This window comes from Nocardioides albus (assembly GCF_014648255.1).
GTDB lineage: Bacteria > Actinomycetota > Actinomycetes > Propionibacteriales > Nocardioidaceae > Nocardioides > Nocardioides albus.
Genome location: NZ_BMQT01000004.1, coordinates 457,831 through 515,501, shown reverse-complemented (window position 1 = coordinate 515,501; position 57,671 = coordinate 457,831). Strand labels below are relative to the sequence as shown.

Genomic DNA, 57,671 nt, shown 5'->3' with positions numbered 1-57,671 from the left:
ACGGATAGTGGTGGGTGCGCGACCGGATCGTCGGGATGACCTTCTCCGGCTCGGTCGTCGCGAAGATGAACCGCAGATGCTCCGGCGGCTCCTCGACGAGCTTGAGCAGCGCGTTGAATCCCTGCGTCGAGACCATGTGGGCCTCGTCGATGATGTAGACCTTGTAGCGGCTCTTGACCGGCGCGAAGAACGCCTTTTCCCGCAGGTCACGGGCATCATCGACACCACCGTGGGAAGCCGCGTCGATCTCGATCACGTCGATGCTTCCGGGCCCACCGCGCGCCAGGTCCCGGCACGACTCGCACTCCCCGCACGGGTCCGCGATCGGCGCCTTCTCGCAGTTCAGCGCCCGGGCCAGGATCCGCGCCGAGGTCGTCTTGCCGCAACCACGTGGCCCGGAGAAGAGGTACGCATGGTTGACCCGGTTGCCTGCCAACGCATTGCGCAGCGGGCCGGTGACGTGATCTTGGCCGATGACCTCGGCGAACGTCTCCGGCCGGTAGCGGCGATAGAGAGCAAGGGGTGCGTCCACCCGATAGACCCTAGCCGCGACCGCCGACAGTTCGTAACCACCCGGCAGGTGCGTCCAGTAACCTCTCGCGGTCGAGGGACAGCGGGAAAAGAAAAGGCCCCCCACGTACCCGACAGAGCTCGCTTATCCTTGCTGCCTTCCGGCCCTGGGGAGGTTCGACAAGATATCGCCACATGGGGGGTTGCCGAAGAGTCTAGACGAGTCCGCTCGTCGATCCCAAAGCGGTGTACCGAGCTCTCGAGGCGGCGGCATGCGGCCCCTCCGCCGATTTCCCCCTGGCTCCCCCAGCCGCGTAGGATCCCTCACGGATCTGTCGCCTAGTGGCCTATGGCGCACGGCTGGAATCCGTGTTGGGTGCAAGCCCTCGGGGGTTCGAATCCCCCCAGATCCGCCAGCAGGAAACCTAGGTTGACATGCAAGAACGCCGATCCGAAGCGCAAGCTCCGGATCGGCGTTCTGCATTTCGCTGGGCGCCCTCGAGCTACATCGTGCCCTTGCGCCGCGAGAAGAGCGGTCGCAGGACCAGCCCGAGACCGAGCGCGCCCCCACCGACGATGCCCCACCAGATCGCGTTCTCGCGGACGGTGGCGAGCGGGTCGACCTCCTCCCGAGCCATCGGGGCCTGCTCGACCTCCGGCACCGTGGCGGCTTCCTCGACAGGCGGGCGGGTCAGCGCGGCGTAGGCGTTCACCACACCGGCGCCCCAGTAGCGGCCGCCCTGGCCCTCACGGCCCGACGTGGTGCTGTAGAGGCGGTCGACGACCTGGTCCGCGCTCCAACCCGGGTTGGTCGACCAGATCAGTGCGAGCACAGCAGAGACCTCGGCGGCTGCGAAGGACGTCGTGATCGAGTCGACCCAGCACGGATACCCGAAGAGCGTCGTCGACGCGGCACCGTACGTCGGGGCGGTGACATCCGTCTTGGAGTTCGGCAGCACCTTGAAGTCCGGGTCGGACTGCGAGGTGCCGGAGGCGCTCACCGTCACGATGGAGTCGTTGGCGTTGGGGAATGCCTTGGAGGCGACGTCCAGAGGGTCCGAGTCGGTGACGACCTCGGACCAGTCCGCGGCCATCACCACGACGGCCCCCTTCTTGATGAGCGTGTCGACGGCGGCGTCCAGGCCAGGGGCCCGCTCGGTCGCGGGCAGACCGATGTCGACGATCAGCCCTTTCGCGTTGCCCTTGGCCAGCGAGCGGAGCTCGGCCACCATCTGCTTGGCCTCGATGGTCGACTTCTCCTCGCCGACCTTGAGGACCGGGTGGTCGCTGAGCTTCGCCTTGGGCGCGATCTGTGAGATCAGGCCCGCCGCCACGGTGCCGTGGTAGTCCTGCGCCTTGGTGCTGTAGCCGGAGTCGACCACCGCCACGCGGACCCCCTGGCCCAGCTTGCTCACCTGCTGGGCCTCGTCGATCCGCATGATCGCGAACGGGGCGACCTGCTTCGGCACCGGCGCGGTCTGCGTCTCCGGTTTCTGCGGAACGCCGCCACCGGTGTTCTTCTCGTACGCCTTGCAGACGGCTCGTTCCTCCGCTGCGAAGGCAGGTCCAGGGCTACCCAGCATGGTCAGCCCGCCGACGATCGCAGCGAGCGCGATACCGCTACGTACGAGCGTCACTGCTCCACGCACTGGTCCGCCTTGACGTCAGCGCTGTTGGGCGGACACAGCGCCAGCTCGGTCGAGAGCGGAGCACCACTGGGGAGCAGCTGCAGCCATGTCCCCGGGATGATCGGTCCGGAGTCGAGGCTCAGACCAAGTCGCTCAACCGTACGCGGACCGTCCAACGTGTTCACGGTGCCGCGGGCATCGATCAGATACGGCGTGCCGCTCTTCTTGTCGAGCTCCTCACCGTTGGTGGCGTACACGAACGCACCCTTGCCGGGATCGACCCGCACCGAGGTGAGGTCGCCGGCGGCAGGGGGCTCCGAGGTCGACCAGGCGTCCTCGCCCGGTTCGATGCCGAGCCGGACCGTCGTACCGTCCGTGGTGTCCAGCATTGCGCAGGCGCTCGAGACGCCCGGCCGCAGCTTGGTGTCGGGCCAGAAAGTATTCAGACGATCGCCGTCGATGTTCGGCTGCGTGTCAAGCGACTCCAGGGTGCCCTTGCTACCGAAGGCGACGTCATAGACCTCACTGGTGAACTCGTCGATACGGATCCAGCCGGACTCCGTCATCAGGTAGTTCTTGGCCTGGTGGGTGGCCTTTGTGCCGATCGGATAGTCCTCGCCCTCGACCGTGCCACCGGCCTTCGTGAACGCGCCCCCGAATGACTCACCCGACAACGGTGCGCCGGCTGGGAAGAGGTTGACCCATGCCTGGGGCACTGTCGGCGTCGAGACGGGGTCGTCGAACGTGCTGTCCATATAGGTCTCCGCATCACCCTCGACCTTGTAGCTGTACGCCTGGGCGAAGCCTTCAGGCGTCGTGTGCTCGGCGATGAGGTAGGTGCCGTCCTCGGACTGCACCATGAAGCCGGTGTCCGCGGCTGGCGTCACGTCGGGTTTCGCGGAGATGTTCACGTGTGTACCTGCGCCGTTGGCCGTACACGCGGTCCAGCCGGTGTTGATGAAGTCGGACGTCAGCGGCAGCTCCTCGGGGACGTTGGCCCCACCGAGGCCGATCGTCCCCTTGGGGAACTCCTTGTCGATCTCCTCCTGGTCGATGACCTTGGAGCTCTTCTCCAGGTCGAGACCGAGGATGAGCTGCGCGCTCGCCAGGTTGACGACCGGGTGCAGCTCCTTGGCGTTGTCGGGTCCGGTGACGACGTAGCGGGCACCGCCCTTGGTGACGATCAGCCCGTCGGCGTCGGCCCAGCCGGTGGCGGGCCTGGGAGCGAGGAAGTGGGCGACCGCGCCACCGGCGATGAGCAGCACCGCAAGCACGACGCCGCCGAAGACCGATCGGCCCGGGCGAGCGGGCTCCACCTCACGCCCACCGGGGGCGCCGGAGAGGAACGCGGAGACCAGCCGGCGACGGCTGAAGGCATGCGCCTCTACGAGGTCCTTCTTGCTGGCCATCAGAAACCAGCCACCGCGGCACTGAAGAGGCCCGAGGCGAGCACCATCAGCGGGAGCATCGCGAGCAGGCAGGCGGTCTCGGCGACATCAGCCAGCCGGCCACGCCGGATCGAGCCGACGTCAGGGACCAGCGTCAGCACCAGGAGTACGCCACCGGCCGCTGCCAGCACGACAGCCGTCGTCGGCCGCCACGACTCGTGGAAGACCAGCAACGCCGCCCCGATCGCGAGCAGGCCGGCGATCCCCGAGGACAGGCCGACGAGCACCTCCGACCCTGTCCGATACTGGCGAGTTCGCAGCATCAGCACGATGCACGCGGCCAGTGCCACCAGCGTGCCGGCGAGCCCGAGCTGCACCACGAACGGCGTGGTCAGCACGACCAGGACGCCGACGGAGAGGGCGATCGCGACCAAGATCTCGTGGGCGACCTTCGCGTCGACCCGGACCTGATCCTTTCGGATCTCGTCGGGGTCGAGGTTGATGTCCTCGTCGGAGTAGAGCTGAGGGACGTCGGTCTTGGTCGTGCTCAGCGCGAGCCACGGGAAGAAGCTCCCGGCCAGCACCACGACGACGAGCACGATCCCGAGCACCACGCCGGCGCTCCAGCCCGTCGCGCTCAGCACCAGGCCGGCCACCAGGAAGACACCGCCGACGAGCGCACCCGGCATCGCCAGGATCCGAGCATCGCCCAGGCCCAGGAAGCCGATCGCGGAAGCGAGCATCGCGCCCGCACCGGCGATGGCGAGCGGCAGCCCGACGCCGTCGCCCGAGCCGAAGGCGGCCGAGCCGATCAGGAAGCCGGCTACCCCTCCGTAGATCTCGCCGATCCACACCGCGGCGATCGCGGCGTCGTTCTCGGCCTCGAGCCGGGAGAGCACGATCGCGCCGCCGGCGAGGACGATGCCGATGACCGCGGCAGCGACACCGGCGAGCATCGACGGCGCCTGGGTCCACAGCGCACCGGCGCCGAGGAGCAGCAGCAGCGCGGCAGCCAGCAGCGACGTACGCCGCCCGGCTTCCGGCTTCCACGGAGCCATCTCGCTCTCGACGACGTCGGTCATCGCCTCGACCACGTCGTCGTAGACGCGCGGCGGCTTGTCGTCGATCCCGGCGCTCACGGTGAGGACGCCGCCGTCCTCGACACCCTGCGGGATCAGACCGAGGTCGCCGGTGAGCTTGCGGCCGTCGGCCAGCACGACGCGGTAGCCGGCGTACGCCGTCTGCGGGTCGAGCAACCCGACGCTTCGCGCGAGCTCGGGCACCAGTTCTGCCACCGGCACCGAGCCCGGGAGCACCAGATCCATCCGGCGGGTGCCGGAGGCGACCGTGACCCGGACCAACCCCGTGGGCGCCACCTGCGCCTGCGTCATTTCACGAACTCCTCGCGTCGTGCCTGTACCCGAGACGTATCGACCGAATGTCCCGAGAGTTAGCCCTGCTTCGCCCGCTGAGTCAGACAACGAGCATCAAGCGCTGACTTTGCCATAAAACCAGCGACGAGGGGACCGGTGCCGTGCACCGGTCCCCTCGTGTTGCGTCTGTGCTGAAGAACTCAGCCGCCGAGGCCGGCCGCGCCGCGCCTGTCAGCGTCGCCCATCGCGGCATTGGCCTCGTTGACGAACTTGCTGTTCTGGTCGAGCGCCATGCCGAGGTCGCGGATGGCCTGGTTCCACTTCGCCTGGGTGCGGTTGTAGGCGCTTGCCGCCTCACCGGTGAAGTCATCCTGGAGGTTGAGGACGTACTTCTCCAGCTCGTCGAGCGCGCCGTCCATGTCCCTCACACCCTTGAGCAGGATGTCGACGATGTCGGCCATCTTGCCGTGGTTCATACGGATTTCGGTCATGTCAGTCCCTTTCAGTCCGGTGGTTCTCAGAACGAGAAGTTGGTGCCTTCGATGGTGCTCCGGACCGCACTGCTCTGGCCGGCCGTCTCGTCGTCAGCCTCGGTCCCGAGCTTGCGGGCCTTCTCCAGACCCGCGGTGAGCTCGTCGAGGGCGTTGGTGATCGTGGTGGCCTTCTGCTCGAAGGTGTCCATCACGCCACGGAACGCGTTCCCGCCCTGGCCTTCCCACCCACCCTGGCTCTGCGCACGCGCCTCGTGGACGGTGCGCTTGTTGATGCTGTCCAGCTTGCTCTTCGTCTCCTGGATGAAGGCGACTGCGGCGTTGATCGCCTGACCTTGCTTGATCTCACTGCTCATGGTGCTGTCCTTCCACCGGCGGAACCGGCTTTCCTAGGTTTGATACCTGATGGAGCCCGGCTCCCGATGGGCTCCCCCGAGGTCCGGACACTGTGTTCATACCCCGTCTCCGGAGTTCTAAACACGAAACTCTGAACTTTTTCGGCCGTGCTTCCTAGCCATTGAAACCTGATTCCCACAGGTGTCGGAAAAACCCTGAGGAAACCACGAACGAAGCGATGACGGCGGCACCGCACAGCGACTCGGACCAGTCGGCCCGAGCCGCCCACTTCGCCGAGCGCCAGCCCCGGCCGGTCGCGATCGCCGCGACGATCACAGCACAACCGATCACCACGACTCCCAGTCCGAACCAGGAGACCAGCTCCGGGTCGGCCCAGCCTACGAACGCACGGACCCCGACCGCCAGCGCAATAATCCCGGCGACCCGCAGTACGCCACGCGGCAGCCAGTAGCGATAGCTGCGCGCCGCGAGCAGGATCACGAAGGCGCCCGCCAGCAGGATCACCCAGGCGCCGATCCGGTCCACGGGGGCGGTAGCGGTGGCGACCACGCCCGGCGCGCTCACCGCCACCACGCCGAGGACCGCCCACGCGGCCGCGGCCAGCGTGCGAGCGCCACGCTCGGCGACCTGGGTGACCTCGCCGAACGGGACTGTCGACGTGCTCGAGGTCGTCTTGGCCCGCGCCGACCAGGCTGTCACCGACAGCTTGGAGACGTCGAGGAGATAGGAGTCGGGCACGTCGACGGCGTACGAGGGCACGATCCGCGCCGCCAGCGCAGCGGCGGCGAACATGATCGACCACGGCACCTGCGGGGAGGTGCCGACCAGGGCGCACAGGGCGGTCACCACGAAGACCGCGGCACCGGTCATGGTCCAGACCTTGAGAGCGGGATCGACGTCGTCGACGAGCGACCGCGAGATCGTAGCGACGACCGCAGCACTCAGCCCGGCCACGCCGACGGCGATCGGCAGAGTCTCGGGCACCGGATCGACGGTGAGGACGAAGGCGGCGCCAGCCGCGAACGCCGGGGCGACGATCGCCCGGCGCGCTGCGTACGCTCCGGCGGGGACGATGCCGATCAGCGCGCCGAGACCGAGCAGGGCCCCGACGGCGGTCTGCTGCCACCCGTCGGCCTGGGCACCGAACCCGGCGGCGGCGACAGCCAGCAGGGCGGCCAGGCCGCCCCAGAAGAAAGAGAAGCTGCCCGCGCGTGTCGGGGCGATCGTCTGCACGACCTCGCGACGCGCGTAGGCCTGCGTGGGCGGGGAGTCGGCGGCCAGCAAGGCGCCCGAGCTGACGCCGCGCGAGGCGAGCGAGACGTCCGGCACGAGCACGTCTCCACGTCGGTCGCGCAGCACCGGCGGCGCGGGAAGACCGACTGCCGTGGCGTACTCCCGGGCCAGGTCCGAGGCATGCGCGTCGGACGGGACGACGATGTCGACCACTCCGGCGGTGCCGTGGACCGTGACCGCCAGACCGCCGGCTGCGAGCGCCGGCTCAACGGCATCGGCCGTCTGAGTGGGCATGACACCTCCCGGATGCGTGAAGACCCTGTGACAGAGTTCCACATCGGAAGCTCCACCGCCCGTTTTACCCGACCGGCACGGTTAAAGGTAGTGGCCGGGGTGTGGGCACTCTAAGATCCTGACCACCTGCGGCATCCGGGCCCGCGGGGCGTTGAACCACTCCCAGGGGGACATGTGACTATCGCTGCGACAGCCGGCGGTACCCGCACCGATGAGCCAGAGGTCCCCGAGGGGGAGCTCGCACTCAACCCGCCGCCGGCTATCGAAGAGGGCGAGGGCGTCGGCGGCATCTTGATGAACGCCATCCCCATGCTCGGTGGTCTCGGGTCGATCGTGCTCATCGCGACGATGCAGTCCGGCACGGGCGGTTCCCCGCCGATCCAGCGCTACATCGCGGCCGGCATGTTCCTCTTCGCCACCCTCGGCTTCATCTTCGTGCAGATCGACCGCCAGCGGAAGCAGAAGCAGAAGCAGGTCGGCGGGCAGCGTACGGACTATCTGCGCTATCTGGCCGGCGTCCGCCAGTCGGCGCGCAAGGCCGGTGAGCAGCAGCGCAAGGCGCTGACCTGGCACTACCCCGCGCCGTCCTCGCTGCCGGCGATCGCCGAGGAGCGCAGCCGGCTGTGGGAGCGGTCGAACACCCACAAGCGCTACCTCGACGTCCGTTACGGCGTCGCGCACCAGCCTCTGGCCCTGACCCTGGTGCCGCCCCAGCAGACCCCGATCGACCAGGTCGACCCGGCCTCGGCGAGCGCGCTGCACCGGCTGCTGACCGTCCACCGGGTCCAGCCCGACCTGCCCGCGGCGACCAACCTGCGCGGGTTCGACAAGATGGAGATCTGCGGCAACGAGGACCAGGCCAGGGCGCTGGCCCGCGCCCTGATCTGCGGGATGACGGCCTTCCACTCGCCGGAGCAGCTGATCGTCGCCGTGCTCACGTCCGAGCGCAACCTGGCCGAGTGGGACTGGGTCAAGTGGCTCCCGCACGCGCAGAGCGGCCGTGAGGTCGACGCCGTCGGGCCGCGCCGCATGGTGGTGACCAGCATCAACGACCTCGGCGCCCTGCTTCCGACCGAGGTCGGCGAGCGTGCCCGCTGGGGCACTGACGACCGGATCCCGGCGCCTCAGGTCGTGGTCATCGTCGACGGCGGCTCCGTGCCGCCGGGCAACCACGTGCTCCCCGACGACGGGATCCAGGGCGTCACCGTCATCGACCTGCCGACCCACTGGGACGAGCTCTTCGACTCCAGCCGGGTGCGGTTCCTGATCGATGACGAGGAGCCCGACGAGAACAGCACCGTCCCCGGCTACCAGGTGCGCGTACGCATGGACCCGGTCCGGCTGCGCGTGGACCAGATGACGATGGCCGACGCCGAGGCCTACGCCCGTCGCCTCACCGCGCTCTACACGGTGTCTCCGGAGGGCTCCGACATCGCCGCGGAGACCCCGCAGGACACCGAGATCGCCGCACCGAAGGACTACATGGCGCTGCTCGGCCTGGGAGACGTACGCTCCTTCGACCCCGACGTCGCCTGGCGACCTCGTGCCAACCGGGACCGGCTGCGCGTGCCGGTCGGTGTCGGTGAGGCCGGTCAGCAGGTCTACATGGACATCAAGGAGTCGGCGCAGCAGGGAATGGGGCCGCACGGTCTCGTCATCGGCGCGACCGGTTCCGGTAAGTCGGAGTTCCTCCGCACCCTCGTGCTCGGTCTGGTGCTCACCCACCCGCCCGAGGTCCTCAACCTGGTGCTGGTCGACTTCAAGGGTGGTGCGACCTTCGCCGGGATGGCGGGCATGCCGCACGTCTCCGCGGTGATCACCAACCTCGAGGGCGAGCTCACCCTGGTCGACCGTATGCAGGACGCGCTCTCCGGTGAGATGACCCGCCGCCAGGAGCTCCTGCGCGAGGCCGGCAACTTCTCCTCCTTGAAGGACTACGAGAAGGCGCGTACGCAGGATCCGTCGATGGATCCGCTGCCGTCGCTGTTCATCGTGGTCGACGAGTTCTCCGAGATGCTCTCGGCCAAGCCCGAGTTCATCGACCTGTTCGTCGCGATCGGCCGTCTGGGCCGATCGCTCGGCATCCACCTGCTGCTCGCCTCGCAGCGCCTGGAGGAGGGCCGCCTGCGCGGTCTCGACTCCCACCTCTCCTACCGCGTCGGGCTGCGCACGTTCTCGGCGCAGGAGTCGCGGACCGTGCTCGGCGTGCCGGACGCCTACGAGCTCCCGGCGATCCCCGGCCTCGGTTACCTGAAGCCCGACCCGACCAACATGCAGCGGTTCCGGGCTGCGTACGTCTCCGGCCCCCCGGCCGCGGGTTCGCGGGTCCGCCGCGACGAGGGCGGCAAGCTGCAGGGCATCTACCCGTTCTCGATCGCCGAGGTGAAGCAGCTGGCATTGCCGGTCGAGGAGGAAGAGCGTCCGGCCACCCCGGTCGTGGGCGCGGACGGCGTCGAGAAATCGATGCTCGACATCGCCGTCGACCGGATGACCGGCCACGGCGTCCCGGCCCACCAGGTCTGGCTGCCGCCGCTCGACATCCCCGACACGCTCGACACGCTGATGCCCGATCTGACCACCTCGCCCGAGCTCGGCCTGCACTCGCCGGCCTGGAAGCGGCTCGGCGGGCTGGTGGTGCCGCTCGGCATCGTCGACAAGCCGCGCGAGCAGCTCCGCGACACGCTCACCCTCGACCTGCGCGGGGCCGCCGGTCACGTCGCGGTCATCGGCGCACCACGCACCGGTAAGTCGACCACGCTCCGCACCATCGTCACGTCGATGTCGTTGACCATGACGCCGCAGGAGGTGCAGTTCTTCGTCCTCGACTTCGGTGGCGGAACGTTCGCGCCGCTGGCCAAGCTCCCGCACGTCTCCGGCGTCGGAACCCGTTCCGAGCCGGACGTCGTACGCCGCGTCCTGGCCGAGATCTCCGGGATCATCGACCGCCGCGAGGCCTACTTCCGCGCGCAGGGCATCGACTCGATCGAGACCTACCGCACCCGCCGTGCTCGTGGCCAGGCCGACGACGGCTGGGGCGACGTCTTCCTCGTCATCGACGGCTGGGGCACGCTGCGCGCCGACTTCGACGACCTCGAGTACGCCATCCAGGAGATCGCTCCGCGCGGCCTGACCTTCGGTGTCCACATCGTCGCCGCGGCGGGCCGCTGGGCCGAGTTCCGCTCCTCGATGCGCGACGTCTTCGGCACCAAGCTCGAGCTGCGCCTGGGTGACCCGATGGACTCCGAGCTCGACCGCAAGCTGGCCGCGCTGGTGCCGACCGGGCGCCCGGGTCGAGGCATCGTGAAGGAGAAGCTCCACTTCCTCAGCGCCCTGCCCCGGATGGACGGAGACGGCTCCGCTACGACGCTGGGCGACGGCGTCGACGACCTGATCTCCCGCGTCTCGGCCGCGTGGCAGGGTCCCGCCGGACCGAAGCTGCGGCTGCTGCCGGAGCGGATCACGATCGAGCGGGTCCGCGAACAGGCCGGCGTCACCGAGGAGAAGCCCGGCAAGCGACTCCTCCTGGGCATCAACGAGAAGGAGTTGGCCCCAGTCGGTCTCGACCCCGAGACCCAGCCTCACCTGCTCGTCTTCGGTGACGGGCAGTCGGGCAAGTCCGCGATGCTTCGCAACATCGCCCACGAGATCATGCGGACGCATTCCCCCAAGGAAGCGCAGATCGCGGTGGTTGACTACCGGCGTTCGCTGCTCGGCGAGATTCCCCAGGACTACCTGGTCAGCTACCTGACCTCGGCGACCCAGGCCAATCCCACGCTACAGGATCTGGCCGGCTACCTCTCCAAGCGAATCCCTGGGCCCGACGTCACCGCCGAGGAACTGCGCAACCGGTCCTGGTGGGAAGGTGCCGACCTCTTCTTGCTGGTCGATGACTACGACTTGGTCTCGACCCAGCAAGGCTCGCCGCTGGCGCCGCTGCAGCCGCTGATGGCCCAGGCCGGCGACGTCGGCCTGCACGTCATCCTGGCCCGTCGCTCAGGTGGAGCGTCGCGGTCCCTCTACGAGTCGGTCATCCAGTCGATGCGCGACCTGGCCATGCCCGGCCTGCTGCTCTCGGGAAGCCCGGACGAGGGCCCGCTCATCGGCAACCTCAAGCCGGTCCCAACACGCCCAGGCCGTGGCCGTCTGGTCACCCGCGATCGCGGAGTCGAGGTCATCCAGCTGGCGTGGAGCGATTCCACGGAATAACACATCCGCCATGACCGATGCAGCGGCCCGCGACCTGAACCAGGTCGCGGGCCGTTTGATCTAGTACGTTCCGGTGCTGTTGTTGTTGGACGCGTTGCGCAACGGGGGGTGCGGCTTGAACTGATCGGCTGCTGGCATCTCCCACGTTTCGGCAGTGAACTTGTCCTGTCCCGAGATCAGGACCGACGCCTTGTTGACGTACCCGAAGTCTCCGTCGCCGGAGCTCAGCGGATTGACCAGATCATCTTTCCCGTCGCCGTTGACGTCGGATACGGCGGCGATCTGAGCCCCTCCCAGTGCGTCCTGGTTTTTCACAGGGTCATCGATGTCCCACGACGGCTCGTGGACGAACCGCTTACCATCGACGTCGTAGGAGTGGACGCGGATGACCCATTTCCCATCCACGGTCTCGTGGGTGATCAGATCGTCCTTCCCATCCCCGGTGACGTCGGCATACATCGCCGACTCTCCCGCCCGGTCCCCATCAGGTCCGGGCACCTCGAGATCTACCTTCGTGAACTTCGAGCCCTGACTCCTCAGCAGAACGGCTGCGACCGGCGAGGCCTCCCTGGCACCCATGACGATGTCGGCCCGCTTGTCGCCATCGAGGTCACCGACCTCGAAGTTCACGTCGAACGTCGTGCCCTTCCAGGTCGTGGTGAACCAATCTTCGCTCTTCGCCCAGGTGTTGTCCGCCTTGCTCTGCATGACGGTGACGTGCAACTCGAGATCCGTGAGCTTGCCGAGCTCAGCATCATCCGCGGGCAGCTTGGTTCCGTTACCGACAGAGATCATGGCAATGTCATCACGCCCGTCACCGTTGAAGTCTGCGCACAACATGGCCAGGCGCTTACCCGAGGCCGGCACCTGGATGGCGCCGTCGGGCTGATGCTTTGCGTTGGAGTCGACATTGAACGAAGATCCGATCCCTGAAACCTGCACGACGTCGACCCGCCCGTCGGCATCGAGGTCCCCGAGCAGATTGCCGAACTTGAGACCTTTGGTGGTGCCGCTCTCGAACGCCTTGCCGGTCGAGGCGAAGAGCGTCGCGGCGTTGTCCTCCCAGTTGTAGTTCACATCGCCGAACGGTGCACCAAGCACTAGATCGCCCAGCCGATCCCCGTCGACATCTCCACGTACTGCCGGTTTGGGCTTGGCGGGAGTGTTCTCCGTGGTCGCGAGGGTGATGCCCACCGCAGCACCGCCCGCCACAAGGACCGCGAGGGTCGCGACACCGGCGATCCACCACTTGGCCTTGGCGCGTTGCAGGGTGACGGTGGCGCCGGACGCGAAACCCATCTGGCGTCCGGCCATCGCCGCGAAACGGTCGCGAACCCGGACAGCGTCGTTCGTACGCTGGGCCGGATCTTTGACGAGCAGGCCGCGCTCACCGGAGAGGAGGTCATTAGCCTGCAGAGTGAAGTCATCTCGGCCCGGCAGCGTCGGGATCGGCTGCGATCCATGAGCCATCGCGGTCTCGACGTCGTTCGCCCCGGCGAAGGGAACAGTCCCGGTGACAAGCTCGTAGAACAGACAGCCCAACGAGTAGAGGTCGCTCGCCGGAGTGGCCGGCGCGCCCATCGCCCGCTCGGGGGCCAGATAGTTCCAGGCACCTGAGTGGATCCCGGGCCTGGCAGTCGCGGAGTCATCGGCTCGCGCCGCCGCGAAGTCGGACAGATAGGCGTGCGGTGGACTGTTCCCGTCGCGCAGCAGGATGTTCGACGGTTTCACGTCGCCGTGCACGACGCCGACCTCGGGTGAGTGGATCGCAGCCAGACCATCGGCGATCTGAGCGCAGATGTCGGCGGCCAGCGGGCCGGGAAGGCGTCCACGGGTCTTGAGCAGCGAGCCGAGGTCACCTCCGTCGGCGAACTGGGAGACCAGGTAGGGAGCGCCGTCGCTGGTGCGGCCATTGGTGTAGACGCCCATGATGTGGGGAGAGTCCAGCTTGGCCATCAGCGTGGCCTGCTTGTCGAACCGTGTCACGAATTCTGGATCACGGGCGCTGCGCCCGAGGAGTACCTTGAGGGCGACGGCTCGGTTGAGCCGGGTGTCGGTGGCCCGGTAGACGACAGCCATCTCGTTGGACGCCACCTGATCCTCGAGCCGGTACGGCCCGATCATCCCGGGGGTGTCCTCCGGCGCGGCCTGCGGCGGTGGAGGAGGTGGCGGAGGAGGCGAACCGGTGGGACCGCTGGGTCGGGCGACTCGCGGCCTGATCATGGTCTTGTCGGGGTCGACGGGCGGCCGCTCGAACGAAGGTTCGCGCCCGCGAGAGTTGTTGTCGGGCACACCATTGGAATCACTCATCCGAGAGTCCCTCCCATGAGGTTGTATCGATGCACGTCATCGGGCGACTTCTTCCACGTCGCCAGTTCGTGACCCTGGTACGGGCCGTCCTTCGACGCCAATGCCACATAAAATGCGTACGGGCTGTCCTTGGTGTCCTGTGTTGCCGCGACGACGTCGGTCAGCCCGTCTCCGTTCACGTCAGCAAGGGTCAGGGGATACCTGCTGAGGGTCTCCAGGACGTTTCGTGGCTTGGGCAGCTTTCCGCGCGTGGCGATGGACAACTCCCCCAAGTCATCGCTGAACGTCCCGACCGTGATCGCCTGCCCTTCGCCCCGACCGGACTCAGCGGCGACGATTTCGTCTCGGCCATCGGCATCGACGTCACCAGCTAGGAACGAACTTATTCCCTGGTGTTTGAAGGAGAACGGCTTGGCCGCGGAAACGGTGGTTCCGTCTCCCTGATAGAGGTCCAACGTCGAAGTTCCGGTCGTAAGGGTCTTGTCCTCAGGCTCACCTAGAGCCCGGTTCAGCACCACGAGGTCAGCCTTCTTGTCGCCAGTGAAGTCCCCCACCGCGACGGCCTCACGCGGCACCGCAGGAAAGGACGCGAAGAGAGTCGGCTCTTCGAACCCCGACGAAGTGCCTCGATAGACCCACACCGTGCCGTCACCGATCGTGCGGCCCTGCTTGTCGAGATCTGGGTCCAGATTCCCGTAGGTGGTGGTCATGAAGAGGTCCGCGACACCGTCTCCGTCGAAGTCGTCGGTGTCCACGTCGTAGTAGAACGTCGAACCCTTCATCTTCTTGCCTTGCTCGACGACGCCTGCGGGAGCCTTGAGGGAACCCTTCAGGTCCCCGTGGAAGGTGAAGCCCTTCTCGCTTCGCACGAGGGTGACGAACGAGTTCTTCCCGTCTCCAGTGAAGTCAGCGCAGAGCGGGAACACCTCACTACCGTCGTTGTCGGCCGGAAGCGCGGGGTCTTGGTAGGTGACCGGCTTCGACGGGGTGAGCGTGCGTCCGTCCGACTTCCAGGTGACGACGTCGACGCCCTTGCCGTCGGGGTTCTGGACGTTGGTGACGACGTCACCGAACTTGTCCCCGTTCACATCCGCGTACGCCGCACCCTTGACGGTCGGCACGATCGGCTCAGGGCCGTCCTCGACCCAGGGCTGAGTGATGGCCAAGGCCCCACCGACCCCGAGCGCGGCCACGCCGAGCATCGCGGCACCGACCCGGAACGGGGTGATCTTGGAGGGGCGTGCCTGCTCCTCGATCAGGATGGCCTCGGCCTCGGTGGGCGGCCGGATAGCGGCGACGAGGATCGGCATGGGGTTCGGGTCGGTCATCGACGGCGCCGGCTGGAGCTGAGGAGGCGAGGTGATCTCGCGGAGCTTCAGCAGGTCGTCCTTGAAGGCTGCCGCGCTCTGGTAGCGACTCTTCGGGTCCTTCGCCATCGACAGCTGCAGGATCCGGTTCGCCGTCCGAGTCCACTCGTCGGTGCCGACGAACTGCGGGATCGGCGCGCTCTGATGGGCCATCGCGACCTGCACGGCCGCCCCCGAGTAGGGAATCTTGCCGGTCAGCGTGAACCAGAGCATGCAGCCGGCGGCGTAGATGTCTCGCGACGGCGCCGGCTGGATCGGTCGGCCCTGGGCGTCGCGCTCGTCGCGGACGTACTCGGGCGCCAGGTAGTTCCAGGTGCCGGTGATCCCGCCGGCGGGCGAGTCCGAGGACGAGGTCGCGATCCCGAAGTCGCACAGGAACGCGAACGGGTCGAGCGGGCTGGCCGGGTTGCGTACGAGCACGTTCGCCGGCTTGACGTCCTGGTGGATGATCCCCGCCTGGTGGGCGTCGTGAAGCGCCCCTGCCACCTGGGCGTTCACCAGGCACGCGAGGTGGGGCGCCAGCGGTCCGTTGCTGCGTACGAGCCCGGTCACGTCGCCGCCCTTGATGAACTGGGTGACGATGAACGGGCTGCCCTGCTGCTCGCCGATGTCGTAGATCGCGATGATGTGGGGCGACCTGATCTGCGCGAGGGTCTGCCCCTCGCGGATGAACATGTCGATGAACTGCCGGTCGGCGAGGTGGGCGTGCACCATCTTCAGGGCGACCTGGCGTTCGAGCTTGGTGTCGAAGGCGTCGTAGACGACACCCATGCCACCTTCGCCGAGAATGCGATCCAGACGGTAGTGGCCGAACATCGCCCCGGGATGAAGCGTCGTCATACGTGAAACCTTTCGGTAGTCGCTACCGCATGACCTCTGGCTCATGCTTGCGGAGCGAGAGCGAGACGGCAACGAGAAGGACGATGGACATGGCCGTCATGATGGCCAGCGCGAGGAACCAGTGGCTGGGTAGGTGATACCAGATCGGGTCGACACGGTCAGGCTCATTTCGGTCCCGGGACAGCATGTTCATGGTCAGCGTCGTCCCGATCCCCCCGAGACCCCACCGCGCCGGCATGAACCAGGAGAACCAGTTGGCGGGCGAGCCGATCAGCGAGAAGAGAGTGCCCCCGAACACGATCTGGAAGATCGCGTACACGACCAGCAAGGACATCGTCTGCTCTGACGTTCTGACCACGGCGGAGATCAGCAGGCCCACGATCATCGAGGTCACTCCGAGGAAGATCACCGGGATCGCCAACTCGAGGATGGTCAGCGGGCCGAGCACGAGGCCCTTGTCGGGCAGGCCGCGGATGGAGCAGGCGATGAGGGTCATTACCAGGCACTGGACCGCGGTGATGGCACCGAGGACGAGGACCTTGGAGGCGATGTACGCCGACCGGGACAGCCCGACCGCACGTTCTCGCTCATAGATGGAACGTTCCTTGATGAGCTCGCGCATCGAGTTGGCACAGCCGGTCAGACAGGCGCCGACGGCGAGGATCATGGCGATCACGGTCGCGGTCGTGTTGGGGATGATGTTGCCGAGCTCGTCCGGTTTCAGCGGGAGCAGGTCCTCGTCCGGCTGGATGATGAGCGACACCAGTCCGAGCACGACCGGCAGGGCGGCCATCTGGAGGACCAGGCCGCGGTCGGCCGTGATCACGGCGAGGTAGCGGCGTACCAGCGTGGTGACCTGCTGCAGCCAGGACTGGCCCTTCTGACGCTTGGTCGCGGCGGCCACCGCGGCGTGGGCCGGCGGTACCGCATCGACGTCGGCGACGTACCGCTGATACTCGGTCGACCCGTGCCACTTGCCGCCCCAGTCGGCGTCACGATGGTTCTCGAAGTCGGCGAAGACGTCGGCCCACTCGTCGCGGCCGAAGAAGGGCAGCGCACCCTCCGGAGGACCGTAGTAGCCCATCGCCCCACCGGGAGCCATGACCAGCACCCGGTCGCACAGGTGCAGCTGGGCGACTGAGTGCGTGACGACCAGGACCGTACGCCCGTCGTCGGCGAGGCCACGGAGCAGCCGCATCACGTCCCGGTCCATGCCCGGGTCGAGACCGGAGGTCGGTTCGTCGAGGAGGATCAGCGACGGTTTGGTGAGGAGCTCGACCGCGACCGAGACGCGCTTGCGCTGGCCGCCCGAGAGCGAGGTGATCTTCTTGTCGGCGTGGACGTCCAGCTTGAGCTCGCGCAGGACCTCGCTGATCCGCTGCTGCTGCTCCTCGGCCGAGACCTCCGCCGGGAATCGCAGCTTGGCTGCATAGTGCAGACCCTCGTTGATGGTGAGGTCCTGGTGGAGGATGTCGTCCTGCGGCACCAGGCCGATCCGCTGGCGTAGCTCGTCGAACTCGGCGTAGAGGTTGCGGTCGTCGTACTCCACGACTCCCTCGGTCGCCGGCTGATAGCCGGTGAGGGCCTTGAGCAGGGTGGACTTCCCCGAACCCGACGGACCGATGACGCCGACCAGAGACTTCTGCGGAGCCCGGAAGGAGACGTCTCGCAGGATCTGCTTGCGCTTCTCGCCCTTGCCGACGACCACCGAGAGGTGGCGGGCGAGGAAGTCGACCTCGCCGGTGTCCTGATGGGCGACCAGCATGCCCTGGTGGAGGCGGAGGGTGGTGTGACCGACGCCGAGGATCGATCCCGGCTGCAACGGCGCGGTGTAGCCCTTCGGCATCCGGGCGCCGTTGATGAAGGTGCCGTTCCCGGCCCCGAGATCGCGCGCCATCACCGTGCTGTCGGGGTTCGTGATGATCTCGACGTGATGACGGGAGACGAGAAGATCGCCGGCGATCACCAGGTCGTTGTCGGCCGCGCGACCGACCCGGATCGTCTGCCCCGGGACCAGCGGGCGGGGTGGGATCAGGACGTTTCCCTGGTGGGCCCGACGGGCGGCCTCGGCCGCCTCGAGAACCTGGACGTCCCCGTCCCCCGCCATCATGGTGACCAGGTCGTTGCTGTCCGCTGAGGGCGGGGGTGGCGGCGGAGCTGGAGTCGGCGATGGCGTGATCGCAGGCGGCGCGGGCGGCGGCGCGGGCGCGGCGACCGGAGCCGCGAGTACGTCCAACCGAACCCCTGGTTCGGCAGCGTCCTCGGCTCCGCCGAACCAGACGACCATTCCAGGGACGAGGGCGACCCGCTCCCTGGCGGGGACCCGCTGTCCGTCGACGTAGGTGCCGTTGGTGCTTCCGATGTCGGTCAGGACCCACCCGTCAGAGGCGTACGCCACCTCGCCGTGACGCCACGACACCAGGCCGTCCTGCAGGGTCAGGCCCGCTTCCGGGTCGCGACCGACCGTATGGCTACCACTGGCGAGGCGCCGCTCCTGGCCCTGCACCTTCACCACGAGTTCCGTCGTCATCGGGCCTATTTCTCCAGCAGCTTCGCAAGGTCGACGTCGTACTCGAACTCGGGTTTCACCCCGTCGATCGAGGCGATCCGGACCGTCAGCCCGATCTCGCGGTCATCGACCACGACCAGCGTGCAGTTGGCCTCCCCGCCCACCTCGAGAGGCATCCCGCCCGGGCAGTCGACCTCCTTCGGGCGCAGGCCTATCTTGTCGGCGATGCCGTCGGAGACCGCCTCCTCGACGGTCTTCTCCGAGACGCTCGCGCCACACGCCGTCAGCGCGTACGCAGCCACCGACACGAATGCGAGCGCGAGCACGCCACGTGGTCGGATCGTTTGCGAGATGGACATGGTCATCGTGGACCCACCTTCCGAGATCGGACTCAACAGTAAAGCCCGCTCGGCTCGAGGGTGATCAGACACGAGAAGCTGGCGTAGTCGTCCTTGAACAACGGCGTGACCACCTTGCCCGGCTGCAGGCCCTTCGGGCTTCCCGCGAAGACGGCGGGATACCCGTTGAAGGAGACCGCCACGACGTCGGCGAAGTGATCGCCGTTGACATCGGAGGTGACGACCGAGGCCCAGGCGAAGGAGTTGACGGGCGACGCGTTCCGCTGCACGGCCTTCCATCTCTTGCCGGACAGGCTGTAGACGTCGAACCAGCCGTACTTGCCGAGGTGGACCCACTCGTCAATGCCGTCGCCGTTCACATCTGCGGCGATGCCGCCCAAAGCGTCGTTGTCGCCGTTCGCCGTCTGCCGGCCCTCATAGTTGATGGCCGCGTCGTCGATCCCGAGCACCGCTCCCGCCTCGAGACGTTCCCCGTCGGACAGCAGCGCCGTCCCCGAGTACATCCCGGCCTCGGAGGGCAGGTGCAGCCCGTAGAGCAGGTCGGTCTTCTCGTCACCGTTGAAGTCACCGACGTGGAACGCATACTGCGGGATCGCCTCCACGTCGGCAGGGACCTCGGTCTGATAGGCATCGACCGGAGCCGCCCACCGCCCGTCCGCCTCCTGGAAGGCGATGCTGATCTGGACGCTCGTCTCGTCCTCGGAGCGGACGGCGAAGGCGACATCGTTGCGGCCGTCACCGTCGAAGTCACCGCAGTAGGCACCGTCGATGCGCTTCGAGTCGAGCGCGATCTGCTGGGCCTTGCCCGTCTGGAGATGAAGCCCATAGGTCTGCGGGCCGTCGTACGAGTATTCGTTCGGGGCGCCGATGTCCGCCTTCTCATCACCGTCGACGTCGCACATGATGCGTCCGCTGCTCGCGAACTCGTAACCCCACGATGCCCACGCCCCGGGCCTCTGCGGCGTGAACTTCTTTCCTCCGTCCGAGAGGTAGAACCGCCGGTCCTTCTCGTTCATGGCGACGACGAGATCACCCTTCCCGTCGGCGTTCACATCGCCCACGATCGGGCCCTCGACGGGAATCTTCTTCGGCTTGGGCGGGGTCTCGGCACTCGGCGCACCGTCGTCGAATACGACCATGGTCAGCACGAGGACCACCGCGGCGACGATCGCAGCGGCCGCACCTGCGATGCCGAGGACCTGACCGCCGCGGTTCCGCTTCGTCGCCCGGATCTGCTGCCAGGACGCCACCGGCTGCGTCGCCACCTGCGGCCCCACCGGGGGCGCCTGCTGAACCGGCGGCGCCCACTCCGGTGCCGCCGCGGCCACGTCGATCCGGACGCCGTCGTCGACGCCACCGACCATCACGGACGTGCCCGGAGCAAGGGTGACCGACGGGACCCGCCTCCCCCCGACGTACGTCCCGTTCGTGCTGTTCAGGTCGGTGAGCACCCAGGCGCCGTCGACCGAGGCGATGGAGGCGTGCTTGCCGGAGACGAGGTCGCTGGCCACCACGAGGTCGGCGCCTTGAGCGCGCCCGAGCGTGTAGGTGCGCCCTGGTTCGAGGCGCCAGTCTCGTCCTTGCGCCGTCAATGTCAGATCGGTCATGGCCCCCCGACTCGAATTTTCAGTTCACTTCTTGGTCGGCGACCACTCGACGACCGTCGAGACGAGCGGCGCGACCTGCCCTGACCGGGGACGTACGCTGTCGACCTTCTTGTCGCTCACCGTCACCGTCGGGTTCATCACGATCGGCACCACGATCGAGTCCCTGACCAGCGTCTTCTCGATCTGGACTCGCACATCGCGGGCCTCGTAGGGGTCGGCGGTGCGGGCCAGCTCGCTGATGAGCCGATCGCGGTCGCGGTCCCCGCCGCCGGTCGCGTTCTGACTGCCCTTGCTCCCCCACTGAGTCGCGATGTCCTCGGGGGTCTGCGGGACCGGGATGCGGGTCAGGACCGCGTCCCACTTGTTGCCGGAGAGGAGCTTGTCGGCCGAGGACACCCCGCAGTCGGTGGTGGACCAGCCCTCGTCGTCGACGACGTTCGCGATGGTGTCGTAGGCGTCTGAGGCGAACGGGCTCGACGTGTCGTAGGCGACGCAGACCCGGGCACCACCAGGGGCCTTCGCATCTGCGGAGGCGCCGAACTTCGTGGCGAACCCGGAGTCCTCGGTGGCGATCTGATAGCTCTCGCCACCCGGCGGGAACAGCACGACATCGGTGGCTTCGTACGCCTCGGCCCACTCGCCCGCACCGCCCTCGGCGATGTCGCCGCGCGGCACAGCGCGCAGGAAGGCCGTGCGAGTGTTCTTGCGCTTGAACAGGCCCCGGTCGGTGCGGAGGATCAACGCCCACATGGTGCCGTCGTTGGCGTTCGCGACGCCGTAGTCGCGGCGCTCGAGGTCACGCACCTGCTTGCGGTTGCCCTTGGTCGGGGCGACCTGGACGACGTCGACCTCCTCACCGAGGCTGGCCAGGGCATCGGAGCCGGCTGGGGTGAGGCGTACCTGCTCGTACGTCGGGCGGGCCTCGCCCGCGTACTCGGGGTTGACCTCCAGGTCGACCTCCTGCCCGCTCTCGCCGGCAGCGATCTTCGAGACCCGGTAGGGCCCGCTGGACAGCAGCGCCTCCTCGGACGCCTTGCCGTCCTCGGCGACCGTGAACGCGCTGTTCCACGCGTCCGCGATCTTGGTCAGCTTCGCGGTGTCGGACTCTTCGATCGCGGTCTCGACGATCTCCTTGGCCTCGATCGGGTCCTCGATCTTCAGCGCCTTCTGCCCGACGACGTGCGCCGGGACTGCGACGTCGAGCGCCGTACGCCAGTCGACCACCGGAACCACCAGCGGAACCTCGATCGCGCGGGCGCCCTCGTCGACCTCGGGGATGTAGGCGCTCTTGGTCAGCCCGGTCGGCACGGCTCCGAAGTCGACGCCGCCGTCCGGGCTGTCCTCCTTCGGAGTGCGGAAGTAGCCCGAGGTCGCCGCCCAGGCGAGCATGAGGTCGGCCGTGTCGATCGGCACTCCGTCGGACCAGGTGGGTTCGGCCAGGTCGTAGCGCACCCGGGCCTGCTCGTCGCCCGTCATCGTGACCTTGCCGAAGGTCTCGTCCAGCTCGACGGTGTCGTTCACGAGGGTGCCGAAGGCTCCACGGGTCAGCGAGGCGACGTCGAGGTTCCCGTCGGTCACGCTCGCCTTGCTCGCCGGGTTGGTGCTCGTCAAGGACCCGGACCACGCGACCGCGACCTCCGTGCCCTCCTCCACCGAGGCCGGCAGGTCACCCGAGCAGGCGGTGGCGATGAGCGCCAGACTGGCAACGGAAACGACTCCCGCTCGACGACGTGCCCCAGGATGCACCTTCAAGTCCCCTCTCCGAGACAACGATCGCCCAGATCCTAACGAGCCTCGGCGGAGACCTGCTACCTAGTGGCAGGTCTCCGCCGAGGACGGTCACGTCTCAGGAGGCGGGGATCTCGATCTGCTCCTTGAATTCCTCGATCGTCTTGTCGGAGCCGATCACCTTCGCGGCGGGACGCTCGTACTCGATGAGGTAGGTGTCACCCTTCTCGTCGACCGTGTAGGCGATCCACCCGGTCTGCTCGCCGCCCTCCATCCGCCGCACGCTGTCGAGCGGCGTACGCTTCGCGGCGGTCAGCTCCTCCTCCAACTGGGAGTCGGCCGAGTCGAAGTCGCTGCCGCCGTCCGCAGAGATGTCGAAGTTCGAGTACGAGACGGCGCCTCCGAACTCCTTGCCCGGCTTGACCTTCACCTGAAGCAGCACCACCTCGCCGCCGTCGGCGATGAGGTCGGCCTCCTCCGTCGACGGGAAGTCACGGACCGCGGAGATGACCTCGACCGTGTCGCCCGTGTCGGGGTCCTTGAACGTCTTCCCGATCTTCACCTCCACCTCCTTGCCGGCCGGCGCTGCAGATGCGGAGGCTGACTCGGAGGCCGGCGCGCTGGACTCGGTCTCGACCGCCGCGTCGTCCTTGGTGTCATCGGAGCCGCACGCCGTCATCGTGAGCGCGAGACCGAGGCTGAGGCCGCCAGCGGCCAGTCGGGCGGTACGGCGGGTGGTGCGAGTGCGCATGAAGAATCCCTTCAACAAGTGGATGTTCCCGAGATCGAGAGGTATGCGTCACCTTGGCAAGACCGTCCCACGCCGGTCGATCTTTACTCCGGCGTGTCGCGGTGATCTTCGCGACATCGCCGGCCCTGTCGCTCCTAGGGTCACCGCCCGTCATACCCGGGTCACTCATTAAGGTGTAGGCCTTCGTCCTCGGGCTAGTGGAGCAACAATGGAACTCGGTGCTGTCGCTGCGCTGGTGATCGGCCTCGCGATGCTGATCCTCCCAGCATGGCTGACGATCCACCTGGTGCGCCGCCGCCGACGCCTGGCCACCTGGACCCGGACGCAGGCGACCATCCGCCACACGCGGAAGACGAAGTACGACTCCTCGGCCTCGACGGCCTCGGGCGCGTCGGAGACCGCCATCCGGGCGCGCTACGAGTACCGCGACGCTGCCGGCGTCCCGCGCGTCGGCGATGTCGAGCACCTCCACGACCCAAAGGTCGGCGACGTCGTCGAGATCATCTACGACCCCGACGACCCGAGCTCGAGCGAGACCGTCTCCGGCGGCTCCGTCGTCGGCCGCATCGTCAACTACAGCGCCGTCTTCATCCTCTTCGGTGGCATCGGGACCTTCCTGATCCTCGCCTCGCTCGGCCTGATCTCGCTCTAACCACCAGAAACGGACGGATCATAGATGCAAGATCTCCTCGGGGCGCTCGCCGTCACGCTGCTGGGCGCCCTGATCTGCGCCTCGGGCTATCTGAACTACCGAAGCGCCAAGAGACGAGCGAGAGGCAGTCGCCGCTGGGCTCGGGCCAACGCCGACGTCACCAAGGCGTGGAGTCAGGACACCAGCGGCGCAGCCGGCGACATGACGTACCACGTCAACTACACCTTCACCGCCCCTGAGACCGGCGGCAGCTACTACGGCCACAGCGAGCACGGACCCCAGGGCGTGGAGACCGGTGACGACATCGAAGTGATGTACGACCCCAAGGCTCCCTACAACAACGAGCTCCCCATGGCCCGCGTCGCCCTGTCCTTCCTCCCGATCGCCTTCGGCGGCCTCACCATCTTCGGTGCGATCCTGGCCCTCGGAAGTCTGGCCGCGGCGGTGGTGATCATCGTCGACCTGACCAGTTAGCCCACCCGCGGTCACTCGCCGTTCTCGGCCATCCACTCCGGGTTGATCGCCAGTGCGGTGATCTGGACATCCTTGGTCGGGAAGTCGACGTCCTTCAGGGCCACCTCGAGCGCCACCGACGATTTCCAGGAGGCCAGCTCCGTACGCACCAGGCTCAGTTCCGTCAGTTCGGTCCACACACGATCGTCATGCCTTGACCTGGACCTGGACCACTTGCGCTCATGGAGCTCGCTGTCTTCGGCGACCGTGAAGACCGCAGTCGACGCGTACGTCAGCGCCTCGGCGTCCAGCCCGACGTAGCCCTCCAAGTAGCCGGCCTCGCGAGCACGAATCGGTCCCGCCTCAGTGGTCGGCAACGGCGCGCTCCACATCGTGTTGTCGACGACCCAAAAGAGCCGACCATCCGAGACCGTCACCCGCATCGGTCCCCCGATGCGCGACGAGTCGTCCTCCGGATAGACGATCTCGTGGTCAACAGCAGTCTTCGCGGTGGGCGTTCCCTTCGCGGTGTTCCAGACGCGTACGAAGTGCTGGTCGTCGTCGTTCTCCCACCCCTCGTAGACCATGCCGCCGACGCAGGGCGACGTCGTGCCTGGGAAGGACGAAGGCTGCAAGGTGCTCAGAACGTCCATGCCGTCATGCGGATAGACCGACGTCAATGCGGCGAGGTCCCACTGGCTCTCCGGGATCGAATCGCTGTCGTCCTCGTAGGCCTTCGTGCTGGTGCCCCTTCCAGACGAGAACACACGCTCCCCACACACAGCGGCGGTCGATGTCTCCCCGTACAGCGACACCCGCGACGTCGCCTTGCCACTGTCGCCGTCGATGTAGGTCACGAACGGATCCTTGGACGCGTCCTCGGGGCTGAACCCGACCAACGTCCCCGCTCCTACCGGAACCCGGTACCACTCGTGTTGCGTCTCGAGCTCGTTCCCGCCGCTCGTACGCTCGTTCGCGGTCAGTCCGCTCTCATCGATTGCGTAGTCGTGGCTGCGGTCGGACGTGGTGACGCCATCTTCAGTCCATGAGATCCCAGCGCCGTCGACCCTATCGAGCTCGATCGCACGCGTTTTCCCGTTCGGGGAGACCAGTACGAGGTAGCTGGAGTCCTCCCCGCCCTCCTCCACCCGCATCGCCAGAACGGCATCCCCGGTCGCGAAGTCCTCGGGCGGCGGGCCAACGCTGCACCCCGACACCACCACCGCCGTAGCCACTGCCGTCGCTGCCATTCCCCGAGTCACCGCTCACGTCCCGTCATCAGTAGGTGCGCCAAGTCGCGATAAGGCTAGCGATGCCCGTCCTACTTCGCGTTCCCCGCCTCATCGGACTTCCGCTGCCCGACCCCAGGAGGCCGGATGGGCCACCGCTCCCGAAGGAGGTTGCGGAACTCTCGCTCGCTCACCGTCTGCCAGACCTGCAGTCCCATGCAGATGAGGACGAGGAGTAGAGCCGCGCCGATCAGCCCAAGCGCAGGCGCTACGTACGCACCGAAGATCTGGTCGCTGCCGCTGTAGATGTCAGCAAAGCCGCCCATGTCGAGGGAACCGAGAAGCACGAGCCCGGTCCCGAACACGGACACCAGCCCCGCGACGAACCCCATCCCCTTCAGTGCCGGCAGCCCTTGGCGCTCCGAGAACCCCAGAAGCACTTTGTACGGCGGGCGGCTAGCCATCGGATCAGCCGCCCGCTCGCGCAACCAACGCTCCATCGCACTCGTCCCCGCCTGCGCCAGCACAGCAGAGGCGACGATCATCAGCACGCAGACAACCACGACCGCGAGCATGATCCACCAGATTCCGCCGAGGAGGGTCTCCCCAACTGCGTCGTACTCCGCCGCGTCAGCGAGTTCATACTTGGATGAACCTGGGTGGCGGACTGCGAGCCCGATCTGCATCAAGAACACCGCAATGAGCGCCAGCGCGCCTGGCAACAACACGAGGGTCCGGGCATGTGCCCGAAGTCGCCCGCCGGGGGCTTCCTCGATGTCGCCGTCCCTCACTGATGTCGGCTTCTTCGCCGCTCGTGCCCGCACTACGTTCTCAGCGTCTTCCGGCCAGCGAGCGGCAACCTGTTCCTGCCATCGCTGCTGCCGCACAGCCAACCTGGAACGGAGCTTGTTGACCCCGACCCAGAGGCCGAGGGTGTACGCCGCGACAACGAACGCGGCGAGCCATCCCATCGCCGACTCCTCGACGACGGCAAACAGCACAAGCATTGCGAAAGCAACCCCGCCTACCCAGAGATTCGCCTTGGCGAAGATCCGCATTGCCTCCAACGGCTCGCCCTCGACCGGCCACATCTGCGACGGAGGCGGCACCAAATGCGGGTCACCATCGTCTGCGGCGGCAAACAGAGCCTTCGACACCCGCGCCTCTATGACGGTTTCCGCGAGCGCGATCGCCAAGAACCCCAGGTAGGCGAACGCAACGACGGGCAGGAACGAGATCCTCAGCAACAGATCCAGGTTGTCGCTGACCTCCTGAGCGCGATAGAGCGGGATCCAGCGCGCCAGCACATCCGTGATGACGCCTTCCTCACCCACCACCCCGATCACGATCATGCTCACGAACGAGACGACCAACGCGCCCAAGAACGGCACCATGACGAAGCGCACCGCGTACGCCCACTCGGCCCACATCCCAACCGCGTACTCGTACCAGTGTGCCTCGTCCCGAGCTGACTCCCCGGGATTGTTCACAGTTCCATTCCTTCCGAGATCCGCTGTCCGCATATATGCTGCAAAAGGTAGGCCCCCGTCAACGACACGAGCGCCACATACCCGAGGCACTCATCAGCGGACGCGCTAACGCCAGAGCCAGCCAGACCAAAACCGGTTCGCAGTACCCAACTCGGAAGCAGAATGTCGCGACAAGCCTCCCGGCGTCGGGCGACCGCGCCCCCTGGCTGCGCAACCTGACCCGCCCTGGAATATTGGGGCCGCCGAGCAAGGGCGACCCCAAACACGCGCCCCAGCCCTCATCGGTGTCATCTGCTTCTATTTTGGTTGCTCTCGCCGTCCTTCTGGGCCTCAGGACTACCCGCGTCACACCCACGAGACCAAAGGACCGGCCGTTCTCCTCCGGCGCCGTCGAACCAGCTCCGCCGCCAAGGTAGTTGGGCCAATAGCGCCCGGCGCCCGACGAGCCCCTCAACCTCAGGAGTGCCCCGCTGGCCGCTCCCACCGTAGAGTAGAGACACAGACATCCAAGGCCGTCTTCCATGCAACGAACATCTCATCCGTTGCCTTCATCTCCGGCGGACGCGCCAAGGACGCCGTCAACTGGAGACCACGACGCCTATTCGAACCTGGAATCGGCGTAATGTAACAAATCGTCGAGACATCAACCAGTTCGCCCTCCACGGTCTTAGAGGACTCACGTTCGAAGCGAATAAACCGCTTATCCTCGAACAACGGGGTCGCCCCGAGGTTGCGAATCGCGTCGGCGACGTATGCGTCCAGACTCTGCCCGGCAGGCGAACGTCTGATCGTCGCCACGATCGAGCCAGGAACATAGGCTCTGCCCTCGGTCTCTGAGGTAGCGGCGAAATATGCAATCACTCCTTGTTCCTGCATAGACCGAAACGTCTGGTCCAGGTGCACTTTAAGTGCGGCATGCAGATCGGGACGGTTGGCGGCCATCATCCGACGCTTTAGCGCCTCATCGATGGCAGTCCGGTCTGCAGAATTAGGCGTATGCCGCTCCCAACCAGGCAGGAGTTTGAGGTTGAAGTCCGGGTCTTTAGCCGCTCCAAGCATCTCGCGCAACGAACTTCCTGACTCACTAGACATCTCAAACCTCGCTGCCCGTTTGCGAACTGAGAGGACTCTTATCAAAAGTCTCGAACTCAGCATGCGTAATAATTCCGCGACCCCGAAGCCGGACCAAACCCTGCCGCCGACTCTTCAGAAGAACAGCCATCTCATCTGACGACAGTTCTCGCACATTTATGCGCGGCGGCGCCTCAACTGAGTATCGTCGATAACGAGCCACAAGTGTGCCGATCACGACAACGAAGAGAACACCAATCGGAGCCGCCAGAATGGCTGGCTGATCAGTGTCGGGAACGCCAGCAAATATCAACGCTAGCGCAACCGCACTAAAGACGCCGATCAGCACCGACAATGTGGAAGCCGTCGGATCCCACTGGCGATAATCGGACTGCGACCAAGGTAAATAGAAATACAGGATCGAAGCACAACCCAACGCGCCCCCTGCGAAAGCCCCGACGATCTCGATCATCGGATCTTCCGACCCGAGGATCGCAGCGACAGACAGAAATGGCGCCAAGACTCCAGCGATCGCAATCCAATACATGACCGGCGACAACATCCGTAGTATCGGAGGACGTCGATTGCGTCGCGCGAGTGCTTCTAACTCGATGTAACCATAGTCGAGCACGACACGATTCAACTGGTCAATCTTGAAAGTCTGCATCGCTGGAATCATGGATGCCCAGTTGACCGGCGTCGGCGCCACTGGTTTAGGCATGGTTCGCAACTTTCCACTCGTCGACAATATCGCGCGTAATGCCAGGAATAGGCTTCGCCTCGAAGACGACGCCGTTCGGCTGGGTGATACGCATGTTTCCGAGGATTGCAGGCATGAAAGCGACGGTCAACTCGAACACTTCCCTGGATCCTGACTCCACGATGACCGCGATGCCGTCGGAACCAGACGAGAATGCATACGCCGCTGTATGAAATTGCGATCTGTCGTCACCTGCACCAACCTCGCGAGAGGCAAGACAAACGGCGCCGGGCCCCAACTCGGCACCCGGGAACTCACTAACGTCGAATCCCGCACCTTCCCACGCCTTTGGGTCGAACGGTGAGCCGTCAGCAAGAAGAACACGAACTCGGCTGATGAGCGGGAGCGCCACGGGCCAATGCAGAATCGTCAGCAACGTTCCAGCCTCGTTCGCTGACTCCACGGCGTTCGCCAACAGGCGACGGAACTCGCTCTGTACATCCACGGTCCAGCCATCGCCCAACTCGGCACTGATCCGCCTGCATTCGGTGGCAATCCACTCGTCGCCCATCTGACCCGAGATTGCAGGAACCTCTGACCAGTTATCGGCTGGATAAACACCATCGGCGCGCCAAGCGCGTTCCATATTCGATCTCCAATTGAAATTGTCCGGCATGATCCCGGCACGTCTGGATTATCACGTCATCACGCCGTAACCGCTTGCACCCCACCGACCGCGGTGTTCACATGGCCGTAGAGAGCACCAACCTGTTTGATCACAGCCCCTTGCATTTCACCCGCGGCCGCCCACATATTGCCCGATGAAACTCGCTCAATATCCCGGACATCGAGACCTGTGTGCAGGCCGGTCATGATGTCGGAAAATGGCTTCCTGGCCACCGCCATGTCATCAAATCCGCCGGCGACCGAAAGCCCCTTTGTGAACTTGTTCCACTTTGATGCCTGGGTGCCAAGCTCGCCTATGCTTGAGGCCATCTTTCCAAATTTTCCGAACGGAATCACGTCAAGCGCCGCCAACGCCAACTCTTGCCACGTGCACTCTCCTGCGCAGAACTGCGCTGCCCGCGCGAGTAGAATGGCCGCCGAAATCACAAAGGCGATGGCAGCAAAAGGGCCAGCAACGAACAACGCGATTATGAAGAGACCAAGCGCTATGTACTCAAGGACCGAGATGATGTCGTCGAGAACCTCCCAGAAGCCATCCTCGATCGTGCCGGCCATCTCGTTGCCGATGCCGTTGACGGCCACGTCGTACGCATCTTCCCAGGAGTCATAGTAGCTGTCCCAGGTCTCCGCCGCGTTCTCCCAGTCTTCGCGCGCTTGCACTTTGGCTTGGGCAGCCTCCTGCTCCTGCTCGGCCTCAGGACTCCCCGCCTCGGGTTCAGTACCTGGGAGGATGTGGGTCGGCGCACCAGGCAGTCCGTCGTACTTTGCCCATAGGTCCTCACATGTGTCGACCTGCGACCTGATGAGCGGCTGCCACTGCTGGAGCTCTTCGCCGTAGGTCGCGATTACCGGACCAACGGGTTGATACAACTGTGCGGCCTCGCGGAGCGTCTCCCACGAGTCACCGATCTTGTCCTGAAGTTTCTCGACCGCTTTGCCATCCATCGCGCCGCTCGCGAGGTCATGCATGGCGATCAGCTGCAACTCCTGGGCACAGTCGTCCATCATGCCGCCCAGGGTCTCGATCCAGTTGCCGCGTGAGATGATCGCTGAGGGATCCCCCTCAACGGTTTTGATCTCCCTGCCCTTTGGGGATGAGTCCATGGCCGTTGCCCTCCTTCGTTCGAGAACTTGGTTTCAAAGTTTCGTGCGTGTTCAAACCGCGGCCGGTGAACTCGCGGGCGCGCTTCCTGGCGAACCGGGCGCCTGTACCGAAGTGTTTGATTCGAACTGGAGGGCGGTCTCGCTGTCCCAGTTCTTAAATCCGTCAACGACGCCCTTGACGTGCTTGTGCAGCTCTTCGAGACTCTCCTTGAGCTTCTCCCGCTTGCCGTCCCAGCGTTCCTCGAAGTCCTGCGCCTTCTCACGGAGTTCGCTACGATCGTAGGGGTTGGCGATAGCCGCCTCGAGCTCTTCAGAGTTGCTCGTCGCGTTCTCGAACTCCGTGACGATCGCGTCCAACTGAGACGCGATACGATCTAGCGTTCCGATGTTGATCTTGACGTCTGCCATAGCCAGGCTCCCTTCGTTCTGCCGTCAAGGCCGAGTCCAAATACCGGCATGTGGGCGGGACGGCCGCTGCGCCGTCCCGCCCTAGAGAATGCTCAGCCGCCGGCGAGCTGCGAGTCGAGGTCCTGGATGGCGCTGGCCATGTCGCGCAGCGACTGAGCCATGTCCTCGACACCAGCGATGGCGTCCTTCAGACCCGTGGTCATCTCCTGGTAGCCGTCCTGGAACTTGCCGGACGCCTTCTCCGTCTTGAACCCGTCCTGAACCAGCTCATCGACATAGCCCTGGCACTCGTCCAGAGCCGACTCAATGGTGTCCTTGCCCTGGTCGAGCTTGTCGGCGGTGCCGGTCATCTCGTCGTATGTTGCCCCGAAGTCACTCATCGATCATTGCCTTTCCCGCGATTTCCATTACACGACACCCGATGCGGCGCCGTTCATCACCGTCACTCACGCGTCACGTGGTCGTGAAGCGCGAACCCGACGAACCGACACCCTCATCTCGAGCGTGGTCCGAGATCCGGGCAATCGACGTCGTCACGGTAGTCCTACCCGCTACGTCGAGTTCTAAACATCTCCGAAAGTAAAGTTTCTGCTAGACCCGGTTAGGAGGTCGCAGCAGCGCACCGGCGGGAGTCGACACCGCAGCACCTGACCGAGATGGGTGATGGTGGGCCCATAGATGCCCGCCCACCATCTTGGCCAACGCTGCGGCTCAGCCGCCAGCGAGCTGCGAGTCCAGGTCCTGGATGGCGCTGGCCATGTCGCGCAGCGACTGAGCCATGTCCTCGACACCAGCGATGGCGTCCTTCAGACCGGTGGTCATCTCCTGGTAGCCGTCCTGGAACTTACCCGACGCCTTCTCCGTCTTGAACCCGTCCTGAACCAGCTCATCGACGTAACCCTGGCACTCGTCCAGAGCCGACTCGATCGTGTCCTTGCCCTGGTCGAGCTTGTCGGCGGTGCCGGTCATCTCGTCGTATGTTGCCCCGAAGTCACTCATCGATCATCGCCTTTCCCGCGGTTTTCATGTCAGGGCGCCCCAAGCAGCAAGCGCCGGTGGCCACCGTAGGCCACTCTCTTCTCCCCTGTGAAGGGTAAAAAGCGTGTCGTCTTCCCATTCTCATCCGGCGTTCTCGTTGTCGCTCGCCAGAGGCATCTGCATGGTCACCATGCGGCCCGCCTGGACGAAGATTCCACGGCCCGCCGGGAAGTCGGTGCGCTTGAGCTTTCCGAACGGGACCTTGAACAGCGTGTCGCCGTCGTAGGTGTCCGGCTTGAGCACGATTCCCTGACGGGCGGCCTTCCATTCACCCATGACGCCCGAGCCGCCGCCGGCTCGAGTGACGTCGGCGTCGCCGACGAAGAGGTGGTCGGAGTTGTTGATCGCCTGCAGCAGGGCGCGCATCGGGCGGTCGGCGGGACCGTCGGCCAGGTGGGTCATGTCCTCGGCGACGATCATGATGCGGCCGGGGAAGGACTCGTCGGCGACGATCTCGGCGAGCTCGGTGACGAGCGCCTTCTCGTCGTCGGGACGGGTGGCGCTGCGTACCCAGGGACGGAAGTCGCCGAGCATGGCGCGACGGCTGCCGAGGTGGAACAGCTTCACCTCGGGGTCGAAGCGTTCCATGGACTCGACGAGCGCCTTGAGGACGTTGGTCTTGCCCGACTGCGGCGGGCCGGTGACGATGAACGAGCCGATCGGGTCGAAGCCGCGCGGCGCCAGGGTGTCGTCGGCGATACCGAAGACGGGCTGACCGTTGGCCTGCGCGGGCAGCGACCGGCTGGAGATCTTCGTCGGCAGGGCACCGATCTCGCCGACCTCGGGAACACCCAGGGCACGCAGCTGCGAGACCAGCTCGTCGAGCGCCTTGGTCTGCTCGGCGACGTTGGTGGTGCCGCCCAGGACGGCGAGCTGCACCTCGGCCTTGTCGACGACGGCGCGGCCGGGCACCGACTGCTCGTTGAGTACGTCCTTGGGGGCTCCGACCAGGACGTACTGGCTCGGGTCGGAGAGCCGCATGACGACGCGGCGCGGGATGTTCGCGAAGACGGCTGTCGGGACGGACCCGGACCGGTCGGCGGTGATCACCGCGTGGATGCCGAGCGGGCGGCCCTCGCCGAGGACCCGCATGAAGGACTGGTAGAACGGCGCGCGGCCGGCGGCGATCTCCCACTCCTTCTTGAACTCGGGGTAGTTGTCGATCAGGAGCAGGATGCGCGGCATCGACTGGTCGGCGATCTCACGGTATTCGGTGAGGTTCGCGGCCGCGGCCTTGGAGAACAGCTCGGAGCGGCGGTCCATCTCCCGCTCGAGGGTGCGCATCAGCCGCTGCAGACGCTCGGCGTCGTCGCCGTCGATGATCGAGCCGACGTGCGGGAGACGCTCGATCGCGCCCAGCGCGCCGGAGGCGAAGTCGAGGCCGTAGACCTGGACCCGGCCGAGCTCCGGCCGGGCACCGGCGGCGGTGGCGATCGTCTTGAGGAGCGTCGACTTACCCGAACCGGAGGACCCGAAGATGAGCAGGGAGCCGTCGCGATCGGGAGCGAAGTAGATCGCGTTCTGCTGCTGACGCTCCGGGATGTCGGCAAGACCCAGCAGGATCTGGCCGTCACCCTCCAGCGGCAGGTCGCGCATGTCGACCACGGACGCCAGGTCATCCAGCCACGGTCGCCGCGGGGTCATCAGACCAGCGGTGGCGGAGGCCTTGATCAGGTTGGCCACGATCCGCTTCTGGTCGTTGGGACCGAGGTCCTCGTCGTGCGAGTCGCTCTCCGGCGGACGCTCCGGCTCCCACTCCGTGATCGAACCGAACTTGAGCTCGGCCACCTTCACGTCAGCGGTGACGACCTCGTCGTTGCGCGTCCAGCCACCGGCGTACGCGGACTGGAACGGGGTCAGGCGGCCGGGTCCGGTCTTCGCGATGCCGCGGCCCGGAAGGGACGGCGGGAAGGTCCCGGCGATCGGGTCGTCGACGACGTCCTTGGAGTCCGTCTCGTCGGCCATACGCAGCGCGACGCGGAGGTTGGTGTTGGCCCGCAGGTTGTCCTTGATGACACCTGCCGGGCGCTGGGTCGCCATGATCAGGTGGATGCCGAGCGAACGGCCTCGCTGGGCGATGTCGACGACGCCGTCGACGAACTCCGGCACCTCACCGGCCAGTGCGGCGAACTCGTCGATGACCAGCACCAGCGCGGGCGGGCACTCCGGGTCCTGCCGCTTCTCCAGCTCGAGGAGGTCCTTGGCCTTCTTCCGGTTGAAGAGGTGCTCGCGGTAGTGCAGCTCGGCCTTGAGGCTGGTCAGCGCGCGGCGTACGAGGTGCGGGCTCAGGTCGGTCACCAGGCCGACGCAGTGCGGCAGCTCGATGCAGTCGGCGAAGGCCGATCCGCCCTTGTAGTCGACGAAGAGGAACGTCACCCGGTCGGGCGAGTGGGCCGAGGCGATGCCGAGCACCCACGCCTGCAGGAACTCGGACTTACCGGCACCGGTGGTGCCGCCGACGAGGGCGTGCGGGCCCTGCGTACGCAGGTCCAGCGTCATCGCGTCGGAGGCGCCCTGGCCGATGATGGCGCGCAGGTTTCCGGCCTTCTTCAGCCGCGGCCGCGGCCGGTCCGAGCGGTCGATGATCGAGTTGTTCTGCCGCCAGCGCTCCACCACGGAGTGCGGGTCCTCGGCGACCTCGTTGCCCACCAGCGACAGGAAGCCGACCGAGTTGGGCAGGTCGGAGGAGTCGTGGACGACGGTGCTGGCGTCCACGACCGGCGCGAGCCGCTTGGCGAACATGTCCATGTAGGCGTTGGAGACGCCCTCGACCGTGACGCCCTCGTAGAGGTCGCCGTTGCGGACCAGGCCGACGGTGGCGCGCTCGAGACCGTCGCTGACGTCGAGATAGCTGCGGCACACCGCCGGCAGCGCCTCGACGGTCGAGGACAGGAAGACGGCGTGTACGCCGACGTCGGCCCCGCGCTCGAGGACCTGGACCAGGCGGGCACGGTCCACGGGCGCGTCGTTGGTGACGAAGACGATGATCGAGACCTGCACCCGCGCGTTGGTCTCCTCGCCGGCCCGGGCGACGTCGGTGCCGTACTGCATCGGGTTCCACTTCTCCGGGAACGGGCCGCGGTGCTCCGCGGTCCGCCCGGCGCGCATGATGTATTCCTCCAGCGCGCTGAGCAGGGCGTTCGCCGTCGGCGCGGAGTCGGCCAGCGGCATGTCCTTGAAGCGGTTGGTCTCGGAGGTGGTGTGCGGCAGCCACTTGAGCCACTCGAACTCCTCGACCCAGTCGGGGTCGGCGAAGGCGACGGTGACGACTTCGTTGGGAGCGTGCAGACCGAAGAGCTGCACCGCGATCCCGCGCATCGCGTCGGCTGCCGGACCAGCCGGGCCGGCGACGCCCACCGAGCCCACCGCAGGCAGGGACTCCAGCAGCGGCACATCGTCGACGTACCTGTAGCGCTCCTTCAGGCGCTCGATCCGCTCGATGTAGTCGGGCAGACCGTTCTGGGTGTCACGCTCCGCGATCGAGTTGCGCGACAGCGCGCGGGTGGTGCCGAGGCGTACGGCCAGGAAGTTCCAGTGCTCGGGACGCCGGGTCCACAGCCGCGGACCGAGCTGCATCGCCTGCTCGAAGACCTCGGCGACCGCCGGAACCTCCTCGTTGCGGGCCAGCTCCTCCTCGGGCTTGCTGCGGTAGAAGACCTCTTCCAGCTTCTCGAACTGCCGCTCGAAGAGCTCGATCTCGTGGTCCTGCTTCGCGCCGGCCTGCCGGTGCTGGTTGAGGTAGTTGCCGATCGCCATCATCGGCGTCATCACGACCAGCAGCAGCGCGCGGGCGCGACCGGTCATCGCATAGATCGAGAGCGCCATGATGATCGGGGCGATCAGCACGAACCACGGGAACAGCTTCTTCTGCATCTCCGTCGGCATCCACGGCGGCGGGTGCTCGGTGCCGGGGTAGCGGACGTCGACCCGCGGGCTGCGGTTGAAGAGCAGGCCACCGCCGCGCTCCAGCACCGGGTCCTCGACGGCGGAGAGGAAGTCGGCCGAGAGCTGCATGACCAGCGTGGTGCCACCGATGACGACAGGGGTGTCCGGCGCCAGACGTACGCGGGAGACCTGGGTGCCGTCGACGACGACACCGTTGGCGGAGTTGAGGTCGACCAGCTCGACCGAGCGGTCGACCTCGATGCGCGCGTGACGCTTGGAGACCATCGGGTCGGCGAGCACGATCTCGTTCTCGGGGCCGCGGCCGATGGAGGCGTGGCCCGTGGTCAGCGGGAACGCCTGCCCCCGCACCGGACCGTCGATCGCCCGGAGCACACCGACGCTCTTGCGTCGCGAACCGGTGGTCTCGTTGTCGGGACCCATGTTGACGACCGCGGCGGCGAATCCGGAGCCGATCGGGGCATCGCCGATGGGCACGTCGGGTTCGAGCGGCTCCATCCGGTCTGCGGTCGGCGGCGCGACGGCCAGAGTCAGGATGTCGTGCTCGCCCGCGATCACCGAGCGAGCCGGATCAGCGTCGGCGATGTGCCGAGCGACGTCGCGCGCGGTGGCGGTGGAGTCGGCGGTGACGATCACATCCGCGGGCGCGACGCCAGGCCGGTGCAGAGTGAGCTTGACCTTCATCCTTCGTTCCCCTTGTCAACGTGCCTAAGAACCATGCCGCGAGATCGTGCGGGCGTGGCGGTCACCCGCGACGCACCAGGGCCGACCGGTCACCGAACCGGATCATCGCGCCGACCGGGGCGAGCACCGGCTCCCAGGCGTTCAACCGCCGGGTGGCACCCTCGTGGATCACCACGGTGCCGTTGGTCGAGCCTCGGTCGGTGACCTCGACGCCATCGCCGCTGGGACGCAGGGACAGGTGGGTCTTCGAGACCGACACGTCGATGATCGAGACCGTACGCGCCCCGAGGGTGTTCTCGGTCAGGGCCGGATCACGGCCGACCAGCACCAGGCCGGCCACGGGGATCCGCTCGCCGGAGTCGACCTTGAGCATGATGCCGCGAGGGCTCGGCTGCGCCTGCTGGGCGCCGGTCGTCGGCGCCGGGGTGTGGCCCTGGGAGGGGTTCGGAACCGGGGTCGGAACCGGGGTCGGGGCCGGCGTAGGCGTCGGCGTCGGCGTGGGGGGCGGCGTCGGGTAAGGCGTGGGTGTCGGGGGCGGCGGCACCGTCTGACCCTGGTTGGGCGTCACCGCCCGCGAGGGCGGGATCGACGGGGTCACCGGCTTGGGTGCCACCGGTCCCGACGGCGGGGTCGCGAGGGCACCGCCGGGCGAGACCCCTGGCTCGTCGGGCTTCGCCTTCGGGCGGGAGACGCCGAGCACGCCGGCGCTGACCCGACCCGAGGGACGGTAGCTGCCCGCGTCCTGGGCGTGAGGAGTGCTGAGGGAGGGCAGCGACTTCCGTTCGGCGACCGGCGCCGCCGCGACCGTCTTCCGGGCGATGCGCATCCGCTTCTCGTCGTAGGGGTCGAGGCCCTCGCGGACGTCGACCATCCACATCTCAGAGACCTTGTCGTGCCAGCCGCGGCTCCGCTTCTCCTTGTCGAAGAGGGGCGAGGCCAGGAAGACGATCGGTGCGATCGGGACGATCCCGGAGCCCCACAGAACCAAGGCGCGGAGAAAGGCGCGACCGACTCCCGGTCGCTCGAGCGTCTTGACGTTGATCGAGCGGACCCCGGCGAGAGACTTGCCGATCGTCACCCCGCGGCGGCCGTGGAGGACGATCTGGACGATGACGAAGATCAGGGTCAGCAGCACGGTCGCACCGCCTGCGATCGCCGCCAGCATGAAGTCGGGGTGGCTCAGGAACCGGGCGAAGCCGAACTTGCCCTGGGCCAGCTTGAGCAGCAGCGGGAACGTGAAGACGAGGTAGGGCACCTGCAGGATCAGGTAGCAGACGATGTCGACGGCGGCCGCGAGCGCGCGGCGACCCAAGGGCGCGTCCTTCAGACCGAGCGAGGCTGCGTACGCCGGGTCCGGCTTGCCATCAGCGGTGAGACCCTCGATCCGGTCGTCATTTTCGGCGACCTCCCATATCTCCACCGCAAGAGCTCCTCACGCCCGATGTCCGAGTCCCGATATCCCGAGTAATGCCGCACTGATCAACGACGCCAGCAGGCTACCGGAATGTCCCGGCCCGGGCGCGATGGTGTCTGGCAGGATCGACACATGTCAACACCCTCCGGCCCATCCGCAAGCCAGGAGCGCATCGACTTCTCGGACGGCAGCACCGCCGACCTCATACCCAGACCGGACGGCTGGGCCATCGTGATCGACGGAGTCGCGCAGTCCCACCTCGGCGATCCCGCACAGCCGCCGAAGCTCGCCTCGATCCGATGGATGCTGGCCGCGCTCGGTGACCAGGCACCCGGTAGGGCTGCGCACCTGGGCGGCGCGCTGCTCGCTCTCCCTCGCGCAGTCGCCCACCGGTGGCCCTCGACCACCCAGACGGTCGTCGAGCTCGAGCCCGCTCTGGTCGAGCTCACCCGGACACGGTTCCCGCTTCCCGCCGGGATCACCGTGGAGACGGGTGACGCTCGCTCGTGGCTCGAGGCCCACCCGGGCTCCGAGCACGACGCCATCGTCGTCGACATCTTCGTCGGCAACCGGATCCCGCCGGCCTTCACCTCGCTGGAGTGCATGACGGCGGCACGCAGGGCGCTGCGCGAGGAGGGGCGGCTGGTGCTGAACTCCGTCGCCGGCCCTGACCTGCTCTTCACCCGTCGTGAGCTCGCCACGCTGCGTACGGTCTTCGAGCATGTCGTGATGATCGTGCAGGGATCCGCGCTCGCCGGCGCCCGGTTCGGCAACGCCACGCTGGTCGCATCGGCGCACCCGATCGACGGCGAGGCGATCCGCTCGGCGCTGGCAGGCGACCCGTCGAAGGGCGCACTGGTGACCGACCTCGACCCGATCATCGCCGGAGCCGCTCCGATCAGCGATGCCGACCAGCTCTGGTCCCCGGTGCCGAACCTGCCCGACGCGAGCGCCGCGCTTCGGCTCCTCGAACAGACCCGACAGGCGGTCGACACGCTCAGATCAGCCGCTGAATGAGCCGTTGACGACCCTCCCGTCGTCTTTGTCTAGCGAGATTCGGCCCTATCGCTCGGCAGATACCAGCACAGGCATCGACAGGCATTTCTTTTACCGAAACCGGCTTGTAACGTTCAAACAACCTGCTGGCGACTTACCGGCGGGATGATTGATGCGCATGACAAACCAGGATGACGACGATCAATCCGTTGTAGGGGGGACCTCGATGGAAACACTCACCGCGACCGAGCCTGAGGCCAACAGCGCCACGAAGCAGCTCAGTCTCAAGTTCCGGCACGCCAGCGCCCTGACCAAGCTCATGGACGAGCGACAGGACCTGCGCGGTGTCCACGTGTTCGCCGACTTCGTCGACGACTCGGTGCGCTGGTCCGCATGACCGGCGCCTGAAGATCCATTGCGTGAGGCCCGGCCGGTGACGGCCGGGCCTTCGCGCTTTCGGGGTCGCTAGATGCCGCGGTGGACGACCCGCCCACCGACGGTGGTCAGCACGACCCCACCGTGGGCGATCGCGGACAGGTCCTCGACCGAGGCCCGGAGCGGATCGATGTCGAGCACGGCCAGATCCCCGCGAGACCCAGGGCCGACCGTGGGCTGACCGTCGACCGACGCCGACAGGGCCTCCTGCACGGTCAGCGCCTGCTCCGGATGCCACGGCTGCTTGCCGTCGCGTGAGCGGCCGACGGCGGCGGCGATGGCCAGCCACGGATCGAGCGGAGCGACCGGGGCGTCCGAGCCGAGCGTCACCCGCACGCCCTCGTCGAGCATCCAGCGGGTCGCGAAGCAACGATCCTCCCGCCCCGGCCAGACGTCCTCGGTCATCTCGCGGTCATCGAGGATGTGGGCCGGCTGCACCGATGCGGTGATCCCGAGCCGAGCCATCAGGGGAAGATCCTCACGACGTACGAGCTGGGCGTGCTCGATGCTCCCGCGCGCACCCGTCGCCGCGTACGCCACCAGGGCCTCCGACACCGCCCGGTCGCCGATGGCATGCGTGGCCACCTCCAGGCCGGCCGCGTGGGCCTTCCCCAGAAGTCCCCGCAGCTCGTCCGGCGACTGGTTCGGCGCCCCGCAGCTGTCCGGGTCATCGGCGTACGGGTCGCAGCACCACGCTGTCCGAGTGCCGAGCGAGCCGTCGCTGATGATCTTCAACGGCCCCATCGTCAGTCGGTCCTCACCCGCGACCAGCGGGTCGCCCGTACGCAGGCCCTCGGCGATCGCCTCGTCGACCTGATCGGCGTACGTCGCCACCCGGATGCGGAGCAGATCGCAGCCGGACGCCCATCGCGAGCGCCAGTCGTCGAGCCGGACCCCGACCTCGAAGTCGGTCATCCCGACCACACCGAGCGCGGCGGTCCGGGTCAGCATGCGGCGGTAGGCCGCCGGGGTGCTCCCGTTGGACTCGAAGAGCTCCGCGACCCGCGGATAGGCCTGATACCACTCCGTCTCCTGCACCATGTCCTCCCGGCGGGGAAGCTCCACGGCGTCGAGGGCGGCCGTGTTCAGCCAGGCGTGATGGAAGTCGTGATTGACCAGGATCGCGGGCGTGCTGCCGGTGACCGAGTCCAGCTCGGAGACCGTGCCCCAGCGGTCCCACGTACCGGCCGAGTGGCCCATCCCGACGATCGCCTCGCCCGGCTCACTCTGCCCATCGAGGGCGCGCGCTGCCGCGGCGACCCGGGCGAGCGCCTCGGCGGGTGAGCGGGTGCCGTGAAGGTCGAGTCGGCTGGCCCGCAGCGTCCACTGGCTGAGGTGGGTGTGGGCGTCCCACAGGCCCGGCACGAGCCAGCGGCCACCGGCGTCATAGACCTCGACGCCGTCCGGCCTGGACAGGCCTTCTCCGACCGACGACACGACGCCGTCGGCAACGAGGACGTCAACCACCCCGGCAGGCACGTTCGCCATGGGTGTGAGCGGAACGATGCGTACGTTCCGGAGGAGAAGGTCGGGCATGAGCAGACGATAAGGATTCTGCCCATCCCCGAGCCAATCACTGACCGACGGTGCTCAGCGGCGCTTGAAGAATCCCCTGACGAGCTCCCTGGCGGCGGTGCGCGCGGCCTGCTTGAACGCGGTCGACTTCACCACCGTCTCGATCATCGAGTCGTCATCGTCCTGCGACCGGGATCGCGACCCGGAGGACTTCTTCGGGGCGCTCTTCTTGGCCGCCTTGTCCTCGGCCTCCGCCTTGTCCGCGGCCGCCGCGGCGGCCGTCTTCGCCTCGAGCTGATCGGCGGCGGACTCGACCTCGACGGCAGCGGTGTACTTCGCTGCCAGGGGCGAGGCGGACACCGCCGCTGTCATCGCCGCGGCCTCCGCCGGGCCCATCAGCGACTCGGGAGCGCGCAGCCGCGTCCAGGCGACCGGCGTCGGCGCCCCGCGCTCGTTCATGACCGTCACGATCGCCTCCCCGATCCCGAGCGTCTGGATGACGGCGCCGAGGTCGTCGTAGGAGGAGGTCGGATAGGTGTTGACGCTCGCCTTGAGCGCCTTGGCGTCGTTGGGCGTCGCGACCCGCAGCTGGTGCTGGATGCGGGAGCCGAGCTGGCCGAGCACGTCCTCGGGGACGTCGGTCGGCTTCTGGGTCACGAAGAAGACGCCCACACCCTTCGAGCGGATCAGGCGCACGGTGTTGGTGATCTGGTCGAGGAACGCGTCCGAGGCGTCGTTGAAGAGCAGGTGCGCCTCGTCGAAGAAGAAGACGAGCTTCGGCTTGTCGACGTCGCCGACCTCGGGCAGCGCCCGGAACAGCTCGGCGAGCAGCCACATCAGGAAGGTCGAGAAGATCGCCGGCCGGTCCTGCAGGTTGGGCAGCTCGAGCAACGAGATGATCCCGGCGTCCCCGTCGTTGCGGATGAAGTCCGTGACGGCGAAGGCCGGTTCGCCGAAGAACTCGTCCGCGCCCTGGTCGGAGAAGGCGATGAGCGTACGCAGGATCACCCCTGTCGTCGCGGACGAGAGGCCGCCCAGGCCCTTCAGATCGGCCTTGCCCTCGTCGGAGACCAGCCACTGCAGGACCGCGCGCAGGTCGTCGAGCCCGATCAGCTTCAGGCCGGCCTTCTCGGCGTAGTGGAAGACGAGCCCGAGCGAGGACTCCTGGGTCTCGTTGAGACCGAGCACCTTGGACAGGAGCGTCGCCCCGAAGGCCTCGACCGTCACCCGCACCGGGATGCCGGTGCCTTCACCACCGAGAGCGAAGTATTCGACCGGGAACCCGCGCGCCTGCCAGGACTGGCCGACCGATGCCGACCGCGCGGTCAGCTTCTCGCTCTGCTCGCCCGGGGCGGCCAGACCGGAGAGGTCGCCCTTGATGTCGGCGGCGAAGACCGGCACCCCGGCTGCAGAGAGCTGCTCGGCAAGCAGCTGAAGGGTCTTCGTCTTTCCCGTGCCGGTCGCACCGGCGACCAGCCCATGCCGGTTCAGCATCCCCAGAGGAATGCGAATCGGTGTCTCCAACAAGGTCTCAGCGTCCGCCATCAGGCCCCCGAGCTCGAGGGCGGAACCCTCGAATTGGTAGCCGGGCCCGACCGCTTCTGAGAGAGCAGCAGCATCCGTCATGGGCTGACTCTATGACTTCGTGCCCGGCAGGGCGCCGAAGCGCGCGCAGCCGGCTATCTCCTGTCGGGCACGAAGTCATGTGTTGGGATTTGGATTGAGGGCGATACAGTCACGAGGGTGATCTTCAAGCGTGTCGGCGACTCCCGCCCCTACCCTGACCATGGTCTGACGACCAAGGGGTGGGCTGCGCTGCCTCCTCGGACGGTCCGTCTCGATGAGCTGGTGACCACGAAGGACACCCTGCAGCTGGTGGCTCTGCTCAACGAGGACTCGACGTTCTTCGGCGACCTCTTCGCCCACGTCGTGGAGTGGAACGGCGAGCTCTACCTCGAGGATGGCCTCCACCGGGCCCTCCGTGCGGCGCTCCAGCAGCGCAACGTGCTGCACGCCCGCGTACACAGCCTCGGCTAGGACAACCAGCGGTTAGGCTCGGCCTCATGCTCGATTCGGCCCTCACGGGACTTCGTACGTTCATCATCCTCGCCGTCCTCGCGGTCGCGGTCGCGCTGGCCGGCGCCTGGGGATGGAAGTCGATGACCGCACCCTTCCCGCAGAAGGTCGACGTCGGGCCGTGCGTGGACGCCCCGGTGAAGAAGGGCTCCGAGGTCTACCCGTCGCAGGTGGTCGTGACCGTTCTCAACGCGAGCACCCGGGCCGGGCTCGCCACCCGGGCGATGACGGACCTCGTCGACGCGGGCTTCGTCAAGGGCAACACCGGCAACGCACCCCGCGGCACCAAGCTGAAGACCGTCGAGGTGTGGACGCCCGACAAGGACGCCCCCTCCGCGGCGCTCGTCGCGAGCTGGCTCGGTGACGCGAAGATCGTGGAGACCAAGTCCGACATCCCGGGCATCGTGGTCATCACCGGCGAGAAGTTCCCCGATGTGACCGGCGGCGTGAAGACCGTCACCGCCAAGGCTGACGCCACGATCTGCAGCCCTCCGGTCGAGTAGCGAGCGCTCAGCGCAGCCAGCCGGCCAGCCGGCCCTTCCGGCTGACCATCTCGAGGCGGCGTTCGGCCTGCTCACGCTGGTCCCGCGGCACGACGACCAGGATGACGTCGCGGGAACGGAGGACGGTGGTGCTCTCCGGGTCCATGGTCTGTCCGTCTCGGATCAGCAGCGACACCGATGACCCGGAGGGCAGCCTGAGCTCGCCGACCTCGACGCCGTGGAGGCGTGACTCGTGCGGTATCCGGAGCTGGATGAGGTCTGCCGCGATCTGTTCCAGCGGCGCGACGTCGAGATCGAGCGAGCGTGGATCGTCGGGGCGCGCGACCCCGAGCACCCGAGCGACCCAGGGCAGCGTCGGTCCGGTCAGCAGCGTGTAGACGACGACCATCACGAAGACCAGGTCGAAGAGGTCCTCGGCGCCATCGACACCCTCGGCCAGCGGGATGGTGGTCAGCACCACCGGCACCGCGCCACGCAGCCCCGCCCAGGAGACGAATACGGTCTCCCGCCACGTCATCCGGGAGACCACCGTGCTGACCAGCACGGAGGCGGGCCGGGCGAGGAAGGTGAGGATCAGCCCGGCGGCAAGCGCGAGGCCGATCGTCCCGAGGTCGATACGCGCCGGGGAGAGCAACAGTCCGAGCATCACGAAGAGGCCGATCTGGGCCAACCAGGCGACCCCCTCGGCGAAGGACCTGGTGGCGCCGCGGTGAGGCAGGTCGGTGTTGCCGAGCACCAGCGCGGCCACGTAGATCGCTGCGAACCCGGAGCCGTGCAGCCACGCCGATCCGCCGTAGGCGAGGAACGCCAACGTCATCACCGCCAGCGGATAGAGACCGGCGGAGGGCAGTGCGGCCCGACGCATCAGCCAGGCGCCGCCGAAACCGACGAGCAGACCGACCACGATGCCGAGCAACAGCTCGCCGATCACGATCCCGGCCACCACGATCGGCGGGTTCTCTGCGATCGCGCCGCTGGCGATGAGCGTCACGATCACCACGGTCGGGGCGTCGTTGAGTCCCGACTCCGCCTCGAGGACACCGGTCAGCCGCTTCGGCAGCGGCACCACCCTCAGCACCGAGAACACCGCCGCCGCGTCGGTCGGCGAGGTCACCGCGCCCAGCAGGAAGGCGAGCTGCCAGGGAAGCCCGAGGAGATAGTGCGCACCCACCGCGACGATCCCGATCGAGATCACCACCCCGACGGTGGCCAGCATCATCCCGAGGCCGAATGAGGGACGTACGTCCTTCCACGATGTCGTCAGACCGCCTTCGGCCAGGATCAGCGCCAGCGCCCCGAAGCCGAGCGCGTGCGCGAGGGCAGCGTCCTCGAACCCGATACCGAGCACGGACTCGCCGAGGAGGACGCCCATCAACAGGTAGATCAACAGCGACGGGAGCCCGGCCTTCGTCGACACCCGCACCGCGAGGATCGCCAGCAGGGTGACCAGGGAGCCGATCAGCACGAACATGTCGAGCTGATGGACGTCAAAGCTCATGAGACTGCCGCTCGCTCATGTCGTGGGTCCCCCTATGACCTCCGGAACTGCATCTTAGGGCGTGTCCGAGAACTCCCTGGCGGCCTGCGCCGCCAGGGCACGCATGCCATCCAGGCATTTCTCGGCCACGCCCTAATGTTTGCTCCCATGGACCGCCTGACTGTCGCCCGACGCGCGAACGTGCCTCCCTTTCACGTGATGGACATGCTCGAGCGAGCGGCCCAGCGCCAGCGGACGTACGGTGATCTCATCTCGCTCACCTCAGGACAGCCGTCCACGGGGGCGCCGCAGGCGGTCAGCGCCGAGGCGGTGCGGCTGCTGCAGAGCGGTGACCCGCTGGGTTACACGCCGGCGACCGGCATCCTGGAGCTGCGCCAGGCGATCGCCGGGCACCACCGGGCCTGGCACGGGATCGAGGTCTCCCCCGACGACGTGATCGTCACGACCGGGGCCAGCGGTGGGTTCCTGGCCAGCTTCTTGGCGGCCTTCGACGTCGGGGACAAGGTGGCGATGGCCCGCCCGTCCTATCCCTGCTACCGCAACGTGCTCGCCGCCCTCGGGTGCGAGGTCGTGGAGATCCCGACCGGGGCCGCCGAGCGGTTCCAGCCGACTGTGGAGCAGGTGCAGGAGCTTCACGATCGCGTCGGCCTGAAGGGTCTGGTGGTGGCCAGTCCGGCCAATCCGACCGGCACGATGCTGCGGCCGGAGGAGCTGGCGGCGCTGGCGCGCTATTGCGAAGAGGCCGGCATCCAGCTGATCTCGGACGAGATCTACCACGGGCTCACCTACGGCGGAGACGGCAGCCGCGGTCGCAGCGCCTGGGAGACCTCGCGCGATGCCGTCGTGTTCGGCTCGTTCTCCAAGTACTCCTCGATGACCGGGTGGCGCATCGGCTGGCTGCTCGCCCCTGCTCATCTGCGGCGCGCGATCGACGTCCTGGTCGGCAACTTCACGATCTGCCCGCCGGCGCTCGCTCAGCACGCCGCGATCGCGGCGTTCACCCCGGACGCGTACGCCGAGCTCGACGCTCATGTGACGCGCTACGCCGCCAACCGTGGCGTCATCCTCGACGGTCTCCGCTCGCTCGGGGTCACCGAGATGGCGCCGGCCGACGGCGCGTTCTACGTGTACGCCGACGTCAGCCGCTGGACCGACGACACCATGTCCTGGTGCCACCAGGTCCTCGACCGAACCGGCGTCGCGATGGCTCCGGGTGTCGACTTCGATCCGGTCGACGGACACCGCTTCGTACGTCTCTCCTTCGCCGGCTCCGCCACCGAGATCGAGCAGGCCCTGGACCGTCTGTCCACCGTCCTGACCTGACCTCCTCCGCCGAGACGTCAGTTCCTGACCGCGAAGGGTCGATCTTTGACGTCGAGTGGGCCATCTCGACGTCAAAGATCGGCTTCTCGGCGCCAGAAACTGACGTCTCGGCGGACAAGGTTTGAGAAAGTTTGGGAATTTGTGTTTAGAACCGTCCGCGCGGGGTAGGACCATCACAGAGACCTGTCCGAGGAGGGATATGTACGGCGAGAGCGACGTGATCCGTCGTCGGGTGAGCCGTCTGCGTGAGCAGGCGGACGACATCCGTGCGAGTGCCGACAAGCTGGTGGCGCAGTCCGAGGCCGTGCCCTGGCACGGTCGTGCTGCCGAGTCCTTCCGTGGACGGATGAAGGAACGCGCCACCGCCCTGCGGAGCGCGGCCGAGCAGCATGACCGTGCGGCCGACACCCTGGCCAAGCACCTCAAGCAGGTCGACCTGCTCAAGGAGCAGATCGCCGAGGTCGAGGCTCGCGCCGAGGTGCTCGCCACCGATGGCGGGCTGGACGGATTCGAGGCCCCTGAGCCGGGCCACAAGGACTGGCTGGAGGTCACCCTTCGATGACCACGATCGACCTGGGTCCCGCGCCGAGCGCGCCGACCGAGCCATGGGCGGGGGTGCCTCGCCGGGTCGGACTGACCCTTCCTGAGCTCACCCATGCCTGCGAGAGCATCGGTGCCCCGCTTCCGTTCGAGGTCGCGACACACCGCGATGAGGGGCTCGACGCCCGGCTGGGGCGTACGCGCTCGGCAGCCGAGGCGGAGGCCCTGGCTCGTGCCGTCGCCGGCTTCGGCGAGGGCAGCACCTCGCTGCAGCGGCGCGACCTCCTCGACGCCGACGGCGCTCTCGACGCCGGGATCGCCGGCGCCCTCGGGCTCCTGGCGACCCCGGAGGTGGTCATCGACCTCGATGTCGTCGTCGACGGCCTGCGCGGCCGTGCCTGGCATCGACAGAAGGGCGAGGCGGCCGCCTCTCTCGCCACCGTGGACGGGCTCGTCTTCGAGCTCTCCTGGTACCCCTCGGCGGCCTGGGCGACCGAGCTCGGCCGCACCGCCACGCTGCCGGGCGACACCGCCCGGCTGACCTCGGCGGTGCCCGACCAGCTAGAGGTCCCGTTCGCCACCGCTGACGCTGTCTTCGAGGCGCTGCGCACCGGTCGCGCCGACCTGGTGCCCGTGCTGACCGAGGGCGATGTCGTCGTCTCGACTGCTCTGGAGGCACTCTCCACCGAGGCCCACGGCCGGCTCCGCGCCGTCGTCGCGACGATGGCTGACCCGGAGAACCCGCTGATCGGCACCGTCTCCTGGACGCTGGTCAACGACGGTTGGCGTTCGATGCGAACGGTCTCGCTCGACGGAGAGCTGACCCTGTTGATCACCAGCGTGGAGCCGTCCGAGCTCGCCGCAGACCTTGCCCCAGTCCTAGCGGAGGTGGCCCGATGAACGACTCCGGAAACAACGCAGCGAACGATCCGGTCGATCGTCTGGGGCCGCTCCCGGGCGGCGCCCCCGCGTCGGGGCCGCCACCGGCGGGACCGGAGGACAAGTACGAGCAGATCCTTGGTCTGGCCGGCTCCATCGGCGATGCCGGGGCTCAGCTGCGCGAGTGGGCCGAGCTCGGCGCCGAGATCCTGGCCGACGACGACGTCACCGACTCCGCTCAGCTCTCCCCGAAGACCTGGGAGCCGGCCGAGGAGGAGATCCGCGCGGTGACCTCCGAGAAGGGTGGCCTGCTCGGGCTCGGGCAGGCGCTCGACGCCGACTCGGTCGCGGTGCGCGCGACCGTACAGACCTACCGCTGGATCGATGAGCTTCAAGCCGCGGCCCGCAGCACTCTGGGGGCCATCGCGGCCAACGCCCTCGACTACCTCGCGCCCGAGGTTGAGCTCGGTGGATCGCTGCTGTCCGCTGGTCTGATCGAGACCGACGCGCTCGACCGTGAGGGTGTCACCGCCTATCTCGGCGAGCTCGCCCAGGGTCACCCCGAGCTGATGGACCACATCGCCACCGGCGGCGGTCTGCTCGAGTCGCTCGAGCTCCGTTCGCTGCTCACCGCCGACTTCCCGCGCGGAGACGAGGCCGCCGCAGCCACCGCGGGCGCGCTCCGCGCTGCCGGCATCGACATGTTCGCGGCCGACGCCGGCCACGCGCTGCGCGACGTCGGTGGGGCGCTGGCCACCACCGAGGAGGACGCCGTCGCCGGTGCCTTCACCGCAGCCACGCCGGCCACCATCGAGGAGCTGATCCGCACCCTCGAGGCGACCGAGACCGGAGTCGCGGTCCAGGCGACGGCGCCCGGCCGCTACATCGCCTATCTGCCAGGTCCTTACACCGGCAGCCGGCGCCTGCGGCTCGTCTCGGGTGACCTCTCCGACTACATCGCCACCGCGTCACGGGCCATCGAAGAGACGGTCGAGGCCGGCTCGCACGTGATGCTCGTGGGTGCGGCGGCCGGAGGAACTGCGGCGGCCGCGATCGCGGCGGCAGCCGGGGCTGCGTACGTCGTGGACCAGGTGGTCACCGTGGGTGCTCCCGGCGCGGCAGCGCCGCGGGTCCCGGAGACCACCCGGGTGCTGTCGCTGGAGGATCGCTCCGACCCGGTCGCGCTCCTCGGCGGGCTCATCAACGCAGGTGTCGGACACCGGTTCACGGTCGTCTATGACGGCACCGCGGCGCCGGAGAGCCACTACATCGCCGGCGGACGGGCGGCCGACAACGCCAGCCACGACGAGCTCCGCGAGGAGATCAGCCGGATCCGCACCCTGGGATACCTTGCCTGACGGCGCCGGATCGATAGGGTGTGGAACACCGCCGCGCCATCCTGATCCGGCTTGACGGAAACGTACGCGGTGGGGCTCTGACCCCTATTCGATCGGTCCCCGTGAAGTCCATCGTCGTACACGCCGGTCTCCCCAAGACGGGCACCTCCGCTGTCCAGGTCTTCCTCAACACCAACGCCGAGAGGCTCGCGAAGGCCGGCATCCACTACCCAGCGCACACGGTCGACACGAACGGCATCAGCGCCGGGAACGCCGGCTCGCTCATGGAACGGTCGGGCCATCTCTTCGTGGCTTCGGCACGGGAGGTGGCGAGGACGCTCGAGGAGTTCGAGGCGAGCGGCTGCGACACCCTGCTGCTCTCCTCCGAGGCCTTCCTCCCCGAGCTGCGCGGGATCGCCGAGCTGCTCCCGCCGCAGGCCCGGTTCGTGCTGTACGTCCGCGACCCTCTCGCCTTCTTGGAGTCCGACTACAACCAACGGGTCAAACGGATCGGCCACCTGCAGCCGTTCGCGGCGGAGCCGGATGCCTACGGCGGGTGGCTGGGTCACGAGCACCTCTACCGTGCACTCGACTCCGAGGAGGTGCGCTCGCGGCTCGTCCTGCGGCCCTATCTGCCCGAGCTCTTCGTCGGGGACAATCTGCTCACCGACCTGCTCGACACGGCCGGGATCGACACCGTCGACCTCGGCGACCTGTCGCTGCAGCAGGTCAACCTCTCCTACTCGCTGCACGCACTCGAGATCAAGCGTGCCCTCAACGCCCTTCCGCTCGGGGCGCAGCTGCAGGCGCGCCTCGACGTCCACCTCCAGTCCTGCCCGCTCGGACCGACGACCTACACCCTGATCCCGCCGGCCGACCACGACCGGCTCCGCAAGATCGCCGACGACGAGCTGCAGGCGCTGGCGCTGCGCTACGACATCGAAGCGCTCGAGCCGATGCGTGAGCTGTTGCAGGAGAAGCCGCCGAAGCCCTTCCACCCCCAACAGCTCACCGAGGACGAGGTCGACGCCGTCGTCCGGCACCTCGCCGCCGTCGGCAAGCGGCTCACCCGGCGGATCGCCCAGACGCTCGTCGAGCACCCCGAGATCGAGCTGGCCTATCCCTCGCTGCGCGACTCGTTCGCCGACGCTTCTGCCGAGTTGGGTGAGGAGCCCACGGCTCCGGTGCGGCGCTGGTGGCAGGCCCGGCGCCGCACCGACTGAGTCAGCCTCCGCGCCGAGTCGGCTCGTCATGACGAGCCGACTCGACGGGCTCAACGGTCAGAACGAGCCGACTCGACGAGTCGGGGTCAGGTGAGGTCGGCGATGACGATGGTGTGGTTGTCCGGCTCTCCAGCGGCGGCGACGGCTGCCGCGACGGCGTCGGCGACCTCCTGCGGACCGGCCTCGGCGGTGATCAGGGCGTCCAGGTCGTCCGCGTAGGTGTGGACGCCGTCGGTGGTCAGCACCAGCCGGTCACCCGGCAGCAGGTCGAGGGTGATCTCGTCGGCGACGACTCCGGGGACGAGGGCGCGGTTGAGCACGGACCGGTGCTCGTGCGAGCGAGCCTCCTCGGCGCTGAGCTGGCCCGCCTCGACCATGGCGGCGACCACGGTGTGGTCGTGGGTGACCTGGCGTACCTCGCCGTCGCGCACCAGGTAGAGCCGCGCGTCGCCGATGTGGGTGATCCGTGCGGTCGAGCCGTGCAGGTCGACGGCGGTCAGCGTGGTGCCGGCCTTCGAGACGTCGCGGGCGACCTCGGTGATGGCGTTGGCCAGGCCCCCGGCGGCGTACGCAGTCAGGGCTGCTCCGGCCAGATCGTCGCGACCGCCGAACCCGTCGGCGACCGCGATCAGCTCGGGGGTGACCAGGACGGCGTCCTGCTGGCTGGCTCGGCCACCCTGCTCGTGGCTGACGCCGAACTCTGCGTGCAGCTTGTCGGTGGTAGTGGTCATCGGTCGTGCCTCGTTCCTCAATCGATGGACGAGGACGGAGACCATGGTGCGACGCGTCGCGGTGTCGGCCTCGACCTGGCGCCAGTAGGTCTCGACCTCAGCCGCCGCACGCGCAGCGGGCATGTCGAGGACCTCGCGGATCCGGGCCAGCGGCATCCCGACCAACCGCAGCGACGCCACCAGCCGGGCGCGTTCGACCTGGTCAGGCGCGTAGCGACGATAGCCGGACGAAGCGTCGACCTCGGCAGGCAGCAGCAGACCCAGGTCGTCGTACAACCTCAGTGCCTTCGGCGTCAGTCCGGTCGCCCGGGCGAAGTCGCCGATGTTCACCAGCCCCGCCGCCAGGCCGCTCATGATCGCTCGCTCATGGTCACCATCCTCCCCGGTGAAGGTCACCGGTGGAAGAAGATTCGTGCTTCCCCTTGGGTCAACCTCAAGCCCTGCGTGTCGAGCGGCGTACGCGACTGGGTCTCGACAAGCTCGACCACCGGAGGCCCCGGTTTGCGCTCACAGATAGGTTCACCTCCATGAAACTGCGTGCGCGTGCGCTTGAGCTTCTCGTCTTCACGGTCGGTGCGGGCACCCTGGGATCCGAGATGGCGGCGGCACGGCTCCTCGCTCCGTGGTTCGGCGACTCGACGATCGTGTGGGCCAACACGATCGCGACGGTGCTGGTCGCGCTCGCGATCGGCTACTCCGTCGGTGGCCGGCTCGCCGACCGGAACCCGAACCCTTCCAGCCTCGCCAAGATCGTGCTGTTCGCCGCTCTGCTGCTGGCTGCCGTGCCATTCGTCGCCAAGCCGTTCCTGCCGCTGGCGGTCAGGGCGGTCGAACAGCTCAGCATCGCTACCTTCGCCGGCTCGCTGGTCGGGGTGGGAGTCCTGCTCGCCTTCCCTCTGTTCCTCCTCGGCATGGTCAGCCCGTACGCCGTCCGGCTGAGCGTCGAGTCCGTCGAGGACTCCGGCCACGCAGCCGGCCGGCTCTACGCGATCTCGACGATCGGCTCGCTGGTCGGCACCTTCGCCGCCTCGCTGTTCCTCATCCCTGTGGTCGGGACGCAGCGTACGTTCTTGATCTTCGCCTTCCTGATCGCGCTCGCCACGATCCCGCACCTGGTCCGCAGGGACTCGGTCAAGTCCGCGCTGCCCGCCGTGCTCGTACCGATCGTGATCCTCGGCCTCACCGCGTTGCCGACCGGGTCGGTCAAGACCGTGACCAGCAACGGCGGCGAGGTGATCTGGGAGAAGGAGACGGAGTACCAGTACGCCCGGGTCGTCGAGTACGACGACGGCAGCCGCTTCCTCGAGCTGAACGAGGGCCACGCCGTGCACTCGGTCTACAACGAGGGTGAATGGCTCACCGGCGCCTACTGGGACGAGATGCTCTCCCTGTCCTACGCCGGCGCGGAGGCCCCGAAATCGGTGGCGATCCTGGGCTCGGCCGCCGGGACGACCGCGCGCCAGTTCGGCCACTTCGCCCCCGAGACCCGGGTGGACGCCGTCGAGATCGACGAGGACGTCACCAAGGTCGGCCAGGAGCTCTTCGACCTCGAGGACCAGCCGAACCTCCACCTCCACACCGCCGACGCCCGTCCGTGGCTGCAGAAGCAGACCCGGAAGTACGACGCGATCATGGTCGACGCCTACCACCAGCCCTACATCCCGTTCTACCTGACCACGAAGGAGTTCTTCGCGCTGGCGAAGGACCACCTCAACCCGGGCGGGGTGCTCGTCGTGAACTCAGCCCACCCGGAGGGCTCGACCGCGCTGGAGAAGGTTCTCACCGCGACCCTGCGGACCTCGTTCGGCGACGCCGTCTGGCGCTCGGACTCCGGCTCGACCAACACCCACCTGATCGCGACGGTCGATCCGGATGCCGACCCGGTCGCGAGCCTCACTGCCACCGCCGAGTCGCAGCCCGCCGAGCTGGCCGGCGCCCTCACCGACTCCGCCTCCCGGCTCGAGCCGGGGATCCGGGGCGGGACGGTCTACACCGACGACGTCGCGCCGGTCGAGTGGCTCACCGACCTCAGCCTGCTCGAAGTTGCCTGACCCGCTCGGGCGCTTCACCTCCCCGATCGGAGTCTTGCGCAGGCATCCCACGCAGACCTGGTCGGGCGCGACCCTGCTGAGCCGGCGCGGCGGCAGGACGTGCCAGGTGCCCAGACGGCGACCGCACATGGTCGACACGTACCCGTTGGTCTTCTTGCCCGAGCGAAGGTGCCAGAAGCTGCCCCGGTCGGTCCGGTAGACCAGCGGGTCCTTCGCCAGGACCGGCGGCCTCTCGCTGGATCCCATGCTGAGTCTTGCGTCTACGAACACGAATTCCCCCCAAGGAATGTCGATGGCTCTCGTCGTTGAGTGCCTCGAGACGCCGGTCTCCAGCGGGGGCCAGGTGCCCAACGCCCCGAGGCTTGTTCGACCATAAGTCCACTCATTGCAATGGGTCAAGGCTGAAAGGGTGGGGCTATGCGGCTATTCGGGATCTGTACGGCTCAGTAACGTGTTCCCCCTATGAGCAACCCCCGTCCGCGCGGCCTGCCGAAATACCTCCACGTGGCCGACTACCTGCGGGCCCAGATCGACGACGGCACCTACCTGCCGGGCGAGCGCCTACCGACCGAGCCCGAGCTGATGGACACCTTCCCCTACGACCGCGCCACGATCCGGCGCGGCCTGGCGGTGCTGCGCAACGAGGGCCTCATCACCAGCGAGCAGGGCCGAGGCGTCTTCGTCCGCGACGCCACCAAGACCCGCTACGACCTGATGAGCATGCTGATCACCGACCCGAGCCACCCGGCGAAGCCGGATGCGGCCTACCACCAGCCGCCGCGAGGCCCCGACGACGGCATCTCGGTCGAGCACTCCTACGAGGTGATCGCAGCCGGCGAGAAGCTCGGGGAGGCCTTCGACCTCGACCCGCGCAGCGAGCTGCTCAGCACCACCTTCACGTTCTTCATCAGTGGCGACACCGCCGAGTACCGGACCACGGCCTACATCCCCTATCCGCTGGTCGTCGACACCCCGCTGGCCACCCCGACCGAAGACTGGCCGCAGCCGCCGATCAAGGACCTGCTGGCCACGGTCGGCGTGAAGGTCACCACGGTCGCCATGGACATCGAGTCACGGATGCCGACGCCGCAGGAGACCTTCGACCTGCAGATCCCCGACGGCACCCCGGTCCTCTCCGACCGGCGCCGATTCCTCGCCGACGACCGCGTCGTGTGCGTCACCGACTCGGTCGGGGTCGCCGACCGGATCGTCTACGGGCTGGACCTCAAGCTGCAGTAAGCCTCGCTGATCACCCGGTGGTCGAGCCGCCGGAGCCGCTAAGCGGAGGCGTGTCGAGACCAACACAGTCCCCCTGTCGCGCTCGATGGGACCGTGTTGGTCTCGACACGCTCGGCCGCAGGCGGCCTCACGGCTCGACCAGCGGTGCGGTCAGGCCAGGTCGTGGACGAACTCGGAGAGCTGGGTGAGGTTGCGGCACTCGCGCATCTCGATGATCGAGCCGTAGCGGGTCGCCTCGGAGTCACCGGTGTCCCACTGCGTACGGACCTCGGGGTTGAGCCAGTGGGCGTGCCTGCTCGCGTCGGCCATCGCGCGCAGCGAGTCGACGGCGAGGTCGGAGTAGTTGGACCGGGCGTCGCCGAGGATCAACAGGGACGACTTGGGGCCGAGGGCGTCGGCGTGACGCTCCTGGAAGAGCGAGAAGGCCCTGCCGTAGTTGGTGCGGCCCATGCGGGCCGAGTGCTCGGTCGCCTTCGTCAGCTCGGTCATCGTGTCGACCAGGTCGGCGCCGGGCTTGAAGTACGACGTGACCTCGTGGATCTCGTCGACGAACGTGAAGGCCCGCACCTTGCCGAACTGCTCCCGCAGCGCGAAGACCAGCATCAGCGTGAACGTCGCGAAGTTGGACACCGAGCCCGATACGTCGCACAGGATCACCAGCTCGGTGCGGTGCGGCCGCTTGGGCCGGAAACGCAGGTCGACGGGGACGCCGCCGGTGGACATCGAGGACCGGAGCGTACGCCGCAGGTCCACCGCTCCGCGGCGGCGAGCGTGGTGCTCCTGGGTGAGCCGGGTCGCCAGCCGGCGCGCCAGTGGGTAGATCTCGCGCCGGAGAGCCTCCAGGTCGGAACGCCGCGCGTGCAGGAAGTCGAGCTTCTCGATGGTGGGGCGTACGGCGATCTTGGCGATCTGCTCGGGGCCCTTCTCCTCCGCGATCCGGCGGCGGGCGTCGGCCTCGACGAGGCCGGAGAAGCGGTCCACCCGACGGGCGCCGACCCGGGCGGCCTCCTCGTCGGTCCAGCCACCCTGCTGGAGCCCTTCGATGAGCCGTGCGGTGAGCTCGTCGGTCGAGAGCCGGCGCAGCGCGGTGTAGGACGACCATGAGCTCAACCCAGGACCACGGCCGGGCATCGCGCCGAAGCGCGCCACCGCCTCGGCGGCCAGCTGACGGAGCATCTCGACATCGTCGGCCTCCAGGGCCTCGCTCAGTCGCGAGGTGAACTCGGAGAGCGCCTCGGGCCCGTCCTTCGCCACTCCGGCGGCCTCGGCCGAGCCAGGCGCGAACAACTCAGTCATCCCCGAGCCGACCATCCGCGGGAAGTAGAGCTCGAAGAGCCCGTCGAACGTGGCCCGCTGGCTGGCACGCTTGACCAGGGTCGCGGCGTACGCCTCCTTGACCTGGGTGCGGTCGTTCCAGCCGATCAGGCCGAGGGCGGTGACCGCGTCGAGGCCCTCGGAGAGCGACACCGGCAGCCCGGCTCCCCGAAGCGCTTCGAGGAACTCGATGTGCCGGTCGAGAAGAGTCACCTCTTCAGCCGCAGCTCTCGGACCGCGCGGTCGACGTCGGAGGAGTGCTTGAGCACCACGCCGAGGGTGTCGGCGACGGCCTTGTCGGAGAGGTCGGTGATCTCCAGCGCGATCAGGGTGCGCGCCCAGTCGACCGACTCGGCGATGCTCGGAGACTTCTTGAGCTCGAGCTCACGCAGCCGGCCCACGACCGAGACGAGCTGGCGGGCGACCTTGTCGTCGAGCCCAGGCACCTGGGAGAGCACGATCTCGCGCTCCCGGTCGGCGTCGGGGTAGTCGAGGTGGAGGTAGAGGCAGCGTCGCTTGAGGGCCTCGGAGAGCTCGCGGGTGGCGTTGGAGGTGAGCACGACCAGCGGGCGGCGGGTCGAGGTCATCGTGCCGAGCTCGGGGATGGTCACCTGGAAGTCGGAGAGCACCTCGAGCAGCAGACCCTCGACCTCGACGTCGGTCTTGTCGACCTCGTCGATCAAGAGCACGGTTGGCTCGGAACGGCGGATCGCGGTCAGCAGCGGCCTGGTCAGCAGGAACTCTTCGGAGAAGATGTCGTCGTGGGTCTCCTCCCACGCCTGGCCGTCGTTGGCGGCCTGGATGCGGAGCAGCTGCTTCTTGTAGTTCCACTCGTACAGCGCCCGGGCCTCGTCCAGGCCCTCGTAGCACTGCAGCCGGACCAGCTCGGCCCCGGTCGCGCGGGTGATCGCCTTGGCCAGCTCGGTCTTGCCCACGCCGGCCGGTCCTTCGACGAGCACCGGCTTCTCCAGCGCCCCCGCGAGGTAGGTCGTCAGCGCGGTCGAGTCGTCAGCGAGGTAGCCGACGTCTCCCATACGGGTGACGGCCTCGGCGGGCGAGGAGAACCAGGAAGACGTACGCGAAGGCATGACGCGACACTAGCGAGTCCGGGCCTCGCCTGCTCCCGGTGTCCGGATGAGACCTTCGTCATGAAGCCGCTGATCCTGACCTGAACCGTCACCGAGCAGCCATTTCGTCGTTGAGCAGGGCGTGCACTCGGACACGCCGCGATCGCTGACGCTTGTTGTCGTCGCCATGAAGGTATGCGCGCTGACGGCGCTGGCAGCCTTCTGCCTGGTTGCTCTCGCCGAGCAGTCCGAGCCGCGGTCGCTGGCGAAGAAGGAGCAGCCCGAGCTCGCCGCGATGCTCGAGCAGCACCACTGCGTGGCTCCGCCGACGATCGCGCCCTGGCGCCGGGAGAGCGCCATCATCCGCTCACCGCTGGGCGAGCTGAAGCATGTCGCTCTCGACGTCGGGCAGCTGATCGAGGAGGGCAAGGCCCGCGGCGAGCTGATCGCCTTCTGCGCGGACCCTGCCCCCTAGGGCACGTCTGGTCAGCTGGCCTCGGCGAGCGTGTCGGCGAACAGGCCGAGCACGCGGTCCAACGCAGCCCGATCACCCTCGACCTTGAGCCCGGCCTCGGCGATCGCCGCATCCACGGGGTAACCCATGAACACCACACCGGTCCAAGCCGTCGAGTCACCCGCGATGGTGACGTCGGCGTCCTCGAGCGTGCCTTCGGCGAGGTCGAAGTGGTTGCCGTTCCAGATCAGCCGGAACTCCTGCGGGTCTGCCTCGGGACGTCGTAGGTCCGTCAGCTCCCAGGCGACGCTGATCGGCTCCGGGGTGGTCGCGCTGCCGGGCGGCACCATCGTGCGCATCGCCACCATCACGCCGCTGGGCGTCATTCCTGCGGACATGACCGGGAAGCGAGTCGAGCCGTGGGCCCAACGACCGAGCGCTCCGAGGATCGACTCGAGCTCGCGACCCCACGGCGTGAGGGCGTAGGCCGTCGTCTTGGTGATGTAGCCGAGCTCGGTCTCCACCACGACCCCGGCGTGCTCCAGGAACTGCAGCCGGTCCTTGAGCTCGGCGGTGTCGACCCCGATCACGGAGGACTCCAGGTCACGTGCGGTGCGCGGCCCGAACATCAGCTCACGCACCACGATCAGGCTCCACCGATCACCGATCAGGTCCAGTGCGTGCGCAGCCGCGCACGCGTCTCCCA

Annotated in this window: 47 protein-coding genes, 1 tRNA gene and 1 other RNA gene (2 of these 49 only partly in view); 16 read left to right on the top strand and 33 right to left on the bottom strand. The window is 67.6% G+C overall.

Going from position 1 to position 57,671, the window contains the following annotated elements; genetic code table 11:
- Positions 1 to 562: the 5' portion of a DNA polymerase III subunit gamma and tau gene (locus IEY84_RS11240; RefSeq protein WP_420847473.1), read on the bottom strand. It extends 1,607 nt beyond the left edge of the window; only the first 562 of its 2,169 coding nucleotides appear in the window; its start codon is at positions 560 to 562; the stop codon falls past the left edge of the window.
- 62 nt (positions 563 to 624) lie between these two features.
- Positions 625 to 715, bottom strand: an RNA gene (ffs, locus tag IEY84_RS11235) — signal recognition particle sRNA small type.
- 123 nt (positions 716 to 838) lie between these two features.
- On the opposite strand from ffs, the gene IEY84_RS11230 reads away from it, so the two are divergent.
- Positions 839 to 926 (top strand) — tRNA-Ser (locus IEY84_RS11230).
- A gap of 87 nt (positions 927 to 1,013) precedes the next feature.
- Here the strand turns inward: IEY84_RS11230 and IEY84_RS11225 are convergent.
- The 6 genes from IEY84_RS11225 to IEY84_RS11200 form a co-directional block, all read right to left on the bottom strand.
- Positions 1,014 to 2,147 carry a S8/S53 family peptidase gene (locus IEY84_RS11225; protein ID WP_229788590.1) on the bottom strand — a complete coding sequence of 378 codons (1,134 nt, stop codon included), beginning with the start codon at positions 2,145 to 2,147 and terminating at the stop codon, positions 1,014 to 1,016.
- A complete protein-coding gene (locus IEY84_RS11220) occupies positions 2,144 to 3,547 on the bottom strand; it encodes a type VII secretion protein EccB (RefSeq protein WP_183543052.1) in 1,404 nt (467 codons plus the stop codon). Before IEY84_RS11220 ends, IEY84_RS11225 begins: the two co-directional genes overlap by 4 nt.
- The gene (gene eccD / locus IEY84_RS11215; RefSeq protein WP_183543050.1) at positions 3,547 to 4,917 is read right to left on the bottom strand and encodes a type VII secretion integral membrane protein EccD; all 1,371 of its coding nucleotides are present in this window, start codon (positions 4,915 to 4,917) and stop codon (positions 3,547 to 3,549) included. The genes IEY84_RS11220 and eccD overlap by 1 nt, the downstream gene beginning before the upstream one ends.
- A gap of 182 nt (positions 4,918 to 5,099) precedes the next feature.
- Positions 5,100 to 5,390, bottom strand: coding sequence for a WXG100 family type VII secretion target (locus IEY84_RS11210; RefSeq protein WP_183543048.1), 291 nt, complete (start codon positions 5,388 to 5,390; stop codon positions 5,100 to 5,102).
- 26 nt (positions 5,391 to 5,416) lie between these two features.
- Positions 5,417 to 5,746: a WXG100 family type VII secretion target gene (locus tag IEY84_RS11205; RefSeq protein WP_183543047.1), complete on the bottom strand. Its 330-nt coding sequence runs from the start codon at positions 5,744 to 5,746 to the stop codon at positions 5,417 to 5,419.
- Positions 5,747 to 5,900: 154 nt separating this feature from the next.
- Complete coding sequence (locus tag IEY84_RS11200; protein WP_183543046.1) at positions 5,901 to 7,274, bottom strand: ubiquitin family protein; 1,374 nt, start codon at positions 7,272 to 7,274, stop codon at positions 5,901 to 5,903.
- A 174-nt stretch (positions 7,275 to 7,448) separates the two neighbouring features.
- Here IEY84_RS11200 and eccCa point away from each other — a divergent pair, with 174 nt between their 5' ends.
- Positions 7,449 to 11,480 (top strand): type VII secretion protein EccCa, encoded by a 4,032-nt coding sequence (eccCa, locus tag IEY84_RS11195; RefSeq protein WP_183543045.1) that lies wholly within the window; start codon positions 7,449 to 7,451, stop codon positions 11,478 to 11,480.
- Between the two features lie 60 nt (positions 11,481 to 11,540).
- Here eccCa and IEY84_RS11190 read toward each other — a convergent pair whose 3' ends face one another.
- The 7 genes from IEY84_RS11190 to IEY84_RS11160 all read right to left on the bottom strand — a co-directional run bounded on the left by IEY84_RS11190 (position 11,541) and on the right by IEY84_RS11160 (position 22,951).
- A complete protein-coding gene (locus tag IEY84_RS11190) occupies positions 11,541 to 13,790 on the bottom strand; it encodes a protein kinase domain-containing protein (protein WP_183543044.1) in 2,250 nt (749 codons plus the stop codon).
- Positions 13,787 to 15,997 carry a protein kinase domain-containing protein gene (locus IEY84_RS11185; RefSeq protein ID WP_183543043.1) on the bottom strand — a complete coding sequence of 737 codons (2,211 nt, stop codon included), beginning with the start codon at positions 15,995 to 15,997 and terminating at the stop codon, positions 13,787 to 13,789. Before IEY84_RS11185 ends, IEY84_RS11190 begins: the two co-directional genes overlap by 4 nt.
- Positions 15,998 to 16,019: 22 nt before the next feature.
- Positions 16,020 to 18,527, bottom strand: a complete 2,508-nt coding sequence (locus IEY84_RS11180) for an ATP-binding cassette domain-containing protein (RefSeq protein ID WP_183543042.1) — start codon at positions 18,525 to 18,527, stop codon at positions 16,020 to 16,022.
- A 5-nt stretch (positions 18,528 to 18,532) separates the two neighbouring features.
- A complete protein-coding gene (locus tag IEY84_RS11175) occupies positions 18,533 to 18,865 on the bottom strand; it encodes a DUF4333 domain-containing protein (protein ID WP_183543040.1) in 333 nt (110 codons plus the stop codon).
- 32 nt (positions 18,866 to 18,897) lie between these two features.
- Positions 18,898 to 20,472, bottom strand: a complete 1,575-nt coding sequence (locus tag IEY84_RS11170) for an FG-GAP-like repeat-containing protein (RefSeq protein WP_183543038.1) — start codon at positions 20,470 to 20,472, stop codon at positions 18,898 to 18,900.
- A gap of 24 nt (positions 20,473 to 20,496) precedes the next feature.
- A complete protein-coding gene (locus IEY84_RS11165) occupies positions 20,497 to 22,218 on the bottom strand; it encodes an ABC transporter substrate-binding protein (protein WP_229788596.1) in 1,722 nt (573 codons plus the stop codon).
- A gap of 100 nt (positions 22,219 to 22,318) precedes the next feature.
- Positions 22,319 to 22,951: a transcriptional regulator gene (locus IEY84_RS11160; RefSeq protein ID WP_229788588.1), complete on the bottom strand. Its 633-nt coding sequence runs from the start codon at positions 22,949 to 22,951 to the stop codon at positions 22,319 to 22,321.
- Positions 22,952 to 23,159: 208 nt separating this feature from the next.
- Here IEY84_RS11160 and IEY84_RS11155 point away from each other — a divergent pair, with 208 nt between their 5' ends.
- Positions 23,160 to 23,603 carry a DUF3592 domain-containing protein gene (locus IEY84_RS11155; protein ID WP_183543031.1) on the top strand — a complete coding sequence of 148 codons (444 nt, stop codon included), beginning with the start codon at positions 23,160 to 23,162 and terminating at the stop codon, positions 23,601 to 23,603.
- Positions 23,604 to 23,627: 24 nt separating this feature from the next.
- Positions 23,628 to 24,077, top strand: coding sequence for a DUF3592 domain-containing protein (locus IEY84_RS11150; protein WP_183543029.1), 450 nt, complete (start codon positions 23,628 to 23,630; stop codon positions 24,075 to 24,077).
- 11 nt (positions 24,078 to 24,088) lie between these two features.
- On the opposite strand, the gene IEY84_RS11145 is transcribed toward IEY84_RS11150, so the two are convergent.
- The 11 genes from IEY84_RS11145 to IEY84_RS11095 all read right to left on the bottom strand — a co-directional run bounded on the left by IEY84_RS11145 (position 24,089) and on the right by IEY84_RS11095 (position 37,790).
- A complete protein-coding gene (locus IEY84_RS11145; RefSeq protein ID WP_183543027.1) occupies positions 24,089 to 25,306 on the bottom strand; it encodes a hypothetical protein in 1,218 nt (405 codons plus the stop codon).
- Positions 25,307 to 25,377: 71 nt separating this feature from the next.
- Entirely contained in the window at positions 25,378 to 26,775 is a 1,398-nt protein-coding gene (locus IEY84_RS11140) for a hypothetical protein (RefSeq protein ID WP_183543025.1), read from the bottom strand.
- A gap of 456 nt (positions 26,776 to 27,231) precedes the next feature.
- Entirely contained in the window at positions 27,232 to 27,834 is a 603-nt protein-coding gene (locus IEY84_RS11135) for a protein TPRXL (RefSeq protein ID WP_229788595.1), read from the bottom strand.
- A gap of 34 nt (positions 27,835 to 27,868) precedes the next feature.
- Positions 27,869 to 28,567 (bottom strand): hypothetical protein, encoded by a 699-nt coding sequence (locus IEY84_RS11130; RefSeq protein ID WP_183543021.1) that lies wholly within the window; start codon positions 28,565 to 28,567, stop codon positions 27,869 to 27,871.
- The gene (locus IEY84_RS11125) at positions 28,560 to 29,192 is read right to left on the bottom strand and encodes a hypothetical protein (protein WP_183543019.1); all 633 of its coding nucleotides are present in this window, start codon (positions 29,190 to 29,192) and stop codon (positions 28,560 to 28,562) included. The genes IEY84_RS11130 and IEY84_RS11125 overlap by 8 nt, the downstream gene beginning before the upstream one ends.
- A 59-nt stretch (positions 29,193 to 29,251) precedes the next feature.
- A complete protein-coding gene (locus IEY84_RS11120) occupies positions 29,252 to 30,337 on the bottom strand; it encodes a hypothetical protein (protein WP_183543017.1) in 1,086 nt (361 codons plus the stop codon).
- 51 nt (positions 30,338 to 30,388) lie between these two features.
- The gene (locus IEY84_RS11115) at positions 30,389 to 30,745 is read right to left on the bottom strand and encodes a BAR domain-containing protein (protein WP_183543015.1); all 357 of its coding nucleotides are present in this window, start codon (positions 30,743 to 30,745) and stop codon (positions 30,389 to 30,391) included.
- Positions 30,746 to 30,837: 92 nt separating this feature from the next.
- Positions 30,838 to 31,125 (bottom strand): WXG100 family type VII secretion target, encoded by a 288-nt coding sequence (locus IEY84_RS11110; RefSeq protein ID WP_183543013.1) that lies wholly within the window; start codon positions 31,123 to 31,125, stop codon positions 30,838 to 30,840.
- Between the two features lie 331 nt (positions 31,126 to 31,456).
- Complete coding sequence (locus IEY84_RS11105; RefSeq protein WP_183543013.1) at positions 31,457 to 31,744, bottom strand: WXG100 family type VII secretion target; 288 nt, start codon at positions 31,742 to 31,744, stop codon at positions 31,457 to 31,459.
- 120 nt (positions 31,745 to 31,864) lie between these two features.
- Positions 31,865 to 36,370 (bottom strand): type VII secretion EssC family protein, encoded by a 4,506-nt coding sequence (locus tag IEY84_RS11100; protein WP_183543011.1) that lies wholly within the window; start codon positions 36,368 to 36,370, stop codon positions 31,865 to 31,867.
- Positions 36,371 to 36,431: 61 nt separating this feature from the next.
- The gene (locus IEY84_RS11095; protein ID WP_183543009.1) at positions 36,432 to 37,790 is read right to left on the bottom strand and encodes an RDD family protein; all 1,359 of its coding nucleotides are present in this window, start codon (positions 37,788 to 37,790) and stop codon (positions 36,432 to 36,434) included.
- 126 nt (positions 37,791 to 37,916) lie between these two features.
- Here IEY84_RS11095 and IEY84_RS11090 point away from each other — a divergent pair, with 126 nt between their 5' ends.
- Positions 37,917 to 38,801, top strand: coding sequence for a spermidine synthase (locus tag IEY84_RS11090; protein WP_183543007.1), 885 nt, complete (start codon positions 37,917 to 37,919; stop codon positions 38,799 to 38,801).
- A 205-nt stretch (positions 38,802 to 39,006) separates the two neighbouring features.
- Positions 39,007 to 39,177, top strand: a complete 171-nt coding sequence (locus IEY84_RS11085) for a hypothetical protein (RefSeq protein WP_183543005.1) — start codon at positions 39,007 to 39,009, stop codon at positions 39,175 to 39,177.
- Positions 39,178 to 39,245: 68 nt separating this feature from the next.
- Here IEY84_RS11085 and IEY84_RS11080 read toward each other — a convergent pair whose 3' ends face one another.
- Complete coding sequence (locus IEY84_RS11080; protein WP_183543003.1) at positions 39,246 to 40,751, bottom strand: amidohydrolase; 1,506 nt, start codon at positions 40,749 to 40,751, stop codon at positions 39,246 to 39,248.
- A 54-nt stretch (positions 40,752 to 40,805) separates the two neighbouring features.
- A complete protein-coding gene (locus tag IEY84_RS11075) occupies positions 40,806 to 42,356 on the bottom strand; it encodes a helicase HerA-like domain-containing protein (RefSeq protein WP_183543001.1) in 1,551 nt (516 codons plus the stop codon).
- Positions 42,357 to 42,473: 117 nt separating this feature from the next.
- Between IEY84_RS11075 and IEY84_RS11070 the strand changes: the two genes are divergently transcribed.
- Together IEY84_RS11070 and IEY84_RS11065 are read left to right on the top strand one after the other, a co-directional pair.
- Positions 42,474 to 42,767, top strand: a complete 294-nt coding sequence (locus tag IEY84_RS11070) for a type II toxin-antitoxin system VapB family antitoxin (RefSeq protein WP_045551249.1) — start codon at positions 42,474 to 42,476, stop codon at positions 42,765 to 42,767.
- A 26-nt stretch (positions 42,768 to 42,793) separates the two neighbouring features.
- Positions 42,794 to 43,309 (top strand): LytR C-terminal domain-containing protein, encoded by a 516-nt coding sequence (locus IEY84_RS11065; RefSeq protein ID WP_183542999.1) that lies wholly within the window; start codon positions 42,794 to 42,796, stop codon positions 43,307 to 43,309.
- Positions 43,310 to 43,316: 7 nt separating this feature from the next.
- Here the strand turns inward: IEY84_RS11065 and IEY84_RS11060 are convergent, their stop codons facing one another.
- Complete coding sequence (locus IEY84_RS11060; protein WP_183542997.1) at positions 43,317 to 44,807, bottom strand: potassium/proton antiporter; 1,491 nt, start codon at positions 44,805 to 44,807, stop codon at positions 43,317 to 43,319.
- A gap of 147 nt (positions 44,808 to 44,954) precedes the next feature.
- Here IEY84_RS11060 and IEY84_RS11055 point away from each other — a divergent pair, with 147 nt between their 5' ends.
- From IEY84_RS11055 to IEY84_RS11035, 5 genes are all read left to right on the top strand, one after another.
- Positions 44,955 to 46,130, top strand: a complete 1,176-nt coding sequence (locus IEY84_RS11055) for a pyridoxal phosphate-dependent aminotransferase (RefSeq protein ID WP_183542995.1) — start codon at positions 44,955 to 44,957, stop codon at positions 46,128 to 46,130.
- A 199-nt stretch (positions 46,131 to 46,329) separates the two neighbouring features.
- Positions 46,330 to 46,692, top strand: coding sequence for a hypothetical protein (locus tag IEY84_RS11050; protein ID WP_183542993.1), 363 nt, complete (start codon positions 46,330 to 46,332; stop codon positions 46,690 to 46,692).
- A complete protein-coding gene (locus tag IEY84_RS11045) occupies positions 46,689 to 47,570 on the top strand; it encodes a hypothetical protein (protein ID WP_183542992.1) in 882 nt (293 codons plus the stop codon). Before IEY84_RS11050 ends, IEY84_RS11045 begins: the two co-directional genes overlap by 4 nt.
- Positions 47,567 to 48,907, top strand: a complete 1,341-nt coding sequence (locus tag IEY84_RS11040; protein WP_183542990.1) for a hypothetical protein — start codon at positions 47,567 to 47,569, stop codon at positions 48,905 to 48,907. Before IEY84_RS11045 ends, IEY84_RS11040 begins: the two co-directional genes overlap by 4 nt.
- A gap of 101 nt (positions 48,908 to 49,008) precedes the next feature.
- Entirely contained in the window at positions 49,009 to 50,109 is a 1,101-nt protein-coding gene (locus tag IEY84_RS11035) for a hypothetical protein (RefSeq protein WP_183542988.1), read from the top strand.
- Positions 50,110 to 50,195: 86 nt separating this feature from the next.
- Here the strand turns inward: IEY84_RS11035 and IEY84_RS11030 are convergent, their stop codons facing one another.
- A complete protein-coding gene (locus IEY84_RS11030; RefSeq protein WP_221208552.1) occupies positions 50,196 to 51,236 on the bottom strand; it encodes a MerR family transcriptional regulator in 1,041 nt (346 codons plus the stop codon).
- Between the two features lie 131 nt (positions 51,237 to 51,367).
- Here IEY84_RS11030 and IEY84_RS11025 point away from each other — a divergent pair, with 131 nt between their 5' ends.
- Positions 51,368 to 52,891, top strand: coding sequence for a spermidine synthase (locus IEY84_RS11025; RefSeq protein WP_229788586.1), 1,524 nt, complete (start codon positions 51,368 to 51,370; stop codon positions 52,889 to 52,891).
- A 462-nt stretch (positions 52,892 to 53,353) separates the two neighbouring features.
- Entirely contained in the window at positions 53,354 to 54,130 is a 777-nt protein-coding gene (locus tag IEY84_RS11020) for a GntR family transcriptional regulator (RefSeq protein ID WP_189129301.1), read from the top strand.
- A 150-nt stretch (positions 54,131 to 54,280) separates the two neighbouring features.
- Here the strand turns inward: IEY84_RS11020 and IEY84_RS11015 are convergent, their stop codons facing one another.
- Positions 54,281 to 55,657: a vWA domain-containing protein gene (locus IEY84_RS11015; protein ID WP_183542984.1), complete on the bottom strand. Its 1,377-nt coding sequence runs from the start codon at positions 55,655 to 55,657 to the stop codon at positions 54,281 to 54,283.
- Positions 55,654 to 56,532 (bottom strand): AAA family ATPase, encoded by an 879-nt coding sequence (locus tag IEY84_RS11010; protein ID WP_183542982.1) that lies wholly within the window; start codon positions 56,530 to 56,532, stop codon positions 55,654 to 55,656. The genes IEY84_RS11015 and IEY84_RS11010 overlap by 4 nt, the downstream gene beginning before the upstream one ends.
- Before the next feature lie 166 nt (positions 56,533 to 56,698).
- On the opposite strand from IEY84_RS11010, the gene IEY84_RS11005 reads away from it, so the two are divergent.
- The gene (locus tag IEY84_RS11005) at positions 56,699 to 56,986 is read left to right on the top strand and encodes a hypothetical protein (RefSeq protein ID WP_183542980.1); all 288 of its coding nucleotides are present in this window, start codon (positions 56,699 to 56,701) and stop codon (positions 56,984 to 56,986) included.
- Positions 56,987 to 56,997: 11 nt separating this feature from the next.
- On the opposite strand, the gene IEY84_RS11000 is transcribed toward IEY84_RS11005, so the two are convergent.
- A protein-coding gene (locus IEY84_RS11000; RefSeq protein WP_183542978.1) for a winged helix-turn-helix transcriptional regulator crosses the window boundary here: on the bottom strand, positions 56,998 to 57,671 show its 3' portion. It continues 28 nt past the right edge of the window; the window shows 674 of its 702 coding nt (coding positions 29–702); its start codon lies beyond the right edge, outside the window; the stop codon is at positions 56,998 to 57,000.

Coding starts and splice junctions, on each gene's coding strand:
- IEY84_RS11135 (WP_229788595.1), bottom strand. CDS start 27,834: ATGCTTGGAGCGGCTAAAGACCCGGACTTCAACCTCAAACTCCTGCCT.
- eccD (WP_183543050.1), bottom strand. CDS start 4,917: ATGACGCAGGCGCAGGTGGCGCCCACGGGGTTGGTCCGGGTCACGGTC.
- IEY84_RS11045 (WP_183542992.1), top strand. CDS start 46,689: ATGACCACGATCGACCTGGGTCCCGCGCCGAGCGCGCCGACCGAGCCA.
- IEY84_RS11175 (WP_183543040.1), bottom strand. CDS start 18,865: ATGTCCATCTCGCAAACGATCCGACCACGTGGCGTGCTCGCGCTCGCA.
- IEY84_RS11200 (WP_183543046.1), bottom strand. CDS start 7,274: ATGCCCACTCAGACGGCCGATGCCGTTGAGCCGGCGCTCGCAGCCGGC.
- IEY84_RS11040 (WP_183542990.1), top strand. CDS start 47,567: ATGAACGACTCCGGAAACAACGCAGCGAACGATCCGGTCGATCGTCTG.
- IEY84_RS11120 (WP_183543017.1), bottom strand. CDS start 30,337: ATGGACTCATCCCCAAAGGGCAGGGAGATCAAAACCGTTGAGGGGGAT.
- IEY84_RS11055 (WP_183542995.1), top strand. CDS start 44,955: ATGGACCGCCTGACTGTCGCCCGACGCGCGAACGTGCCTCCCTTTCAC.
- IEY84_RS11130 (WP_183543021.1), bottom strand. CDS start 28,567: ATGCCTAAACCAGTGGCGCCGACGCCGGTCAACTGGGCATCCATGATT.
- IEY84_RS11155 (WP_183543031.1), top strand. CDS start 23,160: ATGGAACTCGGTGCTGTCGCTGCGCTGGTGATCGGCCTCGCGATGCTG.
- IEY84_RS11205 (WP_183543047.1), bottom strand. CDS start 5,746: ATGAGCAGTGAGATCAAGCAAGGTCAGGCGATCAACGCCGCAGTCGCC.
- IEY84_RS11020 (WP_189129301.1), top strand. CDS start 53,354: ATGAGCAACCCCCGTCCGCGCGGCCTGCCGAAATACCTCCACGTGGCC.
- IEY84_RS11105 (WP_183543013.1), bottom strand. CDS start 31,744: ATGAGTGACTTCGGGGCAACATACGACGAGATGACCGGCACCGCCGAC.
- IEY84_RS11115 (WP_183543015.1), bottom strand. CDS start 30,745: ATGGCAGACGTCAAGATCAACATCGGAACGCTAGATCGTATCGCGTCT.
- IEY84_RS11150 (WP_183543029.1), top strand. CDS start 23,628: ATGCAAGATCTCCTCGGGGCGCTCGCCGTCACGCTGCTGGGCGCCCTG.
- IEY84_RS11085 (WP_183543005.1), top strand. CDS start 39,007: ATGGAAACACTCACCGCGACCGAGCCTGAGGCCAACAGCGCCACGAAG.
- IEY84_RS11180 (WP_183543042.1), bottom strand. CDS start 18,527: ATGACGACGGAACTCGTGGTGAAGGTGCAGGGCCAGGAGCGGCGCCTC.
- IEY84_RS11060 (WP_183542997.1), bottom strand. CDS start 44,807: ATGAGCTTTGACGTCCATCAGCTCGACATGTTCGTGCTGATCGGCTCC.
- IEY84_RS11210 (WP_183543048.1), bottom strand. CDS start 5,390: ATGACCGAAATCCGTATGAACCACGGCAAGATGGCCGACATCGTCGAC.
- IEY84_RS11075 (WP_183543001.1), bottom strand. CDS start 42,356: ATGACGGATGCTGCTGCTCTCTCAGAAGCGGTCGGGCCCGGCTACCAA.
- IEY84_RS11145 (WP_183543027.1), bottom strand. CDS start 25,306: ATGGCAGCGACGGCAGTGGCTACGGCGGTGGTGGTGTCGGGGTGCAGC.
- IEY84_RS11220 (WP_183543052.1), bottom strand. CDS start 3,547: ATGGCCAGCAAGAAGGACCTCGTAGAGGCGCATGCCTTCAGCCGTCGC.
- IEY84_RS11100 (WP_183543011.1), bottom strand. CDS start 36,370: ATGAAGGTCAAGCTCACTCTGCACCGGCCTGGCGTCGCGCCCGCGGAT.
- IEY84_RS11110 (WP_183543013.1), bottom strand. CDS start 31,125: ATGAGTGACTTCGGGGCAACATACGACGAGATGACCGGCACCGCCGAC.
- IEY84_RS11090 (WP_183543007.1), top strand. CDS start 37,917: ATGTCAACACCCTCCGGCCCATCCGCAAGCCAGGAGCGCATCGACTTC.
- IEY84_RS11190 (WP_183543044.1), bottom strand. CDS start 13,790: ATGAGTGATTCCAATGGTGTGCCCGACAACAACTCTCGCGGGCGCGAA.
- IEY84_RS11010 (WP_183542982.1), bottom strand. CDS start 56,532: ATGCCTTCGCGTACGTCTTCCTGGTTCTCCTCGCCCGCCGAGGCCGTC.
- IEY84_RS11160 (WP_229788588.1), bottom strand. CDS start 22,951: ATGCGCACTCGCACCACCCGCCGTACCGCCCGACTGGCCGCTGGCGGC.
- IEY84_RS11065 (WP_183542999.1), top strand. CDS start 42,794: ATGCTCGATTCGGCCCTCACGGGACTTCGTACGTTCATCATCCTCGCC.
- IEY84_RS11025 (WP_229788586.1), top strand. CDS start 51,368: ATGAAACTGCGTGCGCGTGCGCTTGAGCTTCTCGTCTTCACGGTCGGT.
- IEY84_RS11125 (WP_183543019.1), bottom strand. CDS start 29,192: ATGGAACGCGCTTGGCGCGCCGATGGTGTTTATCCAGCCGATAACTGG.
- IEY84_RS11080 (WP_183543003.1), bottom strand. CDS start 40,751: ATGCCCGACCTTCTCCTCCGGAACGTACGCATCGTTCCGCTCACACCC.
- IEY84_RS11185 (WP_183543043.1), bottom strand. CDS start 15,997: ATGACGACGCTTCATCCCGGGGCGATGTTCGGCCACTACCGTCTGGAT.
- IEY84_RS11005 (WP_183542980.1), top strand. CDS start 56,699: ATGAAGGTATGCGCGCTGACGGCGCTGGCAGCCTTCTGCCTGGTTGCT.
- IEY84_RS11170 (WP_183543038.1), bottom strand. CDS start 20,472: ATGACCGATCTGACATTGACGGCGCAAGGACGAGACTGGCGCCTCGAA.
- IEY84_RS11050 (WP_183542993.1), top strand. CDS start 46,330: ATGTACGGCGAGAGCGACGTGATCCGTCGTCGGGTGAGCCGTCTGCGT.